This window comes from Aestuariicoccus sp. MJ-SS9, from assembly GCF_032586235.1.
GTDB lineage: Bacteria > Pseudomonadota > Alphaproteobacteria > Rhodobacterales > Rhodobacteraceae > Aestuariicoccus.
This window is the reverse complement of record NZ_JAWHTD010000013.1, coordinates 1-55,073: the sequence shown is the minus strand read 5'-3', so window position 1 is coordinate 55,073 and position 55,073 is coordinate 1. Positions and strand designations below refer to the sequence as shown.

Sequence of the window (55,073 nt, the reverse complement as noted above, 5' to 3'; positions counted from 1 at the left end):
GTGAAGGTCGAGAAATCGACCAGCGTGCCCAGCATTTGAAGATAGGCGATCAGCGCGTCCGCCTCGGAGACACCGGGGCGTCCGTCGAAGTTGCGCACGTTCACCGCTTCGCCATAGCGTTCCAGCAGCCCGTCGGTGTCGCTGTCGGGGTCGGCCTGGGCGCGGAAGTCCGCCTGCGCCGCCTCGATCATCTCGTCCGAATAGGGCACGCCGACGATGGCGTTGGTGGCCATCAGGTCGCCGATATACTTGCCGTCGATCAGCGTGTCCTCGAGGAAGCCGTATTTCGGCATCACCGATTCCGGTACCACCGCCTGCGGGTCGCGCAGGTGATCGACGTGCCATTCGTCCGAATAGCGACCGCCGACCCGGGCCAGATCCGGCCCGGTCCGCTTGGAGCCCCACTGGAACGGATGGTCGTACATCGATTCCGCCGCAAGGCTGTAGTGGCCGTACCGCTCGACCTCGTCGCGCATCGGGCGGACCATCTGGCTGTGGCAGACGTAGCAGCCCTCGCGGATGTAGACGTCGCGCCCGGCCAGTTCCAGCGGGGTGTAGGGGCGCATGCCCTCGACTTCCTCGATGGTGTTCTCGAGGTAGAAGAGCGGCACGATCTGCACCAGACCGCCGATGGTGACGACAAGGAAGCTGAGGATCAGAAGCAGGGTGGCGTTGCGTTCGATAACGCCGTGCTTTTGCAGAATGGTTGACATGTCTGGGCCTCCTTATTCGGCCGGCGTGGCGTGAGCGATGGCGGCGGCTTCGTCCTTGGCCTTGCCGCGTGTCACCGTCATCCACAGGTTGACGCACATGATGATGGCACCGGCCAGGTACATGACCCCGCCCAGACCGCGCACGACATACATCGGGAACTTGGCGGCGACGGTGTCGGCGAACGAGTTCACGAGGAAGCCGTTGGGATCCACTTCGCGCCACATCAGGCCCTCCATGATGCCGGTCACCCACATGGACGCCGCGTAGAGAATGATGCCGATGGTGGCGAGCCAGAAGTGCCAGCTGACCATGCTGAGGCTATAGAGCCGCTCGCGGTTCCACAGACGCGGCACCAGGAAGTAGAGCGCGCCGAAGGTGATCATGCCGTTCCAGCCAAGCGCGCCGGAATGCACGTGCCCGATGGTCCAGTCGGTGTAATGCGACAGCGAGTTGACCGCGCGGATCGACATCATCGGCCCTTCGAAGGTGGACATGCCGTAGAAGCCGAGGGAGATCACCATCATGCGGATGATCGGGTCGGTGCGCAGCTTGTCCCAGGCCCCGGAAAGGGTCATCAGGCCGTTGATCATGCCGCCCCAGCTGGGCATCCAGAGCACGATCGAGAACACCATGCCAAGGGTCGAGGCCCAGTCTGGCAGGGCGGTGTAATGCAGATGGTGCGGACCGGCCCAGATGTAGATGAAGATCAGCGCCCAGAAGTGGATGATCGACAGCTTGTAGCTAAAGACGGGGCGTTCGGCCTGTTTCGGGACGAAGTAATACATCATCCCCAGAAAGCCCGCAGTCAGGAAGAAGCCCACCGCGTTGTGGCCGTACCACCATTGCACCATGGCGTCCTGCACGCCGGGCCAGACGATGACCGACTTGCTGCCCCAGATGCTGACCGGGATGGTCAGGTTGTTGACCACGTGGAGCATGGCGACGGTGACGATGAAGGACAGAAAGAACCAGTTGGCCACATAGATATGCGGCTCTTTGCGTTTGATGATCGTGCCCAGGAACACTGCCAGATAGGCGACCCAGACGATGGTCAGCCACAGATCGACGTACCATTCCGGTTCGGCGTATTCCTTGGACTGCGTGCCGCCCAGCAGATAGCCGGTGGCCGCCAGGACGATGAAGAGCTGATAGCCCCAGAACACGAACCACGGCAGGTTGCCGCCCCAGAGCCGCGCGGCCGAGGTGCGCTGCACGATGTAGAAGGACGTACAGATCAGCGCGTTGCCCCCGAACGCGAAGATCACCGCCGAGGTGTGCAGCGGCCGCAGTCGTCCGAAATTGGCGTAGCCCTCGGCCCAGTCGAAGTTCAGCGCCGGAAAGGCAAGCTGAAACGCGATGAACGTGCCCGCAAGAAAGCCGACGACGCCCCAGAAGGCGGTGGCGATCACGCCTGCGCGGATCACATCGTCCATGTAGCTCAGTTCGGCCGCACCCGAGGCGGCGGCCCGGACCGGCTCATCGGTACGGCGCAGCACCCACAGGAACATGCCGCCCGCGATCACCATGATCAGGATGGCATGGACCATATAAGCCACGTCGCGCGCGTAGCTGGCGGCGATCATGGCGAATACCGTGATCAGGCCGAGCGCGATCAGCTTGATATAATTCAACATTTTTCGTCCCTTCGTCTAACCCGCACGATTCGTAACGCCGCACAGGCGGTTTTGACTGCCCCGTAGATGCGGGTTTTGCCCCCGCGCTACCTTGATCTGCGTCAACCTTTGGCGGGCATGTGGTTGACCGGGGTCAAAGTGCGACTCTTTGCGCGTCGCTAACGTGAAGGCGCAAACTCACGGAGCGGAGCACACGATGGCCTACAATTCCATTCTGACAGTCTTGACCGATGCGGACCTGGCGGATGCCACGCTGACGCAGGCGAAGGCGCTTGCCTCGGCGCATGACGCGCATCTGGATGTGCTGTGTCTTGGCGTCGACCGGACGCAGACCGGGTATTACTATGCTGGCGCGAACGCGATGGTCCTGCAAGAGACCCTGCAACGCGCCGGTAACGAGGCCAGCGAGCTGGCCGAGCGGGCCCGGAAGCAGCTGACCGGCACCGCCCTTCGCTGGGCGGTCGAAGAGGGCGTCGCGCAGCTGGCCGACATCGCCCGTCACGTCGCCTCGCGGGCGCGGTTCAGCGATCTGGTCTGCCTGCCCATGCCCTACGGCAAGGATCACGGGGTCGAGCTTGAACCGGTGACCGAGGGGGCGCTTTTCGACGGGCATGTGCCGGTGATGATCTGGCCCGACGGCTACCCCGCCATGACCCCGCCCAAGCGCATCGCGCTGGCGTGGAACGAAAGCCCCGAGGCGATGCGCGCCGCGCGCGCCGCGCTGCCGCTGCTCTGTGCCGCCGAGGTGGTGCATATCGTGGTGATCGACCCGCCGCGCCACGGCCCGACCCGGTCCGATCCCGGCGGGATGATGGCGCAGTTCCTGGCTCGCCACGGGGTGCATGCGGATATCGACGTGTTGTCCAAGACCATGCCGCGGGTGTCGGACGTGCTGGTGCGCCACGTGTCGGACATGAGCGCCGATCTGGTGGTCATGGGCGCCTATGGCCATTCGCGGTTCCGCGAGGCCATTCTGGGTGGTGCGACGCGGAACATGCTCGAAGTGTCGCCTGTGCCGGTCTTCATGACGCACTGACGCGCCCGGCGCGAAGCGGGGTCAGGGGTGGCGGATCCGCCCGTCGGAGATGTCGACCGCCTGTCCCGCCACGTGAACGGCGTCCAGCGCGCCGCCTTTGGTCAGGATCCGCAGGGCGATGCGGCTGGGGCGGCCCATCTCGACGCCCTGTTGCAGGGTGACGCGGGTCTCACCCTCGGCCAGGTCGCCCGAGGCCAGCAATTGCGCCGCGAGGATAGCGCTGGCCGAGCCTGTGTCCGGATCCTCGGGGATGCCGGCGGTGGGCGAGAACATCCGCGCGCGATACCCGCCCTGCGGCAGCGGGGTATAAAGATAGGCGCTGTCCACGGCGGCGCGGGTCATCGTCTCGGACCAGGTGGGCTCATGCGGGCGGGCCTCGGCCAATGCGTCGAGGCTGCCCACCGGGATATAAAGGAACCGCGGCCCGCCTTCCCAGACCGCCGGGGCGTGCGTGCCAAAGCCGATCGCGTCGCGGCCAAGCCCGATGGCGCGGGCCAGCAGGTCGGCGGGCGGCGTCGTGCCCCGGGTTGCGGCGTGCGGCACGACCGGGGCCGTCAGCTCGGCCCAGCGGGCGCCGTTTTCGCACCAGACCCGCACCGGCACCAGCCCAGCCTCTTCCTCGAGCCGCAGAACGGTGTCGATGTCGCCCTCGCCATGCATCCGCTGCGCCAGATACAAAGCGCAGCCGATGGTCGGGTGCCCGGCGAAGGGGATCTCGGCCGTGGGGAAAAAGATCCGCACCTTGGCGGTGTTTGCCGGGTCCGCCGGGCGCTGGACGAAGATCGTCTCGGACAGGTTGAATTCGCGCGCGATGGTCTGCATCGCGTCGGTGGTCAGCCCGTCGGCGTCCAGAACGACCGCCAGCGGATTGCCGGAAAACGCACCATCGGTGAAGACATCCAGCGTGGCAAAGGCCAGCGCGCCGCCCTGGTCAGGCAAGGATGCCGCCGTCGGTATCGTCGCCTGCCTCTTCCAGAAGGCGGCTCATGTCGGGGACGATGACGTGGCGCTTGCCCTGAAGCTCGATCACCCCGTCGCGCTTGAGCGCCGACATCTGGCGGCTGACCGTCTCGAGCGTCAGGCCGAGGTAATCGGCCATCGCCTCGCGGGTGAGCGGCAGGTCGAAGACGATGCGGTCTTCGTTCGCCCGCTGCTGGAGCGAGGCGTCCCGCCGGGCGATGATCGACAAGAGCGAGGCGATCTTTTCGCGCGCGGTCTTGCGGCCCAGCACCAGCATCCATTCCCGCGCGGCATCAAGCTCGTCGAGGGTCATTTCCAGCAGGCGGTGCGCGATGTGCGGCGTGCGGGTCATCATGTCCTCGAACGGGGTCTTGCGGAAACAGCACATCACCAGGTCGGTCGTCGCCACCACGTCATAGGCGGCGGAGCCGCGGCCCGGGCGGCCGACGAAGTCGCTGGGCAGCAGCAGCCCGACCATCTGCGTGCGCCCGTCCTCCATCGTCTGGGTCAGGGTGGCGATGCCCGACACCACGGACGCGACGAAATCCATCTTGTCGCCGGACCAGACCACGGTCTGGCCGGCCTCGAACTTGCGGTAATACTTGATCTGTTCCAGGCGCTCGAGCTCGTCCGCCTCGCAGCGCGCGCAAACCGCGCGATGCCGGATGGGACAGTCGCCGCAACTTTGGGAAACAGAAAGGGACTGGTCGTTCAATAGCGTCATTTTCGGCCCTTGATCTGGGTCAAAGAAGTACCCGTCGGTACAGATCTAAGTGTAAATCCATGATGACACGAACACAACTTGCCAAGCTGGGTCTCTTTGACGCGAAAGTGCCGCGATACACCAGCTATCCCACCGCGCCGCATTTTGCCGGTGGGGTAGGATCCGCCCAGTTTGTCGAGTGGATCGAAGCAATCCCGGAACATTCTGACATCTCGCTCTATCTGCATGTGCCGTTCTGTCGCAGGCTGTGCTGGTTCTGCGCCTGCCGCACCCAAGGCACCGCCACCGGCGCGCCGGTCGCGGCCTATGTGGAAACGCTGCAGGCCGAGCTGGCGCTCTTGCGCGCGCATCTGCCGCGCGGGGTGCGGCTGTCGCGGCTGCATTGGGGCGGCGGCACGCCGACGCTGCTGACGCCGGATCTGATCCGCGCGCTGACCGCTTCGGTGCGCGAAGTGGCGGATTTCGCCGAGAACGCCGAATTCTCGGTCGAGATCGACCCCAACGAGGTCGACGAGGCCAGGCTGGACGCGCTGGTCGAAGGCGGGCTCAACCGCGCCTCGATCGGGGTGCAGGATTTCAACGACGCGATCCAGCAGGTGATCGGGCGGATCCAGGGGTTCGACATCACCCGCCGGACGGTCGACATGATCCGCGAGCGCGGCGTGCCCAGCCTGAACGCCGACATCCTCTTTGGATTGCCGGACCAGTCGCGCGCGCGCATCACCGAGACGGTGCAAAAGCTGTTGTCGCTGGCCCCCGACCGGGTCGCGCTTTACGGCTATGCGCATGTGCCCTGGATGGCCAAGCGCCAGCAGCTGATCCCGTCGGACGCGCTGCCCACGCCGGAAGAGCGGCTGGCGCTGTTCGAGACCGCGCGGCGGCTCTTCGTCTGGGACGGCTATGCCGAGATCGGCATCGACCATTTCGCGACGCAATCCGACGGGCTGACCATCGCGCAGAAGACCGGGCGGCTGCGGCGCAATTTCCAGGGCTATACCGACGACACGGCGTCGGTGCTGATCGGGCTTGGGGCGTCGTCGATTTCGCGCTTTCCGCAGGGCTATGCCCAGAACGCCCCGGCCACCTCGGCCTATACCAAGGCGGTGCGGGAGGGCCGGTTCGCGGTGTCGCGCGGTCATGTGTTCACGGGTGAGGACAAGCTGCGCGCGCGTCTGATCGAGGCGCTGATGTGCGACTTCCGCATCCGCAGCGACGAGATTTGCAGCACATTCGGCATCGGCCGCGAGGCGCTGCAGGCGATGTTCCGCAAGGCGTCCTCCGAGTTCGAGAACCTGCTGGAGGTGACGGAGGACGGGCTCTTCGTCCCGCGCGAGGCGCGGCCGCTGACCCGGATGATCGCGCGCAGCTTCGACGCCTACGACCTCAGCCGCGCGGGGCACAGCTCGGCGATCTGAAGGGGTGCGGGCTGGGGAGCCACGTAAGGCTCACGGCGTAACAGGCACGGAATCAAGGCCGCTGGCCGCCGTGCCAGCGCCGACCCGCCCCCCGGGGCGGCGCTTTGGCTGTCGTCGGCGCTTTGCTCGTTGCCCGCAATGAGTTGGCTGCAATAAAGCGCGTAGAATGGCTGTCAGGCGCGCCACCCCGCGGGTCGGCGCTGGCACGGCTGCGCGTTCCGTCATGGGTAAAGCCAAGACCCCGGCCGGTGTCGAAGCCGCGCCATCCCATGGGCAGGCGCTGGTCGCGGCTCGGAGCGTGACGGGCGCGGACTCAGGTCCTTGCCGTCACCCCGTCAGATCGAAGGCGGCGGAGAGGAGCGTTTTCGTGTATTCCGTCTTGGGCGCGTCGAAAATCTCGGCGGCCGATCCGTATTCGACGACGTCGCCCTGTTTCATCACGATGACCTTGTGGCTCATCGCGCGGACGACCTTGAGGTCGTGGCTGATGAAGAGATAGGCGAGGTCGTACTTGCGCTGCAGGTCGCGCAGAAGGTTCACGATCTGCACCTGGACGGTCATGTCCAGCGCCGAGGTCGGTTCGTCCAGCACCACCAGCCGGGGCCGCAGCACCATGGCGCGGGCGATGGCGATGCGCTGGCGCTGGCCACCGGAGAATTCATGCGGATAGCGGTGCATCGTCGCCGGGTCGAGGCCGACCTCGGTCATCACCTCGGTCACGTGTTCGCGGTGCGACCGGCCGTCGGGCGCGCCATGCACGCCCAGCCCCTCGGCGATGATCTGTTCGCAGGTCATGCGCGGGCTGAGGCTGCCGAAGGGATCCTGGAAGACGATCTGCATTTCCGAGCGCAGGCGGCGCAGTTCCCGGGTGGACCATTTGCGCACGTCCTGGCCGCGATAGGTGATCCCGCCTTCGGACGCGATGAGCCGCATGATGGCCAGCGCCAGGGTGGTCTTGCCCGAGCCCGATTCGCCGACGATGCCGACGGTTTCGCCGGCGCGCACGGTGATCGAGGCATCGTTGACCGCCTTGACGTAGCCCACGGTGCGTTTGAGCAGGCCTTTCTGGATCGGGAACCAGATCTTGAGATTGTCGGTCCGGGCCACCTCCTCGGCCCCTTGCGGGACCTCCTCGGGGGAGCCGGTGCTTTCGGCGGAAAGCAGCATTTTCGTGTAGGGGTGTTTCGGATCGGCGAAGATTTCGGCGGTGGGGCCGGATTCGACGATCTGGCCGTCCTTCATCACGCAGACCCGGTCGGCGATCTTGCGCACGATGCCGAGATCGTGGGTGATGAAGAGCAGGCTCATATCCTCGGTCGTTTTCAGATCGGCCAGCAATTGCAGGATCTGCGCCTGGATCGTGACGTCGAGCGCGGTGGTCGGCTCATCCGCGATCAGCAGGTCCGGCCCGTTGGCCAGCGCCATGGCGATCATCACCCGCTGGCGCTGCCCGCCGGAGAGCTGGTGCGGATAGGCGCCGAGCCGGCTTTCGGGGTCGCGGATGCCGACCTTGGTCAGCAGATCGAGGATGCGCGCGCGGGCAGCCTCGCCCACCAGCCCCTGGTGCAAGGCGAGCGATTCCGCCAGCTGCTTTTCCAGCGTGTGCAGCGGGTTGAGCGAGGTCATCGGTTCCTGGAAGATGAAGCTGATGTCGTTGCCACGCACCTTGCGCAACAGCGCGTCGTCGGCGCCGATCATTTCCTGGCCGTTGTATTTCACCGATCCGAAGACGGACGCACTGTCGCCCAGCAGCGACACGGTCGACAGCGCCGTGACCGACTTGCCCGACCCGCTTTCGCCCACCAGGGCCACGGTTTCGCCCTTGTGCACGGAAAAGCTGACGCCCTTCACCGCGTGGGTGACGGCCCCATCCTGCTGGAAGCTGACGGCGAGCGATTCGACTTCGAGCGTGGCGCTCATGCGTCGAGGCCTTTGCGGATTTCGGCCGTGGAGGGGGCGCTGCCCCCGCCTGCGGCCCCCCCGGAGTATTTTTGCCAAGAAGAAGCAGCAGGGTCGGTCATGAGAAGGTCTTTCGGGGGTCGAAGGCATCGCGCACGCCTTCGAAGATGAAGACGAGCAGCGACAGCATGATGGCGAAGACGAAGAAGGCGGTGAAGCCGAGCCAGGGCGCCTGCAGGTTCTGCTTGGCCTGTAGCGTGAGTTCGCCCAGCGAGGGCGCCGAGGAGGGAAGGCCGAAGCCCAGGAAATCGAGGCCTGCCAGTGTGCTGATCGTGCCGGTGACGATGAAGGGCAGCATGGTCACGGTGGCGACCATGGCGTTGGGCAGCATGTGGCGGAACATGATCTTCCAGTTCGAGACGCCGAGCGCCTTGGCGGCGCGGACGTATTCGAGGTTGCGCGCGCGCAGGAATTCCGCGCGCACCACGCCCACCAGAGCGACCCAGCCGAAGAGCACCGTCAGGAAGACCAAGAGCCAGAAACTTCGCCCCAGGATCGCGAAGAGGATGATGATGACGTAGAGCGACGGGGTGGAGGCCCAGATCTCGATGATGCGCTGGAAAATGAGGTCGATCCAGCCGCCGAAATAGCCCTGCACGGCGCCGGCGAAGATGCCGATGGCCGAGGAGAGCACCGTCACGATCAGCGTGAAGAGGATCGACAGCCTAAAGCCGTAGATCACCCGGGCGACCACGTCGCGTTTGGTGTCGTCGGTGCCCAGCCAGTTCTGGTCGTTGGGCGGCAGCGGGGCCGCGCCGGGGCGGTCGACGGGGGTCTGATAGCTGTAGGGGATGAGCGGCCAGAGCATCCAGCCCTTGTAGAAATCGCCATCGAGCACCATGCCCTGATCGACCTGTTCGATCAGGCCTTCGGGGTCGTCGAAACATTCCTCGAGCCCGCCGGTGCGGATCAGGCATTGCACCTCGGGGTCGCGGTAGGCGGCCTCGGTCCGGAAGTCGCCGCCAAAAGCGGTTTCGGGATAGAAGCTGGTGATCGGGGTGAAATATTCGCCGCGGTACTGCACCAGGATCGGTTTGTCGTTGGCGATGAACTCGGCAAAGAGCGACAGGCCGAAGAGGATGCCGAAGATCCAAAGCGACCAATAGGCACGGCGGTTTTTCTTGAAGTTGCGCCAGCGGCGCTGGTTCAGCGGCGACAGTGTGAAGCGGCCCGGCGGGGTGGGCGGCACATGCGGCGGCATGCCCGGCACATGGGCGGGCAGCACGTCGGGGTTCAGTTCCTGCTGCGGATCGGGTTGGGTCGCCATGGGTTCAGCCCTCCCGTTTCTCGAAGTCGATGCGGGGGTCGACGAGCACGTACATCAGGTCCGACAGGATGCCGACCACCAGCCCGATCAGCCCGAAGATGAAGAGCGTGCCGAAGATCACCGGGTAGTCGCGCGCGACCGCCGCTTCAAACCCCAGCCGGCCCAGACCGTCGAGCGAGAAGATCGTCTCGATGATCAGCGAGCCAGAGAAGAAGACGCCGATGAAGACCGCCGGAAAGCCCGCGATCACGATCAGCATGGCGTTGCGGAAGACATGGCCGTAGAGCACCTGGCTTTCCTTCAGCCCCTTGGCGCGGGCGGTCATGACGTATTGCTTCTTGATCTCGTCGAGAAAGCTGTTCTTGGTCAGCAGGGTCAGCGTCGCGAAGGCCGAGATGGTCGAGGCGATGACCGGCAGCGCGATGTGCCAGAAGTAATCGGCGACCTTGCCCAGCAGGCTCAGCTCGTCGAAATTGTCTGAGGTGAGGCCGCGCAGTGGGAAGATCTGAAAGTACGAGCCGCCCGCGAAGAGCACCAGCAGCAGGATCGCGAAGAGAAAGCCCGGGATCGCGTAGGCCACGATGATCGCGCCAGAGGTCCAGGTGTCGAAGGCGGTGCCGTCCTTGACGGCCTTGCGGATGCCCAGCGGGATCGACACGATATAGGCGATAAGCGTCGACCAGAGCCCCAGCGAAATCGACACCGGCATCTTTTCCAGCACCAGGTCGATCACGCTGATCGAGCGGAAATAGCTCTCGCCGAAATCGAGCGTCATGTAGTTCCACAACATCGACAGAAAGCGTTCGAGCGGGGGCTTGTCGAAGCCGAATTCCTTTTCCAGCTCGGCGATGAATTCGGGGGGCAGGCCGCGCCGGCCCGCGCCCTCCTCGCTGGCGGCCTCGACCTCTCCGCCGCCGCCGGCGATGCCGGCAAAGACGTCGCCCTCGCCCTCGATCTGGGCGAGGATCTGCTCGATCGGGCCACCCGGCACGAATTGCACCAGCGTGAAGTTGATGATCATGATCCCCAGCAGGGTGGGAATGATCAGCAGAAGCCGTCTTAGGATGTAGGCGCCCATCGCGGGTTACAGCGCCCCCGCGTCGCGCATCGCCTGGGCCTTGTCCTCGTCCCACCACCAGATCGAGGTGGTGCCCAGCGACATCGGCGGCGGGTTGTCGGTATAGGGGCGGCCGAAGACGTCGAGATAGGCGATGTTGTGTTCGCCCTTGTACCATTGCGGCACCCAGACATGCATGGCGCGCAGCACCCGGTCGAGCGCCTTGACGGCCGTGTCCAGTTCCTCGCGCGATTTGGCGTCGGCGATGACGCGGATCAGCTTGTCGACGGCGGGGTTGTCGATGCCCGCCAGGTTCACCGACCCGGGCGTGTTCGCGGTTTCAGACCCGAAGATCGACTTTAGCTCGTTGCCCGGGGTCTGGGACATGCTGAAGCGCTGGGTGACCATGTCGAAATCGAAGTTCTTTTCGCGCTCCTGGCTTTCGGCCGGATCGACACGGTTCGATGCGGCGTCGACGCCGAGCCGTTTGAGGTTCTCGATATAGGGGTTGATGATGCGGTCGAAGCTGGGGCTGTCGTTCAGCACGTCGATGGTCAGCTTTTCGCCGTCCTTGTAGCGGAAGCCGTCGTCGCCCACCTCCCAGCCGGCCTCGTTCAGCAGCCTTCCGGCGCGGCGCAGCACGCGGCGGTCGGCCAGATCGTCCGCATCCGACACGGCGGGGGTGAAGGCCGGTTCGGTAAAGACCGTTTCGGGGATGTCGGCGCGCAGCGGCTCCAGCAGCGCCAGCTCGGCCTCGGTGGGCATGCCCTCGGCCTGCAGGGTGGGCGAGTTTTCCCAGAAGCTGTCGGTGCGTGCATAGAGCCCGTAGAAGAGCGATTCATTGGACCATTCGAAATTGAACGCCATGCCGATCGCCTCGCGCACGCGGGCGTCCTGGAATTTCGGCAGGCGCAGGTTGAACCAGAAGCCCTGGGTGCCGGCGGGGCGGCCGTCGGGCAGGGTTTCCACGATCACGTGGCCTTCGTCGATGGACGGGAAATTGTAGGACGTGCCCCAGACCTTGGACGAAAACTCCTCGCGGTAGAGGTACGCACCGGCCTTGAACGCCTCGAAGGCGGTGGTGTAATCGGCGAAATATTCGAACTTCAGCACGTCGAAATTGTTGTGGCCGACGTTTACGGGCAGGTCCTTGGCCCAGTAATCGTCGCGCCGCTTGTAGGACACGGTGCGGCCCGGTTCGATCTCGAGCAGGTCGTAGGGGCCCGAGCCCATCGGCGCCTCGAGGCTCGATTCGCCGAAATCGCGGGTCTCGTAATAGGCCTTGGAAAAGATCGGCAGGCCGCCCGCCGTCATCAGCAATTCGCGCAGCGGGCCTTCGGGGTCGAAGGTGAACTTGACGGTGTGGGTGTCCAGCGCCTCGACCGTTTCGAAATATTCGAAGGTGGTCTTGAAGGTCGGGCGGCCCTCTTCGAGCAGGATGTTGTAGGAAAAGACCACGTCCTCGGCGGTGACGGGCGTGCCGTCGCGGAACGTGGCCTCGGGGCGCATGCGGAAGATCACCCATTCGCGGTTCTCGGGGTATTCCAGAGAGTCCGCCACCAGCCCGTACATCGCGTCCGGCTCTTCAAGGTTGCCGGTCAGCAGGCTGTCGTAGAACAGCGTCGCCCCCGAGGCCGCGTTGCCCTTGAGGATATAGGGGGTCAGGCTGTCGAAGGTGCCGAAAGCCCAGGTCGAAAAGGTGCCGCCCTTGGGCGCGTCGGGATTGGCATAGTCGAAATGAGTGAAATCGGGGCCGTACTTCAGATCGCCGAAGGTCGAAACGCCATGCGATGTGACGATCTTTTGATCCTCGGCCGTGCTGGCCATGGCGGCCATGGCCAGGCCAAGCGCCGAAAGAAGCGTGAAGATCAGCACCAGGTGGCGGCGGGCGTCGACGGCCTTGGCCCGGGCCTGCGATTGTCTCTTTCTCATATGCTCCCCTCCGGAGGTTTTGCGTACCTTCCCTTGTGAACTAAGCTAAGGGCCAGCCGCTTCCACATTCAAGGTGAGATTGCGTGATCGTGAAGCAAAGCGGGCGGAAATGAAAAAGGCCGCTGCACGAGGCAGCGGCCCTTTGGAAAATTCACGGTCGCGGCGATCAGCCATCCAGCGAATCGAGCCAGGCGATCAGGTTGGCGCGGTCTTCGGGCTTTTTCAGACCGGCATAGCCCATCGTGGTGCCCGGGGCCCAGCCCTTGGGGTTCTCGAGGAAGGCGTTGAGGTTCTCTGGCGTCCAGACATCCGCCTGTTCGCTCAGCGCGCCGGAATAGGCGAACCCCTCGGACGCGCCGATGTCGCGGCCCACGACGCCGTTCAGGTGCGGGCCGGTCGCGTCGGTGCCGTCGATCTTGTGGCAGGCGCGGCACTTGCCGAACACCTTCTCGCCGTCGCCCAGATCGGCCGCCGCCAGAAGGGCACCGAAATCCACGACTTCCTCTTCGGCCGCGCCGCTGTCTTCCTCGCCGGTCTCGATGACATAGGCCTGCGCATGTTCGCCGTGACCGCCGCCGACGTGGTACAGCGATTCGGCCGCCCATTTGCCCAGCAGGAAAATCAGCAGCGACCCGCAAAGGCCGCCGACTACCTTGGTGAACGTCATCGTATCAAGCATGGGTCGTGTGTCCGTCTGATAGCTTTGGTTTGCGCGGGTATCTATGGCTTCCCTCCACCTAAGGCAAGGTATAGAAGCCGCGACCAAACGCCCTTGCGGGCGACAAACGTGGGGACGATGCGCTATGACCGGCCGAATTGCTTTCCAGGGCGAGCCCGGCGCCTATTCCGACCAGGCCTGCCGCGACGCGCGGCCCGAAATGGAGCCGCTGCCGCGCCGCACCTTCGAGGATTGCATCGAGGCGGTCCGCGACGGGTCCGCCGACCTGGCGATGCTGCCGGTCGAGAACACCACCTATGGCCGCGTCGCCGATATCCACCGGCTCTTGCCGGAAAGCGGTTTGCGCATCGTGGACGAGGCCTTCGTGCGGGTGCACATCAGCCTGATGGCCCTGCCGGGCGTCAAGATCGACGAGCTGGAACTGGTGCGCGCGCATCTGGTGCTCTTGCCGCAGGCGCAGAGCTTTCTGTCGCAATACGGCATCCGAAGCGAAGCGGCGGCCGACAGCGCCGGCGCCGCCGCCGAAATCGCCGCGGCGGGCGATCGTCGGGTGGGCGCGCTGGCCTCGGATCTCGCGGCAGAGCTCAACGGGCTCGAGATCCTCGCCCGCCATATCGAGGATCATGACCACAACACCACGCGCTTTTTGATCATGGGGCGCGAGGCCGACCTCAGCCGCCGCGGCGATCACGGGATGATGACGACCTTCGTCTTCCAGGTGCGCAACATTCCGGCGGCGCTCTACAAGGCGATGGGCGGCTTCGCCACCAACGGCGTGAACATGACCAAGCTGGAAAGCTACATGGTGGGCGGGTCGTTCACCGCGACCCAGTTCTACGCCGATATCGAGGGCCACCCCGACGATCCGCCCGTCGCCCGCGCGCTGGAAGAGCTGGCCTATTTCACCGACATGCTCGAGATCCTCGGCGTCTATCCGCGCGACCCCGGCCGGGATTGATCCAGCGGAGCGCGCCTTCGGCGCGCGCTGGTTTCCGGTCTGCCTGGCCGGCGCAATACGCTTGAGATCGGGTCCGCGGGTTCCGGACTTTGGGCCACGGGAACAGCCTCCGATCGCTCCGGCCCCTCCGTTTCATCTGGTCAAAAATATCCCGGGGGTCCGGGGGCAGCGCCCCCGGCCCGGCGCGGATCAGATCAGCAGGCCGCCCGCTCTTTCGTGCTTCAGCAGCCAGATCTTGGTCTCGACGCCCGTTCCGCCGGAGAACCCGCCCAGCCCGTTGCGGCCCAGTACCCGGTGGCAGGGGATGAGGATCGGGATTGGGTTGCCGCCGCAGGCCTGGCCCACGGCCTGGGGCGGGGCGTTCAGGGCCCTGGCGATCTCGCCATAGGTCAGGGTGTCGCCGAAGGGAATCGCTGCCATCGCGGCGCAGACCTGTTTCTGGAACGCCGATCCGGCGGGCCGCAGGGGCAACTCGAAGTCCGTACGGTCGCCGGCGAAATACGCCTCCAGCTGTTGCGCCGCGTCGCGCAGCAGCGGCGTGTCCTCGGCGCCGCCCTCGGCCCATGCCAGCGCCGTTATCGCGCCTTCCTCTTCGGTAATCGTCAGCGGGCCCAGAGGGCTTTGGACGGTCATGCGGCGGGGGCGGTCGGGGCCGGTCATCGTCCGGCACCTTCGCGCAGGCTCAGCCGGATCGGACCGCGCGCGGTGACCGGGTCGACCGAGGCGCCCCGTTGCGTGGCGCGCAAAGCGGGCAGGTCGGCGGCGACGCGGCGGATGCGCGGCATCAGCCCCCGCCAATCCGAGGCGAGGGCGCGGGCGGCTTCGGAGGGGCAAAAGCTCTTGCCCGCCCCGCGTGCCCGTGCCAGCGCCATCAGCGTGGCCGCGATCCGGTCGTCACTCGGGGCCATAGCGGCGGCGTTCCACGGTCACCCGGCCCTCGGCATCGCTGCGGACGATGGCCAGATCGCCGTAGTCCAGCGGCGGCGGCGTGGGCAGGGCCAGCGCCTCCCATATCGCGGTGATGTTGCCCTTGTTGCCGACCCAGAGGACGTGGCCCCCGGCGCTGTCGCGCACCAGCCGCGCGGTCGGGTTTTCCTGCGGACGGTGCTGCACCGGCAGGCTGCGGGCGGCGGCGATGGGGGCTGCGGTGTCGAGGTTGCGTTGGATGCCGGGGCTGTAGATCGCATCGAGCGGCAGCGCCGCCAGCGCGCCGGTCAGCGCCTGCGCCCGGGCGCGGCCCCGGTCTGACAGATCCTCGCCGTCGCGGTCGCCGTGCCGCGTGACATAGAGCGTTGTTCCGGGCGCGAGCCGTAGCGGCCCCGACGCCGCGCCGCAGCCGGCCAAAAGCGCCACGCCGCCGAAAATGACCGTCCTGCGATCCATGATCCGATCCTCCGCACAGGTCCAAGCCTGTGCGGAGTCTAGCCGCGCGGACCGGCGGTCACAATCGTTACGCCAGGGCCGCGTCGCAGCGCTTGCAGGTGCCGGGATGGGCGTGGTGTCCCACATCGGGCAGGATCTTCCAGCAGCGCTGGCACTTGTCGCCCTCGGCTTTCTCGAAGACCACGCCGACGCCTTCGATCTCGGGCAGGCGGAAGGCCTCGGCGGGCAGCGGATCGCCGGTCAGCACGATGTCGGAGGTGATGCAGATATCCTCGAAATCGACCGATTTCAGCGCCGCCAGCATCTCGGCGTCGCGCACATGCACCACCGGGGCCGCCTCGAGCGAGGCGCCAATCACCTTGTCGCTGCGCTGAATCTCCAGCGCCGCCGTCACCGCGCGGCGGGCGCGGCGCACCTGCGCCCATTTCGCGGCCAGCGGCTCGTTCAGCCAGTCGGCGGGGGTGTCGGGGATGTCGGTCAGGTGGACCGAGCTGCCCTCGCCCGGGAAGCGTTCCAGCCAGACCTCCTCCATGGTGAAAACCAGAATCGGCGCCAGCCAGGTGGTCAGCCGGTTGAATAGCAGGTCGAGCACCGTGCGCGCGGCGCGGCGGCGCGGGGTGTCGCCGTCGCAATATAGCGCGTCCTTGCGGATGTCGAAGTAGAACGCCGACAGCTCGACCGTGGCAAAGTTGAAGAGCTGTTGGAATACGCCCTGGAAGTCGAAGGCGGCATAGCCCTTGCGCACCTGGTGATCCAGTTCGGCCAGCCGGTGCAGCACCCAGCGCTCGAGCTCGGGCATCTCTGCCACGTCCACGCGGTCATCCTCGGTGAAATGCGCCAGTGCCCCCAGCATGAAGCGCATGGTGTTGCGCAGGCGGCGGTAGCTGTCGGCGGTGCCCTTCAGGATCTCGGGGCCGATACGCTGATCGGCGGTGTAGTCGGTCTGCGCCACCCACAGCCGCAGGATATCCGCGCCGTATTGCTTGACCACGTCCTCGGGCGCGATGGTGTTGCCGATGGACTTGGACATCTTGTTGCCCTTCTCGTCCAGCGTGAAGCCATGCGTGACCACGTTGCGATAGGGCGCGCGGCCGATGGTGCCGCAGGCCTGCAGCATGGACGAATGGAACCAGCCGCGGTGCTGGTCGGTGCCCTCCATGTAGACATCGGCGATGCCGTCTTCGGTGCCGTCCTCGCGGTCGCGCAGCACGAAGGCGTGGGTCGAGCCTGAATCGAACCACACATCGAGGATGTCAAAGACCTGATCCCATTCCGCCGGGTCGTAGTCGTTCCCCAGAAAGCGCTCCTTGGCGCCGGGTTTGTACCAGGCGTCGGCGCCTTCGGCCTCGAACGCCTCGTTGATGCGGGCATTGACCTTTTCGTCGCGCAAGAGGAAGCCCTCGTCGGTGGGCAGCGCGCCTTTCTTCGTGAAGCAGGTCAGCGGCACGCCCCAGGCGCGCTGGCGCGACAGCACCCAGTCGGGCCGCGCCTCGATCATCGAGAAAAGCCGGTTGCGGCCCGATTGCGGGGTCCATTTGACCAGCTGGTCGATCGAGGTCAGCGCGCGCTGGCGGATCGTCTTGCCGTAGGTGTCCTGCCCGTCGCCGACCTCGCGGTCGATGGCGGCGAACCATTGCGGCGTGTTGCGGAAGATCACCGGCGCCTTGGAGCGCCAGGAATGCGGGTAGCTGTGGGTCATGCGCCCGCGCGCCAGAAGCCCGCCGACCTCGACCAGCTTGTCGATGACGGCGGCGTTGGCCTTGCCTTCCTTGCCCTTGCGGTCAAAGACCTGCAGCCCGGCGAAGAACGGCACATGCGGCAGGAATTCGCTTTCCTCGCCGACGTTGTGGGTCATGCGGTCGGTCCAGCCGCGCTTGACGAAGGATTCGTAGTCGTCCGCGCCGTGGCTGGGCGCGGTGTGCACAAAGCCGGTGCCGGCATCGTCGGTGACGTAATCGGCGTCGATCATCGGCACGTCGTAATCCCAGAAGCCTTTGGCCCGGTCAACGCCCGCGAAAGGATGATCCATTCTTCCAATATTCGCGGGGTTTACGCCGCGGATTCTCTTGAATTGAACAACCCGAGCCTTTTCAAAAGTTTCGGCGGCCAATTTATCCGCTATGACATAGTGATCGCCGACTTTTGCCCAGCATTCTTCCGGAGTCTCTTCTATCCGATACAAGCCGTATTCGACTGTCGGATTATAGGCCACTGCCTTGTTCGACGGGATGGTCCAAGGGGTCGTGGTCCAGATTACCACTTTTGCCTCGCAATCCAGAAGATACGTGCCATCCTCGATCTCGTTGCCTTTTACAGTTCGAACTTTGAAAGGCACCCAGATCGTGTGGCTCTTGTGGTCGTGATACTCGATCTCGGCCTCGGCGAGGGCGGTCTTTTCCACCGGCGACCACATCACGGGCTTGGAGCCCTGATAAAGCACGCCGGTCATCAGGAACTTCTGGAATTCCTCGGCGATGATCCGCTCGGCGCGGTAGTCCATCGTCAGGTAGGGGCGGTCCCAGCAGCCGGTCACGCCCAGCCGCTTGAATTCCTCGCGCTGCACGTCGATCCAGCCGTCGGCGAACTTGCGGCATTCCTGGCGGAAGTCGACGATGTCGACCTCGTCCTTGTTCTGGCCTTTCGCGCGGTACTGCTCTTCGATCTTCCACTCGATGGGCAGGCCGTGGCAATCCCAGCCGGGGATGTAGCGCGCGTCATAGCCCATCATCTGGTGGCTGCGCACGATCATGTCCTTGATCGTCTTGTTGAGCGCGTGGCCGATGTGCAGATGCCCGTTGGCATAGGGCGGGCCGTCGTGCAGCGTAAAGGGCTGGCGGCCGTCGGCGGTATCGCGCAGGCGGTCGTAGATCCCGATGCTGTCCCAGCGGGCCAGCCATTCGGGTTCGCGTTTGGGCAATCCCGCGCGCATCGGGAAATCGGTCTTGGGCAGGTTCAGCGTGTCTTTGTAGTCGGGCGTGTCGGCGCACATGGTCGGTGCATCCTTTTCAGGGCAACGGAAATCTTAGGGTGTGGGTACGGCGTGGCGATGCATACGCCTTGTCCCGGCGGCTCGTCTGATCAGAGCGCCGGGCATGTAATTCGAATGAGGATCGCGAAAACATGCGTCATGGCGGCCTTATAGGACCGCCGTTCCGCCCCGTCCAGAGGGGCTGACGCCGGGCCGGTCAGGCGTGAAACAGCGTTCCGACGAAATAGGCCAGCCCGGCGGCGATGCCGCCGATGAACAGCGTCTCGAGCCCCGAGCGCCACCACGGGCTGAGCGACCAGCGGCTCTTATAGGTGCCGATGGCAAAGAAGCTGGCCATGGTCATCCAGGTCGAGACGGTGAAGGCCTGTGGCAAGCCAAAGAGAAACGGCAGCAGAGGGATCATCCCGGCCACGAGGAACGCGCCGAAGGTGGCCAGCGCGGCCCGCGTGGGATGCGGATCGACCGAGGCTAGACCGTATTCGCCCTCGATCATCATGGCGATCCAGGCCTCGCGGTTCTGGGCGATCTGGTCGACCGCGTCTTCCAACGGCTGGCCCGACAGGCCCTTGGCCTTGAGGATTTCGCGCAATTCGCGGCGTTCGCCGTCGGGGTGGCGGGCGATATGGGCCTCTTCGATCCGGCGCAGGCGGCGGATGTCGTCGAGTTCGGCCTTGGTGCCGGAATAATTGCCGGCGGCCATGGAAAAGCCGTCGGCCATCACGTTGGCCAGCCCCAAAGCGACGATGATGATGGGCGACAGCCCCGCGCCGGCCACCCCGGCGACGATGGCGAAGGTGGTGACCGACCCGTCGATGGCGCCATAGACGATGTCGCGCAGATAACCGCGCCCGGGCGGGTTGCCGATGCGCCGGGCGATTTCTTCGTGGCTGTGGCCGTGTTCCGGCGTCAGGTGATCCATGGGCTGCTCCCTGCCACCGGACTAGGGCAGTGCGCGGGCGCGCGCGTTGCGCTGGATCAAGTGCGCGGGCGCAGGGATTATTCGTTGCCCCAGAGCCCGGTCAGCGACGTGCGGACGATCGCGCGGACCGAGGGGCGCGGCTGGCGGGCGAAGGGCAGAGGGCGGCAGACCTCCATCGCGGCGACGCCGACGCGGGCGGTCAGTGCGCCGTTCACCAGCCCCTCGCCAAAGCGCCGCGACAGCTTGCCCAAGATGCCGCCGCCCAGGATCGGTTCGAGCATGTCGTCGCCCACCGCAACGGCCCCGGTGGCCACCAGATGCGACATGACCGCCCGCGCCAGCCGCCAGCTGCCCAGCGTGCCCGAGCGCCCGCCGTAGATCTCGGCGATGCGGCGGATCATGCGCAGGTTCGCGGTCAGCGCCGCCGCCACGTCCGCCAGCGCCAGCGGCACCATCGCGGTGACCGTGGCCACCTCACGCGCCGCCGCCTCGACCTCGCGCCGGGCGGCGATGTCGAGCGGGGCCAGCACCTCGGCCTCGGCCAGATCGAGCAGCGCGCCCGGATCGAAGACCTCGCCCCGGCGCTCGGCCAGCCGGTCGCGGCCCCAGCGGGTGTCGTCGCGCCCGCGGTAGAGCGCCGCCAGCCGGTCGACCACGTCGCGCGCGGCACTCATGTCGTCTGCGGTGCGGGCGGCGTCGGCGGCGTGGTGCAGCGCGTCGAGCCTGCGCAGCCGCGAGAACACCGACATTTCCTTGACCGCGATCATCAGCAGCACGGCCACAAAGGCGATCATCAGGGCGGAAATGGCATAGCCCAGCAGCGGCATGTCCGCGATCAGCCCGGTGGCGAAGTTCCAGGCCGAGAGCGACACGATCGCCCCGACCAGCGCCAGCAGCAGCGACCAGAACCACCGCGCGAGCCGTGAGCCGCGCCGCGCGGTCAGTGCGGCGACCGTGGCCATGGCCTGGCCGCGCGGCGCAGGCGTGTCGGGGTCGGGAACCGGGGGGGCCTCGGCCGGGGTCTGCGCGGGGGCGTCGTCGTCCAGCTCGAAGAGCACGGGGCCTTTGGGGCCTTTGGGATCGCTCATGCCGTGGCCTTTTTCTGCCATTGATACTGAATGTCGGGCAGGCCTTCCTCGTTGCCCGACCCGTCGCCGCGCGCCACTTCGGCAAAGCCTTCGCGAAGATAGAACCGTTGCGCGCCGGTATTGGCCACGAAGGTCCAGAGCCGGAGCGTATCGGACTGCGCCTTGGCGGCCTCCATCAGCGCCCGGCCGACGCCGTCGCCGCGCGCCTGCGGGTGAATGAAGACCGCATGGATGAAATCGCCCTCGCGGGCCAGAAAGCCGAGGATCCGGGGCGTGTCGGCGTCTTGGGCGACGGTGACCCAGCCGCGGTCGATCATGGTGGCGACATGGGCGATGTCCTCGGCGGCGCTGTGCAGGCGCGGCTTCCAGGGGGCGGCGGCGACCGCATCGGTCAGGATCGCCCCCAGCTTGCCGGCATCGGTGGACCGGGCGGGGCGCAGCACAAAGCTCATAGCCGGTCCCCGATCAGGAATTGCGCGGCGCGGTCGAGGCGGATGTGGGGCGGGCCCTCGCCGGGTTTGAGGTGCAGCTTTGCGGGGGCGAAGGACATGACCTCGTAATCCTGGTCCAGCCATTTCTCCGCGCCTTCGCGCGCCGGACCCAGCAGGAGGTTGGGGTCGTCGGGCAGCGCGCCGGGGTAGAACGCCGCCTGTTTGCCGCTGTCCAGCAGCGTGCCGCGCACGCAATCGAGCGTGTCGCCGCCGTGGGGCAGGCTTTGTTCCACCGTGGCGCGCAGGGCGGCGATGGACATGGCCTGGGTTTCGGCCCCGGCAAAGCGCGCGCGGTCGCGCGCCTCGCGGGTCAGCGCCTCCATGATCGCGGTCAGGCGGCCGTGCTGGCGGTGATGCAGGTGGTCGGCCTTGGTGGCGGCGAAGAGGATCTTCTCGACCCGCTTGCCCAGCAGCAGCTGGCTGAGAAAGGCGTTCCGCCCGGGGCGGAAGGCCTGCAGGGTTTCTGCCATGGTGCGGCGCAGATCCTCGACCGCGGCAGGGCCGGCGTGGATTGCGCCCAGGGCGTCGACCAGCACGACCTGCCGGTCGATGCGGGCGAAGTGGTCGCGGAAGAAGGGTTTGACGACCTCGCGCTTGTAGGCCTCGAAGCGGCGGTCGAACTCGCGCCAGAGCGATCTGCGCGGCGCATCGGCAAGCGGCGGCAAGGGCGCGAAGGTGACGACAGGGCTGCCTGCCAGATCGCCGGGCAGCAGGAAACGCCCGGGCGTGCAATCCGACAGCCCCGCCTGGCGTGCGGCGGTGAGCGCCTGGGTGAAGGTCTCGGCCAGCCTTTTGGCGCGCACCTCGTCCAGCTCTTGCGAGCTGTCCTCGGCGCGGACGGCGCTTAGGAAGGCGTCGGCGCCGGGGCGGCGGGCCATGCGGCCCAGTGTGTCGGCGGACCATTCGGCGAAGGATTTGTCCAGCAGGCCGAGGTCGAGCAGCCATTCGCCGGGATAATCGACGATATCGAGGTGAATGGTGCGCGGCCCCTGCAGGCCAGAGAGCAGCCCTGAGGGCCGCACCCGCAGCGACAGGCGCAGCTCGCTGACTGCGCGGGTGCTGTCGGGCCAGTGCGGGTCGCGCGCGGTCAGCGCGCCCAGGTGGGTTTCATAGTCGAAGCGCGGGATCGTGTCGTCGGGCTGCGGTTGCAGATAGGCGGCGAGGATGCGCGCCTCGGACGCGGCCAGAAGCTGCGGCATGCGCCCCCGGTCCAGCAGGTTGGCCACCAGCGAGGTGATGAACACCGTCTTGCCGGACCGCGCGAGCCCCGTGACCCCAAGCCGGATCACCGGTTCGAAGAGCGCGCCCGACACCGTGTCGTTGAGCGTTTCGACCCCGTGCGTCAGCGTGTCGGCAATGGTTCCGATGACCACGCGGCTGCCCCCTCTTGCATCGTCGGGTTGAAAGATAGGCATCGCCGCGCGCCCCCGCCACCCCTTGATTGCCGGCCCCCCCTTTGAAGGCCGGGATTGTCCGGCGCGGGGCTTCGATGTAAGGGGCGCGCATGCCCAGATTTGCGCTGAAAGTGGAATACGACGGAGCCCCGTTCGCCGGATGGCAGCGGCAGGCCGATCAGCCGTCGGTGCAGGGCGCAATCGAGGACGCGCTGGCCCGGCTGGAGCCGGGCCCGCACACCCTCGCCGCCGCCGGGCGCACCGATGCGGGCGTGCATGCGCGCGGGCAGGTTTGCCACTGCGATCTGGTTAAAGAGTGGTCGCCGTTCCGCCTGTCGGAGGCGCTGAATTACCATCTGAAACCGCTGCCGGTGGCGATTGTCGATGCCGCGAGGGTGGGTGACGACTGGCATGCGCGGTTTTCGGCGGTCGAGCGGCGGTATCTTTTCCGGCTCCTGATGCGGCGCGCGCCGGCGACGCTGGAGGCCGGGCAGGTCTGGCAGGTGCCAAGGGTGCTGGATGTGGACGCGATGCGCGAAGGGTCTCGGCATCTGGTCGGGCACCACGATTTCACCACTTTCCGGTCGGTGATGTGCCAGGCGCAATCGCCGGTCAAGACGCTGGACGAGATCCGGATCGATGCGGTCGAGGGTCCGGCGGGCCCCGAGGTGCAGTTCCGCCTGCGCGCAAGGTCGTTTCTGCACAACCAGGTGCGCAGCATCGTCGGCACGCTGGAGCGGGTCGGCGCGGGCAGCTGGTCGCCGGAGGACGTGCGTTTGGCGCTCGAGGCGAGGGACCGCGCGGCCTGCGGGCCGGTCTGTCCGCCGTATGGGCTTTATCTGGCAGGGGTGGGCTATCCGGAGGATCCGTTTTCCACGGACGCTTGAGGCGCGGTCAGTCGTTGTCCGTCAGCCCGGCCCCGGCGCCCTTTAGGCGCGATTCCTCGGTTGCGGGCACGTAAGTTCGCGCGGCCAGATCGTTCAGACGGTCGATCAGAGCCTGCGGCGCATCGACCCTGGGGGGCAGCTTGCAGGGTGTGCGGGCCTCGGGGTCCAGCGTGATGTGCAGTTTGGAGGGCTCGCCGGCGATCTCCTCGATGTCGATGCCGCGCAGCCCGAGGGGCAGGGCGCGGGCGTAGACCGGTGCCAGTTGGCCGTCATCGCCATGCAGCGACAGGGTGACCTCGTTTCCCAGCGCCTCGCGGGCGCGCAGGATGTCGTCCATCAAAAGCGGCAGGCGCAGGATCGGGCTGTCGCCGGGGGTGGCGAGCCCCGCCAGCAGCACCTCGGGCGCGCCGCCTTCGGCCAGGTGCAGAGCGGCGGCGCGGCCAAAGGCCTCGGCCTGGGACGGAGGGAAGCCCGCGCCGCGCGCGGCCTTTTGGGCGAGGGTCTGAATTTCGGTGACGGAATAGCTCATGCGTCAAATATAGGCAGCCACCAGTCGTCTGCACTGGGGAGAGACAATTCGTCCGGCAACGGCGCGCCCTGGGCCAGGGTGATCCGGGTCCAGCGGTCGGATTTAGGGTCGAATTTCGCCGCCCCGAAGAACGCAAGCTTGCAGCGCAGCATGTCGACGGGCAGGCAACCGGCGCCGATCAGGTTGTCGCGGATCTCGGCATAGGGGTGGGTGTCGGCGGCCAGCACGCGGCGCAGGGCCAGGTCGTGGTCGGGATGGCTGCGCCGGAACTCGGGTAACGGCTGGCTTTGCGCGGGCAGATCGCGGTGGAGCGCCTGCACGCGGCGGGCGATGTCGAGCGGGCTTTCCCTGTCGGCCCCGGGTTCGGCGTAGCGGTCGCCGAGCCGCGGTTCCAGCTTTTCCTCGGACACGTACCAGAACTGCCGCGTTTGGCCGGGGTCGTCGAAATCGAGCGCCAGCGCCCAGTCGTAATGCCGTTCGATCAGCGCGCGGAGCGTCCCGGTATCCGCCACCGGCGTGGGGCAGAGACCGAAAGGATCGTCCATGCAGTCGGCCAGCCCGTCGATCAGTTCGCCGAAGGGTTCCAGCAGCAGGGCGACCGTCAGTTCCTGCGCGTCCTCGCTTAGGGTTTCCGATACTCGCATCAGCGCGTCCAGCGGGCGCTGGCCGTGCAGACCGTCCCCGGAGATATGCGCCAGCATCGTGACCCAGTCCTTGCGCAGCGCCTCGATCCGGGCCTGATGCGCGGGGTCGGGGACGTTCCATTCGGTCAGGTGCTGCGCGGCCCGCGCCGCAAGCTGGCGAAGGCGCGATTTGGTGGAGTCGTCCAGCGTCTCAAGCGCACGGACCCGGGCCAAAGCGGTTTCGCGCGCCGCCATCCAGTTGCTGAGCAGAACCGGATGCGACACCAGGAACGGCGCCATTCCGAGACCCGTGGAATTGCCGATCCCCAGGTGCCGCTTCAGCCCCCGGTCCAACGCCGCGCCGCCCAGATGTTCGACCAGATCGTGGGTGAAGCTGCGGATCATCCAGACCGTCAGCATTTCGGCGGCAAACGGCCCCGACAGGCCCGGGCGGTCGGCGATCAGCGCACGGTCGGCGATGCCGAACTTGCCGTTGCCGTAGACGGCGGTGGTGCGCATCAGATAGCCCACATCGCGGATCAGCCCGGCGTCGGGTTGTTGGCCCGCGCGCAGACGCTCGACCACATGGTTGAAAAGCCGCACGGATTTGTTGGCGCGGCTCAGCACCAGATCGCGCTCGGTAAAGCGCCCGGCCTCTTGCCGGGGCGCGTTGGCGGCGATGCGCGCGACCTCGTTGGCGTCGGGCACCCCGTCGTAAAGCACATAGCTGCTGTCCCAGGCGGTGGCGATCACCCGGTCGGTGCGCATGTGGTCGGGCAGATGGGTCGAGACCGCCACGAGGCTGTAGTCGTGCCCGCCGAGCCGGATGGTATAGACGGCGTGGCCGTACCCCGTGGCGTCGATGTTCCAGACCGGACGGGTGAGGCTTGCGCCCTCGTCGTGCAGCCGACGCGTCAGCACACGCAGAAACGACAGCCGCGTGGGGAACATCGCCCCCATGCGCGACAGGCGCATCACCTGTGCGGGCGGTCGCGGCGCGACCTGCGGCGGGGTATCGGCAAGGTCCTTCACGAGCCCGAGAGTGCCACCGGATGTGCGCTCTGGGAAGAGCGGAATGCGCGGGCGGCCTTTTGCCCTATGGGCGCGTCACGCGGGGCCAAAGCCGTTTTCGTAGAAGCGCAGCCAGTTGCCGCCCAGGATCCCGTCGACCTCGCCCGCGTTCATGCCGATCTCGCGCAGCCCGTCGCGCAGGTTGTCCCAGTCGCGGTTGTCCCGGAACCAATCCGGCATCGGCGGAAAGCCCGGCGCGCTGGCCGATCCCTCGCCATAGTCGATCTCTTTGGTCCAGCGTCCCACCCGCATCCATTCGACCACGCTGTCGGGCTGATCCTGACAGAGATCGCTGCCGATCCCGAGGTTCTCGGCCCCATAGCGCGAGGCCGCCTCGGCGATCATTTCGCAGAAATCGGTCAGCCGGCAGTTGGTGCCGCCGGCCAGGTGATGCGGGTAAAGCGAAAAGCCCAGCATCCCGCCCGCATTGGTCAGCGCGCGCAGCACCGCGTCTGATTTGTTGCGTTTTGCGGGATGCCACCAGTCGGGGTTGGCATGGGTGATGGCGATGGGCCGGGTGGAATGGTCGATCGCCTCGAGCGTCGAGCGTTCGGCGGAATGGCTCATGTCCACCACCAGCCCCACGCGGTTCATTTCGGCCACCACGGCGCGGCCCATGCGGGTCAGACCGGTGTCCTCGTCCTCATAACAGCCCGTCGCCAGCAGCGACTGGTTGTTGTAGGTCAGCTGCATGAAGCGCACGCCCAGCTGGTGCACGATCTCGACCAGCCCGATGTCGTCCTCGATGGGCGAGGGGTTCTGAAAGCCGAAGAACACCGCCGTGCGCCCGCTCTCCTGCGCCTGCCGCACATGCTCGGCTTCGGTCCCGCGCAGGATCAGATCGGGATATCGCTCGAACCAGCTGTTCCAGCGTTCCAGGTTCGACACCATCTCGCGAAAGCTTTCGTGATAGGCGATGGTGACGTGGATCGCGTCGACCCCGCCGGCGCGCAGCTGGCGAAAGATCTTGCCCGAGAAATTACAGTACTGAAGGTTGTCGATCAAAGGCGCGGCCATGAGGCCGACGCTAGCGGCGGGCGCACCGGGCGTCCACGCAAATCTTGCCCGGGCTTTTGGCCTTGCGTTTGTCCGCGACTTGGCTAGAACCGCCGTCATGACACAGAACCCGCGCATCCGACGAGCCTGACCTCGCCCCGCCCGCCCCGGCGGGATGCCCGTTCTTTGTGTCTTTCACCCTCCTGACAACTTGACTTGGCGCTGTGCCCTTGGCACCTATCGCGCTTCGCTATGAGGAAACCGCCATGATCCCCTCCGTTCTGCCGACCTATAACCGGGCAAAGCTGAACTTCGTCAAAGGCGAAGGCAGCTGGCTGATCGAGGCGGACGGCCGACGTTTTCTGGACCTCGGCAGCGGCATCGCGGTGAATGCGCTGGGCCATGCCCATCCCGCGCTGGTTCAGGCGCTGACAGATCAGGCGCAGAAGCTCTGGCATGTGTCGAACCTCTACGAGATCCCGCAGCAGCAGGCGCTGGCCGACAAGCTCGTTGCGGCCACCTTCGCCGACACGGTGTTCTTCACCAACTCGGGCACCGAAAGCTGCGAACTCGCGGTCAAGATGGCGCGCAAGTACTGGTACGACAAAGGCCAGCCCGACCGGACCGACATCATCGCCTTCTCCGGCTCGTTCCACGGTCGTTCCTCTGCCGGGATCGCCGCCGCCGGGTCGGAAAAGATGACCAAGGGCTTCGGCCCGCTGCTGCCCGGTTTCGTGCATCTCGACTGGGGCGATCACGACGCGTTGCACGCCGCCATCACCGACACCACCGCCGCGATCCTGATCGAACCGGTCCAGGGCGAAGGCGGCATCCGCCCGCTGCCCGATCAGTGCCTCAAGGGTCTGCGCGCGCTCTGCGACGAAAAGGGCATCCTGCTGATCCTCGACGAGGTGCAATGCGGCATGGGCCGGACGGGGCGGCTCTTCGCGCATGAATGGGCCGGGATCACGCCCGACATCATGATGGTCGCCAAAGGCATCGGGGGCGGCTTCCCGCTGGGCGCCGTGCTGGCCACCGAGGACGCAGCCAGCGGCATGACCGCGGGCACCCACGGCTCGACCTACGGCGGCAACCCGCTGGGCTGCGCTGTGGGCTGCGCGGTGATGGACCATGTGTCCGACCCCGCCTTCCTCGAAAACGTCAACCGCATCGCCGGCCACTTGCGCCAAAAGCTCGAAGGCCTGGTCGCCGCCCACCCGGACGTTTTCGAGGGCGTGCGCGGATCGGGGCTGATGATCGGCCTGAAATGCAAGGTCGCGCCCGCCGACGTGGTCCAGGCCGGCTACGCCGCCCAGGTCATCACCGTGCCCGCCGCCGACAACGTGGTGCGCCTCCTGCCGCCGCTCAACCTCACCGAAGACGAGGTCGCCGAGGCGCTGACCCGACTCGACGCCGCCGCCTCACTGGCCGCCAAGCCCGCCTGATCTTCATCTGGTCATAAATATCCCGGGGGTCCGGGGGCTGGCCCCCGGCCCGGCGCAAGACAAAAGAACCCGACTAATGAACCATTTTCTCGACATCCACAAAACCGACAAGGCCGCATTGCGCGGCATCATCGACACTGCCCGCCGCGTCAAGGAAGCCCGCCTGGGCCGCCCCAAGGCGATGCCCGACGACGATCTGCCTCTCAAGGACCGCATGGTCGCGCTGATCTTCGAGAAACCCTCGACCCGCACGCGCGTCAGCTTCGATCTGGGCGTGCGGCAGATGGGCGGCCAGACCATGGTGCTCTCGGGCAGCGACATGCAGCTGGGCCATGGCGAAACAATCGCCGACACCGCACGCGTGCTGTCGCGCTATGTCGACATGATCATGATCCGAACATTCGACGAAGCCGTGCTCGAGGAAATGGCCGAATTCGCCAGCGTGCCGGTGATCAACGGCCTCACCGACCGCTCCCATCCCTGCCAGATCATGGCCGACGTCATGACTTTCGAGGAACACCGCGGCCCCATCGCCGGCAAGAAGGTGGTCTGGTGCGGCGATGGCAACAATGTCTGTTCGTCCTTCCTGCACGCCGCCGGGCAATTCGGCTTCGATTTCACCTTCACCGGGCCGGTGCAGCTCGATCCGGAAATGGAATTCGTCGGTCTGGCGCGCAACCAGGGCGCCCGCGTCACCATCGAGCGCGACCCGCTCAAGGCCGTCGAAGGCGCCGATCTGGTGGTCGCCGACACCTGGGTCAGCATGCATGACGCGCAATCCGCGCGCGAGCGGCGGCACAACATGCTGCGGCCCTACCAGGTCGACAAGCGCCTGATGGAGCACGCCAAGCCCGATGCGCTCTTCATGCATTGCCTGCCCGCCCACCGCGAGGAAGAGGTCACCTCCGAGGTCATGGACGGCCCCAATTCGGTGATCTGGGACGAGGCCGAGAACCGGCTTCACGCGCAAAAGGCCATCATGCGCTGGTGCGTCGGCGGCTGACCGGCGCGGGCGGTCTTGCCGCCCCGCCCGCGTCCGCTATCGTGTCCGCTCTGGCGAACGGGAAAGGACGGGACATGAAACAGCCGCAAATCGGGGTTTACGGGCTCGGGACGATGGGCTCGGCGCTGGCGCTCAACATGGCCGAAAAGGGTGTTTCGGTGGCGGTCGCCAACCGCTCGCCCGACAAGGTCCCGGCCTTTCTGGACGAGGCGGGCGATCTGGCCGCGCGGATCTCCGGGCAGGACAGCCTCGAGGCGCTGATCGGCGCGCTGCCGCCGCCGCGCCTGCTGCTGGTGATGATCCCCTCGACCGCGCCGATGGACGCCTTTCTGGACGAGGTGATCCCGCAGCTTGCGCCGGGCGACACGGTGATCGACGCGGGCAACGCCGATTTCCACGACACCCGCCGCCGCGCCGCGCGGCTGGCCGAGCACGATCTGTATTTCGTCGGGCTGGGCGTGTCGGGCGGCGAGGACGGCGCGCGGCACGGGCCGTCGATGATGATGGGTGGATCGCCCGAAAGCTGGGACCGTCTGCACCCCATTCTCGAAGCGATTGCAGCACGTTATGACGGCACGCCTTGCGTCGCGCGTCTGGGGCCGGACGGCGCGGGGCATTTCGTCAAGACCGTGCACAACGGCATCGAATATGCCGACATGCAGATGCTGGCCGAGGTCTACGACCTGATGCGCTTTGGCGCGGGCCGCACGCCGGTGCAGATCGCCGATGCCATGGCGCGGTGGAACGAGGGCCCGCTGCGGTCCTACCTGACCGAGATCACCGCGCGCGTGCTGCGCTATGACGACGAAGCCACCGGCCAGCCGATGGTTGACATGATCGCCGATTCCGCCGGGCAGAAGGGCACCGGCCGATGGACGGTGATCGAGGCGGTGCGCCTCGGTCAATCCGCCACGATGATCGAGGGCGCGGTCGCCGCGCGGGCCTGGTCGGCGGAAAAGCCGCTGCGGCAAAGGGCCGAAGCGGCCTTTGGCGGCGCGCGCAGGGAGATCGGGATCGACGAGGAACGGCTGGAACGCGCGATGCTGGCCGCGCGGGTGCTGGAATACGCCCAGGGCTTTCGCATCCTGGCGCAGGCGTCGGAGGATTTTGCCTGGGGGCTCGACCCCGCGCGGATCGCCGAGATCTGGCGCGCGGGCTGCATCATCCGCGCCGACATGCTCGACGACATCGCCGCCGCCTTCCGCGACGGCCCGCCCGAGGGCCAGCTGCTGCTGTCGCCCCGCTTTGCGAACGCGCTGGAACAGGGCATCCCCGAACTGCGCGCCCTCGTCGGGCAGGCCGTGGCGGCGGGCTTCGCGCTGCCGGTCCTGAGCGCGGCGCTGACCTGGTTCGACACCATGCGGCAGGGGCGCGGCACGGCCTCGGTCATCCAGGCGCAGCGGGATTTCTTAGGGCGGCATGGGTTCGAACGGGTCGACCGCGACGGCGGCGGGTATCACGGACCCTGGTGGGAGTGATCCGCGAGCCTAGGACGGCCCGCTTGAGCGGCGCTTGGTGCGCAGGGTCGGGTCGGCCTCGGTCGGGTCCTCGGGCCAGGGGTGCTTGGGATAGCGCGCGCGCATGTCCTTGCGCACATCCGCGTAAGTTCCGGCCCAAAAGCCGGGCAAGTCCATCGTGGTCTGCACCGGGCGCTGCGCGGGGCTGAGCAGGGTCACCCGCAGCGGTGTCTTGCCCACCGTGGGATGGGTGGTCTGGCCGAAAAGCTCTTGCAGGCGCAGGGAAATTTCCGGGTGCTCTCCGGAATAGTCAATCGGGATGCGGCGGCCCAGCGGGGTGGTGAACTGCCCCGGCACGGCCTCGTCCAGCGCTTGCATCTGCCCCCAGTCGAGCCGTGCCTTGAGCGCGGGAAGCAGGTCGAACCGCTTCCAGTCCTCGGCGCTGCGCAGGCCTTGGATATAGGGCAGCAGCCAGTCGTCGAGGCTGTCCATCAGCGCCTCCGGCGACATGTTCGGCAGATCGAGCCCCGCCTCGCGCCCCAACGCCACGCGCGCCACGAAGCGTTTCGCGGCGTCGGACAGCGTCAGCCCAAGGTCACGCACACCGTCCAGCATGGCGGCAGCGACGGCCTCGGGCGGGGCGTCTTTCCACAGCCGGTCATCGAGCGCGATGGCGCCGAATTTCTCCTGGCTGCGGGCAATGACGCGGCGGTCGCGGCGCGACCAGTGGCAGCTGTTCTCCCAGATCAGCTGATCGGTGAAGAGCGCGCGCAGCTGCGCCTCGGTGATAGCGACGGCCTGGCGGATGCGCGCCTCGCGCGGGTTGCCGTCGGTGTCGGTCACGACGATGAGCCGCGTGGCGGCCAGCGGATCGTCCTCGGCCAGCACCGCGCCCTTGCCGCCCGAGAGCTGGTAGCGCGGCGCATCGCCCTTGCGGCGCAGGCCGATCCGGTCGGGATAGGCGAGGGCGGCCATTTCCGCCGGGGCCAGCGGGGTCTTGGCTGCCTTGGCGGTGCGGGCCAGCCGCTTTGCCTCGGCCCGGATGCGTTCGAGCGCGCCGCGATTGAGGCCATAGGGCCGGGTGTCGGCAAAGCGGCGCGGGTCTGCCAGCGCCTCGAGCCGCAGCGACAGGTCGCTGGGCGCGCCGGTCAGGGGGTCGCGGTCGCTCAGCAGCGCGGCAAGCGGTGCGGCCTCGCGCCCCGCCAACGCCATCATATGCGCCAGCCGGGGATGCAGCGGCAGGCGCGCCAGCACGCGGCCGTGGTCGGTGATCAGGCCGGACCCGTCGAGCGCGCCCAGCATCTGCAAGAGCGCCTGCGCCTCGGCATAGGTGCCCGCGTTGGGCGGCGTCAGCAGCGGCAGATCGCCGGTCTGCGCGCCCCATTGCGCGATTTCCAGCGCAAAGCTCGCCAGATCGGCGGTCTCGATCTCGGCGGGGGCGAAGGGCGGCAGCGCGCCTTCTTCGCCCTTTGTCCAGAGCCGGTAGGCCACGCCGGGCGCGACCCGGCCCGCGCGGCCCGCGCGCTGGGTGGCCTCGGCGCGGCTGACCCGTTCTGTGACCAGCCGCGACATGCCCGAGCCGGGGTCGAACCGCGCCCGCCGTGCGCGGCCGCCGTCGACGACGATGCGGATATCCTCGATGGTCAGCGAGGTTTCGGCGATGGCGGTGGCCAGCACGATCTTGCGGCCTTTACCTTCGGGCCGGATCGCCGCGCGTTGCGCGGCGAAATCCATCGCGCCAAAGAGCGGGCGGATGTGGTGATCGGCGGGCAGGCGGTGCTTGAGCAGGCTTTCGACCCGTCGGATCTCGCCCTCGCCGGGCAGGAAGGCGAGGATGCCGCCCGCCTCGGTCCGGGCGGCGTCGGCGATGAGATCGGCCATCGCCTCTTCAAAGCGGCGGTTTTTCGGCAGCGGGCGGTCGAGCCAGCGGGTGTCGACCGGAAAGCTGCGCCCTTCGGAGGTCAGGATCGGGGCCTGCATCAGCGCGGCCACCGGATCGGCGTCGAGCGTGGCGGACATGGCGATCAGGATCAGATCGTCGCGCAGCGCCCCCGCCACCTCGAGGCAAAGCGCCAGCCCCAGATCGGCGTTGAGCGAGCGTTCGTGGAATTCGTCGAAGATCACCGCGCCGATGCCCGTAAGCTCGGGGTCGGACTGGATCATGCGGGTCAGGATGCCCTCGGTCACTACCTCGATGCGGGTCGTCTTGCCGACCTTGGCCTCGCCCCGGATGCGGTAACCGACGGTCTGGCCCGGGGTCTCGCCCAGCGTTTCGGCCATGCGGGCGGCGGCGGCGCGGGCGGCGAGCCTGCGGGGTTCCAGCATGACGATCCGGCCCGCCGTCAGCCCGGCGTCCAGCAGCGCCAGCGGTACGCGTGTGGTCTTGCCCGCGCCGGGCGGCGCCTGCAGCACCGCGCGGCCGCTGTCGCGCAGCGCGGCGATGAGGTCTGGCAGGGCGTCGTCGATGGGCAAGCGGTCCATGGCGCGCTTTATGATCGAAGCCCGCGCCGGGGTCCATGGGGCGGGGCACCGTCACGGTGGGGTCAAAGCCCGTTAACCGGGCGTTGATACTTCCATCGCCCGAACGGGGCCCGGCTGGCCCCCTATCCGTGGAAAGGGACAGTGATGAACAAGGCGATAACCGATGGTGTGGTGTTTATGCCCACGGCCTTTGCGGCAGGGCTGGGCGTCTGGTCGAGCGGCGACGGCACGCCGGGGTCGGACACCTATGCCAGTATCGCCGGCGCGGCCTTTGTCCCGGCGGACCAGGATTTCGCCGGCTGCCTCGAGCTGCAGAAGACCGATGGCACCCAGCGCGTGCGCTACATGGGTCAGACGCCGCTGGAGCCGGGCTGCTATCTGCGCATCAGCGCGCGGGTCAAGGCGGTGTCGGGCAACCTGCCGGCGGTGCGGGTGTCGGGCTGGGCGGGCAGCGCCAGCGACACCGAGGTCACGGGCCTGACCAACGTGGGCCCGGCGGTGTCGATCACGTCTTACGGCGAGGTGGTCGAGGTCAGCGCCATCGTCGGCTCGGGCAATCGTGGCGGGGTCGACATGGTCTGGGGCGTGCAGCCGGTCTATGGCCATTTCGGGATCGAGTTCACCGGCCCCAACGGCGGCCTGCTTCGGGTCGACGACATCGTGATCGAGGACGTGACCGAGGTCTTCCTGCGCAAGATGCTCAACGCAGTCGATGTGCGTGACTTCGGCGCGGTGGGCGACGGCAGCACCGACGACAGCGCCGCGTTCGAGGCCGCCGACGCGGCCGCCGACGGCCGCCGCGTCCTGGTGTCGGCGGGCAGCTATTACCTGGGCCAGTCGGTGACCATCGACAACCGGATCGAGTTCGAGGGCAGCCTGCAGGTCGCCGACGCGGCGATCCTGTCGCTGACCAAGGATTTCAGCCTGCCCACCTATATCGACGCCTTCGGCGGCGACGAGGAGATGGCGCTGCGCAAGGCGATCCAGTCGCTGCTGAACAACGCCGATCACGAGAGCCTCGATCTGGGCGGGCGGCGAGTGTCGCTGAACGGGCCGCTCGACGTGCATGCGGCGGTCGCCAACAGCGACACCTATGCGCAGCGCCGGGTGATCCGCAACGGTCAGCTGCGCGCCGAGGGCACCTCTGTCTGGGATCCCGTCACCGTCACCAGTCAGGCCACCTATTCGGCCGGCAACCAGTGGGTTCTGACCAATGTCAGCAACATCGCCAACATCCCCGTCGGCAGCCTGATCGAGGCCTCGGGCGTGGGCCGCGAGATCTATGTCAAATCGGTCAATGTCAGCCAGCAGGAGATCACCCTGTCGCAACCGCTGTCGGCGGTCGAGGGCATCCAGAGCTACACCTTCACCCGCTTCAAGTATTTGCTGGATTTCAGCGGCTTCGAAAAGCTCGACAAGTTCGAGATCGACGATGTCGAGTTCCAGTGCTCGAACGTGGCAAGCGGCGTGATGCTGGCGCCGCTGGGGTCGGTCAACGTGATCCGCAACTCGGTCTTCAACCGGCCCGGGCACCGGGGCATCACCTCGATCGGCAACGGCTGTCAGGGGTTTCTGTGCGACCACAACCAGTTCATCACCTCCGAAGCGGGTCTGCTGACGCAGAACCGCCAGTCGGTGGCGATCAACACCAACGGCAACGACGTCAAGATCCGCAACTGCCGCGCCTCGCAGTTCCGCCATTTCGCGGTGGTCAGCGGCGCGCATTCGGTGATCACCGGCAACCATTTCTTTCAGGGCGACGACGCCACGGACGGCATCCGCAGCGCCGGGATCGTGATCTGCCTCAAGGCCTGCAACACCTCGATCTCGGGCAATTACATCGACAATTGCCATATCGAATGGACCAACGAGCGCGAGCCCGAACCGGCCCATACCGGGGGCTTCGGCTTTGCCGGGCTGTCTATCACCGGCAACGTGTGCCTCTGCTCGAACGTGGCGCCGTGGTTTTCATTCATCGTGGTCAAGCCTTACGGCGTGGACAATTTCGTCAACGGGCTGAACGTGTCGGGCAACACCTTCCGCTGCGTCGGCGGCTCGATCAACCGGGTCGAGAGGGTCGACAGCAGCTTTGCCGAGCTGAACCTGGGGTCGATGAAGTCGGTGGTCTTCGACGGCAACACCTTCAACAACATCAACAGCGGCGCCCGCAACCCGCTGGTGGTGTCGCATTCGCAGAACACCCATGCCCAGGTCTGGGAGGTCGACACCGAGAACCGGCTGCCCTTCACCGGCTATGCCAAGAAGGTCGACGCGGTGGCGATCACCTCGCGGCTGCGCAACGAATCCAACGTCACCGAATACGAGATGCCCTATTCCGCCACGCGGATCGGGCCGGGCGAGGACAAGGTCAACCTGACCTTCTCGAGGCCGGTTCTGGGGGATGTCAACGTGACGGTCCGGATGGACTGAGCCTTTCGCCCGTCGCGATCAAAGCCGCCCGGTCTCCGGGCGGCTTTTTCATACCCGCAGGTCCTCGGGCGTCAGGACGAAGGCCTTGCCGAAGCCGCCGTTGAGATGCGCCGAAGCCACCTCGAGCCGCATCAGCGCGAAATCCGCGAAACCGATATAGAGCTTGGCCTTGGGCTGGTGCGTCAGGTAATGCGCGGCTAGCGCCGCGTGCTCTGGTTCGCCGTGACGGACAAAGCGCGCGCGGCCCTGCAGGCTGAGGCGCGGGTGGGTCAGCGGGTCGCCCTTGCCCTTCGGTTCGCCCACCATCAGGCTGCAGAGTGGATCGGCCTTCAGCGCCTTGGTGTGGTGGCTGAGATCGGACACCAGCGCCAGCGGCAGCCCGTCTGGCCCCGGCACCACGCCGATGCGGCTGACCATGGGGCCGCCTGTTTCGGGATCGCGCACCCCCAGCGCGCCGAACCGCGCCCCGGCGATCAGATCGCGGGCCAGCTGGCGGGCCTCGTCGGTGGTGGGGCGGATGGGCGAGGGCATGGGTCTCCTTCCGGGCGGGGGTCAGAACTCGGTCCAGACGCCCAGCAGAATGCCGAAACTGTCGTCACCCACAAGCCCCAGCGCGCCGCCCGCCTCGAACATCACCCGGTCGCGCAGCGGAAAGACCATCGACGGGGCCAGCCGCACGAAGGCCTCTGCGTCATGCGGCGCGCCGGTCTGAACCTGCAGGATCAGCTTGCGGTCGCTGGCCAGATTGCGGCCCCAGGTCAGGTCGATCTTGAAGTCGGTCTCGTACGTGCCCAGCCGAACCTCGGCAAAGCTGTCGGCGGTCAGCCAGCCCCGCGCCAGCCCCAGCCCCAGCGACAGCCCGGGCCGCATCACCGCATGCCCGTCGATCTGCCCCAGCCCGAACGCGCCGGCGACCTTCAGCCCGCTGTCGCGGTCGCGCAGCGGCCATTGCACGAAGCCCACGGTCTTGGCCGCGCCCGACACCGCGCGCCCCAGGTCCAGCCCGGCGGTCAGCCGTCCGGTCAGCCCGTATTCCAGATAAAGCGTGTAATACTGCCCCGAGGGGGTCAATTCGCCGTAGCGGCGGAATTCCTGCGGCCACGAAAGCCGCGCGGTGGCGCTGGCGAATCCCTGACCCTCGGGGCGCTGCCAGGCGCCGGCCCCGGCGCTCGTCGCGGCGCAGATCAGCGCCAGAAGGCCAAAGATGAATCGCGTCATGTCCCGGCACCTGCCCTGAAAACACGCTCGTTCATCTCGGTTAACATGGCCTTAAGACCCGTCTTCGCACCTGCGGCAATTCGGATGCTGCGCTTGCATCGCGACGCGGTAATATCGGGGCGATTCGTAGGATCAGCCATGAGCGGAACCATCATCACCATCGCCCAGCAGAAGGGCGGGTCGGGCAAGACCACGCTGGCGGCCAACCTGGCCGTGGGCTTTCTGGCGCGCGGGCAGAGCGTGGCGCTGGTCGACATCGACCCGCAGGGCTCGCTCGGGCGCTGGTTCATGACCCGGATCGAGCGCGACCCGGCGCTCTGCACCGATCTGGAATTCGCCACCTCCTCGGCCTGGGGCATCACCTATGAATGCCGCAAGCTGGCGGGCAGCCACGATATCGTCATCGTCGACACCCCGCCCAAGGCCGACAGCGACCTGCGCCCGGCGTTGCGCGCCGCCGATCTGGTGGTGGTGCCCGTGTCCATGAGCCACGTAGACCTCTGGGCCACCGAGGGCGTCATCGACCTCGCCCGGCGCGAGGACAAGGAGGCGCTGGTGGTGCTCAACCGCGCCCGCGCCAACACGCGCCTTTCGGCCGATGTCGACAAGGCGGCCCAGGACCTGATGGCGCGCGTCGCCACGGCGCGGCTTTCCAACCGCGTCGCCTTTGCCGAGACGCTGGGGCAGGGCGGCAGCCCGGCCGATCGCGGCAAGAGCCCTGCGCGCGACGAGATCACCGCGCTGACGGCAGAGGTGGCGGAGCTTCTGGCAAACCGCTAAACGCGTCTCAAAGGAGACGCCGATGACCGACCCCGCAGCCCTGGCCCAAGTGATCCGCGACGACAGCGCGCTGCGCGGGCAGCCGATCTCGAAGCTGGGATATTTCTGCGCGCCGTTCCGGCCCAAGGCAGGCCCGCTGTCGGACCGGGTGATCAAGGTCTACCGGACGATGCCCGATCCGGCGGCGCTCGACCGGCTGGCGCGGGCGCATGACGATTACGTCGCCGCGCTGACCCAGGCCGGCGTGCCCTTGCCCGAGACCGAGTTCCACCTTGTCGAGCTCGACGGCGCGCGCATCCCCGTGATCGTGCAGGAGGCGCTGGCCGACGACAGCATGATGCGCCCGCAGATGCAGGCGGGCACGCTGGACCGGACGCTTCAGATGATGGAGGCCGCGGGCGACGTCATCGCCACCTTCTGGAACAACGCCGACCAATTCGACACCCGCATCGGCTTTCATCCCTCGATCCGCAATTTCGCAATTCTCGGCGACCGCGCGGTCTTTTTCGACACCTTCCCGCCGCTCATCCACTACAGCCGGGACGAGATGGGGCGGATGCTGCTGCAATTCTCCGACAAGCGGCTGATGCGCCTCGTCGGGCCGTTCCTGCAGCGCAAGGTCACCGGCATTCAGGACGAATGGTATTCGGCCCCGGAAACGCTGGTGGGGCTGGTCGGGTCGGCCTGCCGCCTGCGCCCGCCCGATGCCGAGGCTTATCTGCGCTGGGGCCGCGACTTTGTCGTCCGGCGGATGCCCCGCTGGCAGGACGAGGCGCTGGCGGGCCTGCGCGAGGCCCCGCGCCTGCCGGGCTACTGGACCGGCTTTCGCAAGATCCTGGGGCTGCAGGGCGAGCCGAACGTCTGAGGTTTTGGCGACCTGACCGCGATGTGCTAGACTTCTCCCCATTGAAATAGCCTTTGCCACAATGGAGATTTGCATGACCGATCGCGCCACCCCGATTTCCGCCCGCCTGAAAAAGGCGATGGGTCTTTTCGTATCCGTGCCCGCCGCGGCGCTGCCTGCCGCTGCCATCGTCGGGATGCGGGCCGCCAACGGGCTTGCCCCCGATGACGGGTCGGTTCGGGTGAAGGAACGCACCGTCGGCATCCGCGCCGAGCATCCGACCACCGGCGTTACCATCGTCGACGGAAAGATCGAAACCGGCGTTCGCGTGGGCATCACCGTCAAGACCCCGCTGCGCGACAATAAATCGGTGCGCACCATCGAGATCGACCAGACGACCGGCAACGCCACGCCGACCAAGTAACCCCGGATGCGCAACGTCCTGCGCGCCGGTCCTCCGGCGCGGCGCGTGATCCTGCCGGACGACGCCTTGCCCGATGCAGTCTGCGTGCCGCATTGGGTCTTCGACATCCGCGACAGTCTCGAGACGCTGGCCGCCGCGCTGTCGCGCGAAACCGGGGTAATCCTGATCGGGCCGGATGCGGCGCTGGCCGAGCGGTTCATCGGGTCCTGTGAGCTGCCCGATCACTTCGGCCATGTCACCGGCATGTTCGACACGCCGTGGCTGCGCGACCACGCGCCGATCCCGCTGGTCGAGGATGGCGCGCTGCGTTTTGTCCTGCCGCGCCAGAGGGCAGACGAGCGGCCCCACGACAGCGCGCTTTTCGCCACGATCCTCGCGGCCGCGCCCGCACGGTCGGCGATGCATATCGCGGCGGGAAACCTGGTGCCGGGGCCGGACGGGCTGGCGGTGTCCACGGCGGATCTGCTGGTGCAGAACGGCTTTGTCCATGTGGATCAGGCCGCGCCCACCGCGCGTCAACTGGGCATCCACGACTGGCTGTTCCTCGACGCCTTTCCCGACGACCCCAGCGGCCACACCGATTCGATGCTGCGCTTTCTGGGGCCTGACCTGTGCGCCATCGCCTGGCGCACCGACACGCCCGCAGCGCGGCGGATCTGCCGCGAGATGGCGCAGAGCCTTTGCGCACTCAGGCCCGCCATGACGATCCTGAAACTGCCCGTTGCCGCAACCCGCGGGGATTTTTGCAGCCCGCTCAACTGGATACAGGTGGGGCGCGTGCTGTTTCTGCCGGATTTCGGCGCGTGCGCGCTGGAACCGGTCACCGCGCCGCTGGCGGCGGCAGGCTTCGACTGCCGGCCCGTGCCCTGTCCGACCCGGGGGCTGGGCGGCGCGCTGCATTGCCTGACGGCCTCTGTCGTGACCCAGGGGGGCGCCGCATCCCGGTGAAAGGAAAGACAAAAAGGTATGGCATAACACCGTTGGGCCAACCGGGCCGACTCTGTCACACTGGACGTTCAGGGAGACAGCCATGACCACGACAATCCGCTACCCCAGCACGGTCCAGACCGTGATCACGACGTTCGAGACCAGCCCCGGCGATTGTCAGGATCTGCTCGACGCCCTGACCGAGGCCTATGACCAGTTCATCTCGAAACAGCCCGGCTTTATCGCCGCCGGGCTGCATGTGAACGACGCGCAGACGCGCATCGCCAATTACTCGCAATGGCAGCGCCGCGACGATTTTCAGGCGATGCTGCGCAGCGACGAGATGCGCGAACGCAACCGCCAGCTCAGCGCGCTCTGCCGCAGTTTCGAACCGGTGCTCTACGACGTGGCGGCCACCTTCGGCTGACCGCCACGACGCGGGCGTCAGGCAAAGGCGGGCGCGGTGTCGTGGAGATGTCCCTCGCCATGGCAGAGCAGATAGCCCCGGGTGCGCGCGGTGACGATGCCCACCCCGCCGTCGGCGGTCGCCAGCGCCGAGCGCAGCTTGCAGATGTAGACGTCGAAGACCCGCTCCGAGGGCTCGTCCTCCTGGGCATAGACATGCGACAATAGCTGCGCTTTCGACACCACGCTGTCCGGACGCAGCGCAAGATGTTCCAGCGTCTCGTACAGTTTCGGCGGCAGCGCCATGGGATGGTCGTTCAGATAGGCGCGGCGGCGCATCACGTCGACAGAAAGCGGCCCGCGTTCGATCCGGGGCTGCGCCGCGCCAAGCGCCCGGCGCGCCACGCTCAGCAGCTTTGCGGTGATCAGTTCATCGGGCGCGCTGGCGTCGATCACATCCGCCGCCCCTTCGCCAAGCAGCGCCGCGGTCCGGGCGGCGTCGCCATCCGCGCTCAGCAGGCAGACCGGCGTCGCGCCCGCCGCCGCGTAAAGCCCCGCGCGCGTCTCGGCGTTCAGGCCCGCATCGGCGACGATGACGTCCTGCTGCCCCATCCGCGCGTATTCCTCGGCCTCCTCGGCGCTTTCGCACCGGGTCACGGGCTGCCCGGTCTGGATAAGCCGGTGCGACAGGGTGATCGTTGTCCAGTTTGTTTCGGCAATCGTAATACGCATGGTGCAGCTTTCCCTTTGTATCATGGCCGGACCTCATGCGGTCTGTCGCAACTCGGAGGTCAACGGATTCTCCGAATGTGCAACTCAGGGTTAAGGTTAAATTGCGGCAAAAATGAGAAACTGCGCACAGCTTTCGCCTTGGCTGACGTGGATCAAGGACGGCCGGTCAAACCCGCGCCACCATCTCCGCAAAAGGGGAAAGGAGAGTGCCATGTACAAATCAATCCTAGTGCCGATCTCGTTCGATGAGAACCGCCAGGCCGACCAGGCGATGGAGGTCGCAAAGGTGCTGTGCGACGACGATGGGCGGATCACTCTGCTGCATGTGATGGAACAGGCGCCGGGATACGCGGTCAGCTATCTTCCGGCCGATTACATCGAGAAATCCCGTGCCGCGATCGCCGCCGAGCTGGACAAGCTCGCCGCCAGGATACGGGGGGCCCAGGGCAAGGTCGTCAGCGGCCATTCCGCGCGCACGATCCTCGACTATGCCGAGGACAACAAGAACGACCTGATCGTCATCGCCTCGCACCGGCCGGGAATGCAGGATCTGCTGCTGGGATCGACCGCGACCAGCGTGGTGCGCCACGCCCGCTGCGCGGTGCATGTGATCAGGTGATTGACATCCGCGCCGGCTGTGCCATCTGCCGGGTATGACCGATCTTTCGCTCGACACCCGCACCGGCCTGCCCGACGCGTTGCGCGTCCTCCTGGCCGATTTCCCGCGCGAGATGTGGGACACGCACCCGCATTTCGCCGGTCTGGTCCAGTTCTGGCTCGACCGTCACATGATGTTCCGCCGCCTGATGGAGGCGCTGCAAGCGGATGCCGAGGCGGCCGTGGACCGCAAGCTCGATGCGCCGTCGCATCAGGCCCGGCTGGCGCGCTATGGCGGAATGCTGGTCAACCAGCTGCACGGCCATCACCAGATCGAGGATATGCATTACTTCCCCGTCCTGTCGGGGATGGAGACGCGGCTGGCCCGCGGCTTCGAGATTCTGGATCACGACCACCATGCGCTCGACGACGTGCTGGAGCGCTTCACCAAGACGGCCAATGGCCTCTTGCAGGGCAAGGTCGAGGCCGGCGTCCTGCGCGAGGAACTGACGGGCTTCAACCGGTTCCTCGACCGGCACCTGATCGACGAGGAAGAGCTGATCGTGCCCGTCATCCTCAAGCACGGCCCCGACCGGCTGGGATAGTCGCGGTTGCGCGCCGCCTCTGCGCGCTGCTACACGGGTCCGAACAGAAAAAGGAGAGCCGTCATGCGGATATTCGCTCTTGCGCTGGTGCTGACCGCCCTCGCGGGCTGCGGCGTTCCCTTCGTGCCGCTGATCTGATCAGCCCGCCTCTTCGGGGTCGTCCGGGAACAGCGCCCGGCACTGGGCGCGTTCCAGCTGCGCCGTCAGCCGCAGCTTGGGCAGGCGGCGCGCCACCTCGGCCTGACGCGCCTCCAGCGCCGCGCGGTCGATCGGCACCTTGCGGGTGACCGGGATCGTGCCGCTGGTCCAGCAGGGGTAGAACGTGCCGTCGCGGCTGCGGCAGGTGACAAAGCGGGTCACATGTTCATAGTTCGTCTCGTACGTATAACCGCGTGCGAGGTCATCGGCATTGCGCGCCTGTTCCGCCAGCGCCGCGCGGTAGGGCGCGGTGGCGTCGTTTTCGCATTGCTGCCGGGGCGTCGCGCAGGCGGCGAGCAGCAGGCAGACGGCAGAAAGAGCGATGCGGAGCGGGGCTGTCATGCCCCGACCCTAACGCACCTGCCGCCGCCGTCCATAACATGGATCAATTCGCAGCCGCCCCGTCGCCGCGCGGATCGGCGCAGTCGTAGGACGCTCCGTCCGGCAGCCGGCAAAGCCGGTCGTAATAGGCCGGATCGAGCGCGCCGTAGCTGGGCAGAAGGTGGCCGCGATCCTGCGCCTCGAGATAATCCCAGCAGGCGGCGCGGTCATAGGCCGCCACCCGGTCGGGCCGCTGGTACCATTGATCGAAGGCCGCCGAGGCCGCCGCGGCGGGGTCGTCGCCCCGCGCCATCCCGGCGGCAAAGCTTTCGGCGATGTCTTCCTGCATCGGCCAGGTCTCCAGCGCCCGCCACATGGCGGCCTGGCCCTTTTCGCGCAGGTCCCAGGCCACCACCAGCGCGGTGACGCTGGCGTCGGCCTCCATCGCGAAGACCGCGTCGGCATAGGCGCGCATCGCCAGGTCCGGGCCGGGGCAGACGCCCACGCTTACCTGTTGCAGATGCCGCAGTTCGTGCACCAGAACCGCCAGCCGCAGCCCCGGCGCCAGATCGGCGTCGATCACGATCCGCGTCGCCTCGGGCTCCAGAAAGCCGCGCGCGTCAAAGAGCGGCCGGACAAGGCAAAGCTCCAGTCCGGGCGTGTCGAGCGCTCTGCGCAGGCTGTCGAAGGCCTCGGTCACCGGTTCGAGCTGCGCGATCAGCGCCCCGACCGCCTCAGGCGCCGCGTCGAAGGGCGCGCTGCCGCATATCCGCTCCTGCGCCGCCGCGCCCCGGGGCGTCAGCGCCAGCGCGAGGGCGAGGAAGGTCGGAATACAAAAGGCCCGCAACATGCCCGAACTCTCCCGCGCAGGACCGCGCATGTAAAGACCTGTGTGGGTTGTCCGAGCCATCCGCGGAATAAGGCGACGCTGTCGGACACAAATTCATTCTCCGCATCAATGTCGCGGAATCAAGGGCGAAGCTCGCCGCGACCAGCGCCTGCCCGTCCCTGCGGGCTGGCGCTTTGGTAACGTGATCGCACCGCTCATTCGGAGCAATGACTGGGCTGGGATAAAGCGCACAGACCGAATGGTGCAGCGCCACCCCACGGGCAGGCGCGGCTCGCGGCTTGTGTCTGGCGTTGGGTGGGATCGCAGGAGCCAACGGCGTCGACTCTGCCGTTCTATGGACCTGCGGTAGGGTGCGCATTCATGCGCACCGCCCCGGAACCGGCGGTGCGCATGAATGCGCACCCTACGGCGACGCTTACCGCTTCTTGCGCCGCTGCACATTCCCCCCGCGCTGCCCGGGGCGTCCGGCGGTCGAGCGGCCCTTGGACTTGACCGCCGCCTCGGACGCGGCCTCGACCGCGGACTGGCGGGCGAGGGGGTCGTCGTGGACGGCCAGGTCGACCGCCTCCAGCCGCTTGACCTCGTCGCGCAGCCGGGCGGCCTCTTCGAACTCGAGGTTCTCGGCGGCCTTGCGCATGTCGGTGCGCAGCCCGTCCAGCACCGCCTGCAGGTTCGCCCCGGCCATCGGCTTGTCGACCTTGGCGGTCACCCGGTTCATGTCCACGTCGCCCTTGTAGAGCCCGGCGAGGATATCCTCGACGTTCTTCTTGACGGTCGCGGGCGTGATGCCGTGCGCCTCGTTATAGGCGACCTGCTTTTCCCGGCGGCGGTTGGTTTCGGCCAGCGCCCGTTCCATCGACCCGGTGATCCGGTCGGCATACATGATCACGCGCCCGTCGACGTTTCGCGCCGCCCGCCCGATGGTCTGGATCAGCGAGGTTTCCGAACGCAGGAAACCCTCTTTGTCCGCGTCCAGAATGGCGACCAGCCCGCATTCCGGGATATCCAGCCCCTCGCGCAGCAGGTTGATCCCCACCAGCACGTCGAAGGCCCCCAGCCGCAGGTCGCGCAAGATCTCGATCCGCTCGATCGTGTCGATATCCGAATGCATGTAGCGCACCTTGATGCCCTGCTCGTGCAGGTATTCGGTCAGATCCTCGGCCATCCGCTTGGTCAGCGTGGTGCAGAGCGTGCGATACCCCTGCGCCGCCACTTTCCGCACCTCGTCCAACAGGTCATCGACCTGCATCTCGACCGGCCTGATCTCGACCTCCGGATCCAGCAGGCCGGTGGGGCGGATCACCTGTTCGGTGAAGACGCCGCCGGTCTGCTCCATCTCCCACGCCGCCGGGGTGGCCGAGACGAAGACCGATTGGGGCCGCATCGCATCCCATTCCTCGAACTTGAGCGGCCGGTTGTCCATGCACGACGGCAGGCGGAAGCCATGCTCGGCCAGGGTGAACTTGCGCCGGTAGTCGCCTTTGTACATGCCGCCGATCTGCGGGACCGAAACGTGGGACTCATCCGCAAAGACGATCGCATTGTCGGGGATGAATTCAAAAAGCGTGGGTGGCGGCTCGCCCGGCGCGCGGCCCGTCAGGTAGCGCGAGTAATTCTCGATCCCGTTGCAGACGCCCGTCGCCTCCAGCATCTCGATGTCGAAATTGGTGCGCTGCTCCAGCCGCTGCGCCTCCAGCAGCTTGCCTTCGCCCACCAGCTGGTCGAGCCGCTGGCGCAGCTCTTTCTTGATGGCGATGACAGCCTGCTGCATCGTCGGTTTCGGCGTCACGTAGTGCGAATTGGCATAGATGCGGATGCGGTCGAAACTGCCGGTCTTCTCGCCGGTCAGCGGATCGAATTCGGTGATGCTCTCCAGCTCTTCGCCGAAGAACGACAGCTTCCAGGCGCGATCCTCGAGGTGGGCGGGAAAGATCTCGAGCGAATCGCCCCGCACCCGGAACGACCCGCGCTGGAACGCCTGATCGTTGCGGCGGTATTGCTGGGCCACCAGATCGGCCATGATCTTGCGCTGGTCGTACTCGTTCCCGGCGATCAGATCCTGGGTCATCGCGCCGTAGGTCTCGACCGACCCGATGCCATAGATGCACGACACCGAGGCCACGATGATCACGTCGTCGCGCTCCAGCAGCGCCCGGGTGGCCGAGTGGCGCATCCGGTCGATCTGTTCGTTGATCTGGGATTCCTTCTCGATATAGGTGTCGGAGCGCGGCACATAGGCCTCGGGCTGGTAGTAATCGTAATAGCTGACGAAATATTCGACCGCGTTGTCCGGGAAGAAGCCCTTGAATTCGCCGTACAATTGCGCCGCCAGCGTCTTGTTGGGCGCCAGGATGATCGCCGGGCGCTGGGTTTCCTCGATCACCTTGGCCATGGTAAAGGTCTTGCCCGTGCCCGTCGCACCCAAAAGCACCTGATCGCGCTCGCCGTCCAGCACGCCGGCGCTCAGTTCCTTGATGGCGGTGGGCTGGTCGCCAGCGGGCTTGAATTCCGTCGCCATGCGAAAGCGGATGCCGCCCTCCAGCTTCTCGCGCTCGCGCACCGGGGCGGCGGGGGCGTTCAGCTCCGAAGGCAGGGAATCGGAATGGACATAGGACATGGCGCACCTTGTTTGTGAACACCAGAAGGTGGCGCGAACCGGCCCGCGATTCAAGGTGTCGCGTTGCCGGAATCTGTCATGGAAATAAGACAGATTACTGGACGCATTGAAAACCGCAGCACGCGCGACCTGTCAGAAACCCGCATTTGAGATGTCACATTTTTCTGACAGTCGCATTTGTCGCAGGGCGGACAATACTCATGATTGTCATAAGCTTAGTCCTGAATATCGGAAATTGCAGGTCCGGCCGCGACCAGGCTTCGGTCAGAAAAAAGTTGCTCCGTCAAAGGACGTGTTTGTACGCTAACACAGCAAGCAGCAGGTTTGGCCGGTGCCCGGATCGCACACACCCACCCCTCGCTCCCCGCGGTTCGGAAACCGGTCAAACGCTGCTTGCGGTCCTTGCCATCGCAAAACCGCCCGCCGCTGCGACATCTCGCGCCCGATGGCGGCTTGCGTCGCGGCGCGAAATCCCGGATAAACCGGCTGTCGAAAAGAGGTGTTTCATGCGCGCACGGATTTATCAGCCCGCCAAGACCGCCATGTCCTCGGGCCGGGGCAAGACCAAGCACTGGGTGCTGGATTTCGCACCCGAAAGCCCGCGCAGTGTCGATCCGCTGATGGGCTGGACCTCGTCCTCGGACACCCAGGCGCAGGTCCGCATGACCTTCGACAGCAAAGAGGCGGCGCTGGAATACGCCCGCGACCACGGCATCGACGCGCAGGTGTTCGAACCGAACGAGCGCAAGCTCAACATCCGCCCCCGCGGCTATGCCGAAAACTTTGCCGTCGACCGTCGCGGGGCGTGGACGCACTGACGCCTCCGGCTTGCCAAATCGGCGGGCGTCCCCCAAAACGACACCCAAGCGGTCCCGTAGCTCAACTGGATAGAGCAGCTGACTTCTAATCAGCAGGTTCGGGGTTCGAGTCCTCGCGGGATCGCCAATATTATCAGGGGCTTATCGGGATATTTCGGCGGAGCAGGGACAAACCTTGTGCGTTTTTTTGTGCGTTTGGGCGAAATCTGCTTTTTGCCTCCTTAACGATGGTGAGCACGTCGGCATAAAAGCTACCGCCGGCGATTGCCGTGTACGCTGCGATGCGGCAGATGAAATTGACCTGTCGTCCTAGACTGAGGCCGAGACCTCCCGATCCCCAACCCGCGTCGAACCCACAATGACACCAGCGCTTGTGGCTGCGACGCGCAGGCGTGATAGTGTCTCAGAGAGAGCTAGCTTCAGAAGACCGCTGCGTCATGAATCCACATCCAGATTTTGAAGGCAGACCGCCGCCCAAAGCGGCAAAACTGGGATCGTTCAATCTGCACGTCTTGTCACCGAAGGACGTCGAAGAGGACTATCGGGGCGTCGTGGAGTCGGAAGACGTCCTCTATGGCTTGTTCGATAATGATTGGCCGCGGGGCCTTACCCTGGAACAGAACTACGACGACCTAAAGCGGCATGAACGAGAATTTGATGTCGAATATGCGTTTGCATGGATCATCAGGTCGGCCGACGGGAGCATAGTAGTCTTTTAAAAAGAGTGACTTTCGCCCGAAAGCCAAATAGCTTCGAAGCGAATTTAAGGCGGGTCGCGTCCATGTCTCTTATTTCGACAAAGGCCGAAGCTTTTCTCAATGCGTATGTATCTGCGTTTGAGGCTTTTGATGCTGCGCGTATCGCAGACTTCTACCATTCTCCATGCCTGACAGTACGCGGCGACGGTCAGGTCATGACATTCGCGACCGGTGCAGAGGCGTTCGATTTCTTTTCCACCGTCATCGGGAGCTATCAAGATATAGGCATGACCGCTTTTGCCTTCAGCGAGGTGGAGGTGGCCAGTTTGGGCAATGCCGCCGTGCGGCTCACCTGCCACTGGCAGATGTTACGCGAGGATGCCTCGATTATCCGTGCCTGGCACCAGACCTATGTCATAAGATGTTCAAAAGACAAATGGACAATCCTCTCCTCGGTCTTTCACCAATGAAACCACGGGACGAGACATTCTGTAGAGCACGATTTCAGTCATGCTGAGCGAGGTTTGTAGACATTGGCAGGGGGGCGGCCACCATGAGCTACGTGCGCGAGGATTTCGAATTTCGGTCTCTTGGAGCAAAGCTTCGCGGCTGGTTGTACCTGCCGCAGGGAGTTGACGGTGACTTGCCAGCGGTGATCATGACTCATGGGTTCACGGCGACCCGGACCATGACCATAGACAAGTATGCGGAGGTTTTCGCCGAGGCCGGCTTTGCCGCTCTTGTCTACGACCACCGAGGATTCGGCGCGAGCGACGGTGAACCTCGTCGTGAAATCAACCACTTCCTTCAAGCCAAGGGATACCGCGACGCGCTGACAGCACTGTCGGAAAGACGGGGTATCGACAAGCGACGTATCGCCATTTGGGGTGACAGCCTGTCGGCCAATATTTCGCTACTCGTTGCCGCGGTCGATGACCGGCCAGCAGTTGTCGTAGCGCAGATACCCGGCTGCGGCAAAGAAGTTCCGCCACCCGATACAGATGGCTCGGCGTTCGCAGCCTACGCCGCACTTCTTGAATCTAACGACATCTTGGGATGGCCCCGAGAGACAACCGTGCGCACTCCCGTGGTCATGCCAGACCCGATGCGCCAGCCCTGCCAGTTTGACGAGTTATCAGCTTGGCGATGGTTTATCGAACACGGTGCGCGCTTGAATAGTGGGTGGGAGAACGACGTGCAGCGCTCCGTTATGCAACTCGACATTCCTTACAGCGTTGTCCACTGCGGCGCCCATGTGAAAATTCCGACTTTAGTGATGCTGTCCTTCGAAGACGAGATTCCCAATGCCAATCCCCAAGTCACGCGCCACGTCTATGACTTGATCCCCGGACCCAAGGAGAAGTACGAGATAGCGGGCGGACACTTCGGCCTACTGTGGCATCCATCCGAGTTGTTCGACGAAGCATCAAAGGTTCAGACGGCATTTCTGAAAAGGTATCTCTGAGGCAAGGCGAAATTACAGCGTCCGGGTACAGCAGCATTTTCCGCGCTCCGGTCAAAGCCTTAATTTTGGCGAACCTCTGGTGTCGGTGGAAGCCGTCGTTCGGGCATGGCACAGCGGATTTGTCCGCCCTGACGGCTGCTTACCGCCGTCCAGCGGTCATCTGATCATTTTGCTCAGATGTCTCAGAAGAGCCCGGAGCCGACCTCAGTGCGCTGTGCAGCAATCTACATTGAGGGCGGGAAGCGGCTGTTCTCCGCACTCGCGCCCCGATCCGACGAAAGCGCTAGAAGCAGAGATTGCTTGCAGCACTGAAATGCCCGTCTCGCGGCGACGCCGCATGACCACTTCGAACCCTTTGCCGACCATCTTGAGGCAAGTCTTATGCGCGCCGGGACCTCTGCATGTCGGCACCACAATCCTTTTTACAATGCGAAGTCGACCGACCTGTGATATCGACCTTGCGATGACGAGTTTCCCCTATTCGTCTTTCCTAAAATGGGGAAATTCAACTGCCCTATCGTCCGTAGTATAGAGATCGCTGGACATGACGCGAGATCAAATGCTTGCCCACATTCGCGCGGCCAATGGCGTTGCCAAGAGCGCAGCGGAACATGGCCATCACCCCTTTGGTGCGGTGCTTGTCGGCCCCGACGATACGGTCCTTATGCGCCAGGGCAATATCGACACTGTCCACCATGCAGAAGCCGAACTCGCCCGACGGGCAGCGGCTGCCTATTCGCCAGATTTTCTCTGGAGCTGTACGCTGGTCACGACCGCGGAGCCCTGTGCCATGTGCGCCGGGACCCTCTATTGGGCGAATATCGGGCGGCTGGTCTACGGTTTCGAGGAGACGACGCTTCTTGAACTCACAGGTGACCATGCCGAGAACCCGACACTGAATCTGCCTTCGCGCAAAGTGCTCGCCTCCGGACAGAAGAAGATCGAGATACACGGCCCCTTCCCCGAAATCGAAAAGGAGCTTATCGCTGTGCATATTGACTTCTGGCGACAATGATCTGCCAGCTCTGGCCCTAAGGCTTGCATGACCACGGCACAACTTCGACAGAGTTTGGGATCGTTATACGTCAACTTTGTCCGCGGCTCGGTCATCTCCGCATTAGGTACGCTGCACAGCGCACGATTGTCTGGTCTGGTGAACCGGCGTTGATGCGACGGCCGTTGAGGCAAGTGGCAGGTTAGGGCCTCATTCAACAGTCCTCAAAGAATTCGAGACACCTCTTTTGCGCGAGTTTATCAGTCTTCTCTGCGAAGACGTTCAGCCATTTCTGCGAAGCCACGAGCCTCGGCGTGTTCAAGCGGCGTGACGCCATCGCGATCCGCAAGGGTTCGGTCGGCCCCAGCGGACAGAAGCGCATCGAGTACGGCCTGGTGATCAGGGCCGCCGTCCCCCAGCACTACGGCCTCCATGACGGCCGTCCAGTGCAGATTGTTGATATGATCGAGAGGTGCGCCTGCGTCGATCAAACGCTGCACCACCTCGGCATGGCCGAGATGGGCCGCGGCGATCAAAGCCGTACCGAGATAGGGACTTGTCACGAGACCCGGATCGTTGCCCAGGTCGATGGCGAGCGACATCAGTTCGGGGTTGTCCGCAACCGCGGCGATCGTCACCACGTCGTAGGCCCGGTGTTCGAGCGCGTTCATGTCGGCACCGGCCTCGGCTAGGGCGCGCAGCGCCTCGATCTCGGAGGCGAATGCGGCGACATGAACCGGCGTCCGGCCCCTGGAGTCGCGGGCATTGACGTCAGCTCCTTCTGTAACCAGTCGTTCGATCCCGGCGACATCGCCCTCATGGGCGGCACGGAAGAGACCATCATAGGCCGCGACTTCGCCTGGCGAGGGAGCGGTTTGCGCCGAGAGCGGGCCGGCAAGTCCAAGGAGAAGGGCAATCAGGGGAAGGCTGCGCATAAGTCTACCTGTCTTGTGAGTTTTCGTGGTTGAGGGTCCGCGCGCACGCGACGCGGACCCCGTCTGGTTTACTCGGCGCCGATTGCGTCGAGACCGATACGGGCGCAATTCGCATCGATCGCACCCGACGGTGCACCACCGACGCCGATGCCACCCACCAGCGCTCCGCCAATCCGGATCGGCAGGCCGCCAGCCTGGATCACAAGACGCGCGTCCATGTCGCGGAGGCCGTTGTTCTCTGTGTTGCCGGAGATGAATTCGGCAAGCCCGGCGGTGTCCCGACCGAGACCGGCCGAGGTGAAGGCTTTGCCGGTCGCGCTCGACGCGGTGTGCGGACCGGAATTGTCCGCCTTCAAAAGCACCTTGGTATTTCCGTCGCGAGCGACGATTGCCACGCTGACGTTGTGGCCTTCAACGGCGCAAGCTTCGAGGGCCGCATTTGCGGCGTCACTCGCCATAGCGAGCGGAAGATAGGGGCTGGTCGGCAGGTCCTGCGCCACGACGGCCACGGGAGCGGCGAGGGCGGCGAGAAGGGCGGTTGTTCTGAGCATGTCGGCTCTCCTTTGCTGGTGACAGGGAGACAACTACACCATCGCCAACGCCTGCCCCATTCGTAGGCTGGCCCGACACCTCCGTAGAACTACGGAACGCCCTCGGCTTCAATCCAGAGACGTGTCATCTCGGCGGGCGAGGTTGTGCCCAGTTTGGCTCCGATGGCCGCGCGATGGCTTTCCACGGTCCGGGGAGAAATATCCAGCGCGCCTGCGATGTCGCGGGTCGCAAAGCCACGCGCGACAAGCGACAGCACGTCCCGTTCGCGCGGCGTAAGCCCGTCCAAGAGCGCCATCGTCTCCCGGCGCTCGGCATCGGCTTCGGCAGAGCGTTCAAGCGCTGCCAGACCTTTCTGGATGGCGTCGATAAGATCCTGTTCGTCGACCGGTTTCGACAGGAAGTCGATGGCCCCGTTGCGGAACGCCTTGCGGCAGGCTTCGATATCGCCGTGCCCCGAAATCACCACGGTCGGCCAACGGACGCCACGGGCGGTCAGCCGTTCCTGCAGCTTCAACCCCGAGATCGCCGGCATCCGTATATCAAGGATCAGACATCCCGGTACCAGCTTCGGCAGCGCAGACAGGAAATCCTCGGGGCCTGGAAAAGCCCTGACGTCGATGCCCACCGTCGACAGAAGCAGCGAGAGCGCATCCCGGACCGCCGCGTCATCGTCGACGAGATAAACCGGTGCGTTCATTCCGCGGCCTCCCGGGCGGTGCGAGCCAGCGGCAAGCTGATCCTGAACCGAGCGCCCTCGCGGGCCTCGACTACCGTCAGATCGCCGCCGGCCCGCTCGACAAGGCGAAGGCTCAGTGCGAGGCCAAGGCCCGTTCCACTTTCCCGGGTCGTGAAGAAAGGCGTGAACAACTGATCCTGCACGTCCGGCCGAATGCCGGGACCAGTGTCGCTGACGTCGATCACTACCATCTCGCCGTCGCGCGTCGCGTCAACGGCAACCTCCCGTGCCCCCGTGCTCTCCACGACCGCATCAAGAGCGTTTCGCATCAGGTTGAACAGCACCTGTTCCAGTTCCACACGATCGCCTTCCACCGTCACAGGCGTCGAAGGCATCGTCAGAGTAAGACGGGCGTCAAGCTCGGCAGCTTGTGCCGAGAGCAGGGTTTCAGCCACACGAATGCACTCTCTCAGATCGATCTGCTCGGCTTTACGGTCCCGCGGCTGCGTCCACGTCCGCAGACGCTCCAGGATCGCGGAGGCGCGGCGCGTCTGTCCAATAACCTCCTCGAGGATCCTCGCGACGCGGTCCATGTCGCCCCGTGCGGCCAGGTGCCGGGCCGCCTGCGCCTGCGCAAGGATCGCCGTCAGAGGCTGGGTCAGTTCATGCGCCATGCCGCTTGCCATCTCGCCTAGCGCGTTCACCCGGGACGCATGGCTGAGACGGGTCTCGAGACCGCTCAATTCGGCCCGCGCTTCCGCGGCGCGGGCCTTGGAACGTTGCCGCCCCAGTGTACGAAGCGCCATGGCGCTCAATGCGATCACGGCAAGGACGAGCGCCACCCGGCCCGGCGGCAGGATGTCCGATACCGTCAAGCGGATCGCGGTCTTCAACTCAAGCGGCTGAGTGCCACTCGAAAGCGCGCTGGCGAACTGCGGCGTGTGCCCGTTCCCAGTGACACCGACCAGTAAAGTGCCGTCTGGAAGCGCCAGCCGCCGCGTTGCCTCGGCTTGCATCCAATAGGCCGAATCCCCGTCAAGCAAGGCCGAGGCGTCGATGATCAGGGCGAGTCCGAAGCGCGCCGCGTCGGTGTTGGGGCTGCGTTTGACAATCAGATAGGCCGGGCGGTCAGAGGGATACCGCACCAGAACCGGGGCACCGGTCGAGCGTTGGGCCGCCGAGCGGATCAACTCTCGAAGATCGGCCTCTCGGACACCGATCTCCAGTACCCCGTCTTCGCCGTCGAGCGGGACGAGAGAGATGCCGATGATCCTGGGGTAGAAGCGCATTATCGCGCCCGCGACCTCGCGAAAAAGGTCCGGACGCTGCTCCGCTCCGGCCACCGCGATGGCCGAGAGGGCGGTCAGGTGCGCATCGTGCTGGTCAACGCGTTGCGAGGCGACCGCGTGAAGGCGCTCGCTCTCTGCTGTAAGCTCGGTCAGCCGCGCGCTGCGCTCGCCCCCTGCTAGTGCCGCAAGCGCAAGTCCAGACAGCAGAAGCCAAGCCACCGCTTTAGCCAGGGAGTGGCGCAAAAGGTCTCTGACGGGTTGCTTTGCCTCTGCCAAGTATCCGATCCCGGTGCGAGCGATGCGGTTGGCGCATCATGACGTCGCACCAGCATATCCTTTTGGCACAGGTTTGAAATCCGTAGGACTACAGAGACCGGTCGAAGTGACGGCAGCATGATCGGGATTTGGCTCCCGCAGCGAAAGTCAGCAATGCGGGATGCGGACGCAGCATTCAGGACGACGGTCGAGTGACCGGTCTGGGCCGCTTCCACCCCCTTCGCGATCAAGCCGAACGGCAGGAAGGTCCGCAACGCGGACGCAGACCCTGCTCAGGCCAAGGTCGGCTGTCTATAGAAGCGGTCGTTGAGGCATCAAAGCGGATGTCGCCGCGCCATCCCGTCGTCTCGAATGGCTTCTGAACGCTGTTTTGCTGACATCTGACAGAAGGTCTCAGATGTCTCGGAAGAGCCCAATCCAGCCGTAACTCATTGCCGCGGCATCCTACGAGATGGGCGGACACCGGACATTCTCTGCGGTCGCGCGGCATCTGGGTAGAAATGCGGTAAGCGGACCTTAAGATCGGTCATTCGTGCTCGCTCCAGCGAGACGAACTTGATCTTCGGCCTAGCTTCGAACAGTCCATCAGACCGGTTGTTCCTATGACGCCTGCTTTCTGTTCGCAGAGTTCGCCCGGATATTTCGCCTTCGTGAGTCTGCCTGAACACACGGATTTATTAATATTTCAAGATCAGCGCGGTGCAATTTTGGCAGCTGACATTGGACTCTCCGCCAGCATGTTACGGGAGCAGAAGCTCAGTGCCGGAGCAAGATATGATGACAAGCACGGCTACCCTGAATGCTGATGGATTGCAGCGACCATACAGGAACAAGCCGAGCGACATGCCTAGGTGTTTGATCCCACGGTTTAATGGTGGCGACTCGGCCCGATGACCGCATCTCCGTTGCTCAAACCCCTAAATCTGTCCGGCACCTCATCCACGGTGCGAGGTCGGTCCTGATCAGGATCGCAGGGCGAAGTGATTGGGGACGTCATAATGAGACGCGCAGTTGCGGTCGATGTATCCCTGATCGGCGGTTAAGTTAAACGGACCGCGTTGGCTTTCGCCGCCCTCGCGCGCGCCCATCGCTTTCTCTGTGCCTCCGCAATCCGCGCTTTGCCCTCTTCGGTTGTTGGACCAGTCGACTTGCCGCCGTGGAACTTGCACCGCTGTTTCCCAGGCTCGGGAAGCAACCGACAAGGATTTCCATTGCGGGTCTTGGCGCCGCATTCTTGGCGGTACGTGGATGCCTTAGGCTCAGGACCTATTGATTTCAGCGGAAGGGCATGATTCACCGCGCGAAAACAGAGCGGTGATATGTCTGATCTC

51 protein-coding genes and 1 tRNA gene (1 of these 52 running past the window's edge) are annotated in these 55,073 nt (G+C 65.8%); 20 read left to right on the top strand and 32 right to left on the bottom strand.

Features of this window, described 5'->3' with window-relative positions:
- A protein-coding gene (gene ccoO, locus RXV88_RS11175) for a cytochrome-c oxidase, cbb3-type subunit II (RefSeq protein WP_316292855.1) crosses the window boundary here: on the bottom strand, positions 1 to 713 show its 5' portion. It extends 19 nt beyond the left edge of the window; only the first 713 of its 732 coding nucleotides appear in the window; the start codon lies at positions 711 to 713; its stop codon lies off the left edge, out of view.
- Positions 714 to 725: 12 nt separating this feature from the next.
- Positions 726 to 2,348 carry a cytochrome-c oxidase, cbb3-type subunit I gene (gene ccoN / locus RXV88_RS11170; RefSeq protein ID WP_316292853.1) on the bottom strand — a complete coding sequence of 541 codons (1,623 nt, stop codon included), beginning with the start codon at positions 2,346 to 2,348 and terminating at the stop codon, positions 726 to 728.
- Between the two features lie 196 nt (positions 2,349 to 2,544).
- On the opposite strand from ccoN, the gene RXV88_RS11165 reads away from it, so the two are divergent.
- Positions 2,545 to 3,384 carry a universal stress protein gene (locus tag RXV88_RS11165; RefSeq protein WP_316292852.1) on the top strand — a complete coding sequence of 280 codons (840 nt, stop codon included), beginning with the start codon at positions 2,545 to 2,547 and terminating at the stop codon, positions 3,382 to 3,384.
- A 21-nt stretch (positions 3,385 to 3,405) separates the two neighbouring features.
- On the opposite strand, the gene RXV88_RS11160 is transcribed toward RXV88_RS11165, so the two are convergent.
- Together RXV88_RS11160 and fnrL are read right to left on the bottom strand one after the other, a co-directional pair.
- The gene (locus RXV88_RS11160; protein ID WP_316292851.1) at positions 3,406 to 4,323 is read right to left on the bottom strand and encodes a PhzF family phenazine biosynthesis protein; all 918 of its coding nucleotides are present in this window, start codon (positions 4,321 to 4,323) and stop codon (positions 3,406 to 3,408) included.
- Entirely contained in the window at positions 4,316 to 5,068 is a 753-nt protein-coding gene (fnrL, locus tag RXV88_RS11155; protein WP_316292848.1) for a transcriptional regulator FnrL, read from the bottom strand. The genes RXV88_RS11160 and fnrL overlap by 8 nt, the downstream gene beginning before the upstream one ends.
- 59 nt (positions 5,069 to 5,127) lie before the next feature.
- Here fnrL and hemN point away from each other — a divergent pair, with 59 nt between their 5' ends.
- The gene (hemN, locus tag RXV88_RS11150) at positions 5,128 to 6,483 is read left to right on the top strand and encodes an oxygen-independent coproporphyrinogen III oxidase (RefSeq protein ID WP_316292846.1); all 1,356 of its coding nucleotides are present in this window, start codon (positions 5,128 to 5,130) and stop codon (positions 6,481 to 6,483) included.
- 327 nt (positions 6,484 to 6,810) lie between these two features.
- Here the strand turns inward: hemN and RXV88_RS11145 are convergent, their stop codons facing one another.
- The 5 genes from RXV88_RS11145 to RXV88_RS11125 form a co-directional block, all read right to left on the bottom strand.
- Positions 6,811 to 8,403, bottom strand: a complete 1,593-nt coding sequence (locus RXV88_RS11145) for an ABC transporter ATP-binding protein (protein WP_316292844.1) — start codon at positions 8,401 to 8,403, stop codon at positions 6,811 to 6,813.
- A gap of 97 nt (positions 8,404 to 8,500) precedes the next feature.
- Positions 8,501 to 9,643: an ABC transporter permease gene (locus tag RXV88_RS11140; protein WP_316292943.1), complete on the bottom strand. Its 1,143-nt coding sequence runs from the start codon at positions 9,641 to 9,643 to the stop codon at positions 8,501 to 8,503.
- Positions 9,644 to 9,713: 70 nt separating this feature from the next.
- Positions 9,714 to 10,787, bottom strand: coding sequence for a microcin C ABC transporter permease YejB (locus RXV88_RS11135; protein WP_316292843.1), 1,074 nt, complete (start codon positions 10,785 to 10,787; stop codon positions 9,714 to 9,716).
- A gap of 6 nt (positions 10,788 to 10,793) precedes the next feature.
- The gene (locus tag RXV88_RS11130) at positions 10,794 to 12,698 is read right to left on the bottom strand and encodes an extracellular solute-binding protein (RefSeq protein ID WP_316292841.1); all 1,905 of its coding nucleotides are present in this window, start codon (positions 12,696 to 12,698) and stop codon (positions 10,794 to 10,796) included.
- Positions 12,699 to 12,864: 166 nt separating this feature from the next.
- The gene (locus RXV88_RS11125; RefSeq protein WP_316292838.1) at positions 12,865 to 13,377 is read right to left on the bottom strand and encodes a cytochrome c family protein; all 513 of its coding nucleotides are present in this window, start codon (positions 13,375 to 13,377) and stop codon (positions 12,865 to 12,867) included.
- Positions 13,378 to 13,501: 124 nt separating this feature from the next.
- On the opposite strand from RXV88_RS11125, the gene RXV88_RS11120 reads away from it, so the two are divergent.
- Positions 13,502 to 14,335: a prephenate dehydratase gene (locus tag RXV88_RS11120; RefSeq protein ID WP_316292836.1), complete on the top strand. Its 834-nt coding sequence runs from the start codon at positions 13,502 to 13,504 to the stop codon at positions 14,333 to 14,335.
- A 189-nt stretch (positions 14,336 to 14,524) separates the two neighbouring features.
- Here RXV88_RS11120 and RXV88_RS11115 read toward each other — a convergent pair whose 3' ends face one another.
- The 8 genes from RXV88_RS11115 to RXV88_RS11080 all read right to left on the bottom strand — a co-directional run bounded on the left by RXV88_RS11115 (position 14,525) and on the right by RXV88_RS11080 (position 22,578).
- Positions 14,525 to 14,995: a methylated-DNA--[protein]-cysteine S-methyltransferase gene (locus tag RXV88_RS11115; protein ID WP_316292834.1), complete on the bottom strand. Its 471-nt coding sequence runs from the start codon at positions 14,993 to 14,995 to the stop codon at positions 14,525 to 14,527.
- Positions 14,992 to 15,243, bottom strand: coding sequence for a DUF3253 domain-containing protein (locus RXV88_RS11110; protein ID WP_316292832.1), 252 nt, complete (start codon positions 15,241 to 15,243; stop codon positions 14,992 to 14,994). Before RXV88_RS11110 ends, RXV88_RS11115 begins: the two co-directional genes overlap by 4 nt.
- On the bottom strand, positions 15,230 to 15,718 hold the full coding sequence (locus RXV88_RS11105; RefSeq protein ID WP_316292830.1) for a histidine phosphatase family protein: 489 nt from the start codon (positions 15,716 to 15,718) through the stop codon (positions 15,230 to 15,232). Before RXV88_RS11105 ends, RXV88_RS11110 begins: the two co-directional genes overlap by 14 nt.
- Before the next feature lie 67 nt (positions 15,719 to 15,785).
- On the bottom strand, positions 15,786 to 18,707 hold the full coding sequence (gene ileS / locus RXV88_RS11100) for an isoleucine--tRNA ligase (protein ID WP_316292829.1): 2,922 nt from the start codon (positions 18,705 to 18,707) through the stop codon (positions 15,786 to 15,788).
- Between the two features lie 196 nt (positions 18,708 to 18,903).
- Positions 18,904 to 19,626 (bottom strand): VIT1/CCC1 transporter family protein, encoded by a 723-nt coding sequence (locus RXV88_RS11095; protein ID WP_316292827.1) that lies wholly within the window; start codon positions 19,624 to 19,626, stop codon positions 18,904 to 18,906.
- Positions 19,627 to 19,703: 77 nt separating this feature from the next.
- Entirely contained in the window at positions 19,704 to 20,714 is a 1,011-nt protein-coding gene (locus RXV88_RS11090) for a TIGR01620 family protein (RefSeq protein ID WP_316292825.1), read from the bottom strand.
- Positions 20,711 to 21,166 (bottom strand): GNAT family N-acetyltransferase, encoded by a 456-nt coding sequence (locus RXV88_RS11085; RefSeq protein ID WP_316292823.1) that lies wholly within the window; start codon positions 21,164 to 21,166, stop codon positions 20,711 to 20,713. The genes RXV88_RS11090 and RXV88_RS11085 overlap by 4 nt, the downstream gene beginning before the upstream one ends.
- Positions 21,163 to 22,578, bottom strand: coding sequence for a YcjX family protein (locus RXV88_RS11080; protein WP_316292821.1), 1,416 nt, complete (start codon positions 22,576 to 22,578; stop codon positions 21,163 to 21,165). Before RXV88_RS11080 ends, RXV88_RS11085 begins: the two co-directional genes overlap by 4 nt.
- A 131-nt stretch (positions 22,579 to 22,709) precedes the next feature.
- Between RXV88_RS11080 and truA the strand changes: the two genes are divergently transcribed.
- A complete protein-coding gene (gene truA, locus RXV88_RS11075) occupies positions 22,710 to 23,486 on the top strand; it encodes a tRNA pseudouridine(38-40) synthase TruA (RefSeq protein WP_316292819.1) in 777 nt (258 codons plus the stop codon).
- A 7-nt stretch (positions 23,487 to 23,493) separates the two neighbouring features.
- On the opposite strand, the gene RXV88_RS11070 is transcribed toward truA, so the two are convergent.
- The 3 genes from RXV88_RS11070 to RXV88_RS11060 all read right to left on the bottom strand — a co-directional run bounded on the left by RXV88_RS11070 (position 23,494) and on the right by RXV88_RS11060 (position 26,726).
- A complete protein-coding gene (locus tag RXV88_RS11070) occupies positions 23,494 to 24,015 on the bottom strand; it encodes a hypothetical protein (RefSeq protein WP_316292817.1) in 522 nt (173 codons plus the stop codon).
- Positions 24,012 to 25,613, bottom strand: coding sequence for a hypothetical protein (locus tag RXV88_RS11065; RefSeq protein ID WP_316292942.1), 1,602 nt, complete (start codon positions 25,611 to 25,613; stop codon positions 24,012 to 24,014). Before RXV88_RS11065 ends, RXV88_RS11070 begins: the two co-directional genes overlap by 4 nt.
- A 132-nt stretch (positions 25,614 to 25,745) precedes the next feature.
- On the bottom strand, positions 25,746 to 26,726 hold the full coding sequence (locus tag RXV88_RS11060) for a membrane dipeptidase (protein WP_316292816.1): 981 nt from the start codon (positions 26,724 to 26,726) through the stop codon (positions 25,746 to 25,748).
- A 245-nt stretch (positions 26,727 to 26,971) separates the two neighbouring features.
- On the opposite strand from RXV88_RS11060, the gene RXV88_RS11055 reads away from it, so the two are divergent.
- The 3 genes from RXV88_RS11055 (at position 26,972) to gndA (ending at position 30,631) form a co-directional block, all read left to right on the top strand.
- Positions 26,972 to 28,150 carry an aspartate aminotransferase family protein gene (locus RXV88_RS11055; protein ID WP_316292814.1) on the top strand — a complete coding sequence of 393 codons (1,179 nt, stop codon included), beginning with the start codon at positions 26,972 to 26,974 and terminating at the stop codon, positions 28,148 to 28,150.
- Between the two features lie 76 nt (positions 28,151 to 28,226).
- Positions 28,227 to 29,153, top strand: coding sequence for an ornithine carbamoyltransferase (gene argF, locus RXV88_RS11050; RefSeq protein WP_316292812.1), 927 nt, complete (start codon positions 28,227 to 28,229; stop codon positions 29,151 to 29,153).
- Positions 29,154 to 29,227: 74 nt separating this feature from the next.
- Positions 29,228 to 30,631, top strand: a complete 1,404-nt coding sequence (gndA, locus tag RXV88_RS11045; protein WP_316292810.1) for an NADP-dependent phosphogluconate dehydrogenase — start codon at positions 29,228 to 29,230, stop codon at positions 30,629 to 30,631.
- Positions 30,632 to 30,640: 9 nt separating this feature from the next.
- Here the strand turns inward: gndA and hrpB are convergent, their stop codons facing one another.
- Positions 30,641 to 33,091, bottom strand: coding sequence for an ATP-dependent helicase HrpB (gene hrpB, locus RXV88_RS11040; protein ID WP_316292808.1), 2,451 nt, complete (start codon positions 33,089 to 33,091; stop codon positions 30,641 to 30,643).
- Between the two features lie 144 nt (positions 33,092 to 33,235).
- On the opposite strand from hrpB, the gene RXV88_RS11035 reads away from it, so the two are divergent.
- Positions 33,236 to 35,521, top strand: coding sequence for a glycosyl hydrolase family 28-related protein (locus RXV88_RS11035; RefSeq protein WP_316292806.1), 2,286 nt, complete (start codon positions 33,236 to 33,238; stop codon positions 35,519 to 35,521).
- Positions 35,522 to 35,569: 48 nt separating this feature from the next.
- Here RXV88_RS11035 and RXV88_RS11030 read toward each other — a convergent pair whose 3' ends face one another.
- Complete coding sequence (locus RXV88_RS11030; RefSeq protein ID WP_316292803.1) at positions 35,570 to 36,052, bottom strand: HugZ family protein; 483 nt, start codon at positions 36,050 to 36,052, stop codon at positions 35,570 to 35,572.
- Between the two features lie 21 nt (positions 36,053 to 36,073).
- Positions 36,074 to 36,739, bottom strand: a complete 666-nt coding sequence (locus tag RXV88_RS11025) for a hypothetical protein (RefSeq protein WP_316292801.1) — start codon at positions 36,737 to 36,739, stop codon at positions 36,074 to 36,076.
- Between the two features lie 138 nt (positions 36,740 to 36,877).
- Between RXV88_RS11025 and parA the strand changes: the two genes are divergently transcribed.
- The 5 genes from parA (at position 36,878) to RXV88_RS11000 (ending at position 40,141) form a co-directional block, all read left to right on the top strand.
- A complete protein-coding gene (gene parA, locus RXV88_RS11020; protein WP_316292798.1) occupies positions 36,878 to 37,519 on the top strand; it encodes a ParA family partition ATPase in 642 nt (213 codons plus the stop codon).
- A 22-nt stretch (positions 37,520 to 37,541) separates the two neighbouring features.
- Complete coding sequence (locus tag RXV88_RS11015) at positions 37,542 to 38,384, top strand: DUF6206 family protein (RefSeq protein WP_316292795.1); 843 nt, start codon at positions 37,542 to 37,544, stop codon at positions 38,382 to 38,384.
- 73 nt (positions 38,385 to 38,457) lie between these two features.
- The gene (locus RXV88_RS11010; RefSeq protein WP_316292793.1) at positions 38,458 to 38,787 is read left to right on the top strand and encodes a hypothetical protein; all 330 of its coding nucleotides are present in this window, start codon (positions 38,458 to 38,460) and stop codon (positions 38,785 to 38,787) included.
- 6 nt (positions 38,788 to 38,793) lie between these two features.
- Positions 38,794 to 39,735 (top strand): agmatine deiminase family protein, encoded by a 942-nt coding sequence (locus RXV88_RS11005; RefSeq protein WP_316292792.1) that lies wholly within the window; start codon positions 38,794 to 38,796, stop codon positions 39,733 to 39,735.
- An 82-nt stretch (positions 39,736 to 39,817) separates the two neighbouring features.
- Entirely contained in the window at positions 39,818 to 40,141 is a 324-nt protein-coding gene (locus RXV88_RS11000; RefSeq protein WP_316292790.1) for an antibiotic biosynthesis monooxygenase family protein, read from the top strand.
- Positions 40,142 to 40,158: 17 nt separating this feature from the next.
- Here RXV88_RS11000 and RXV88_RS10995 read toward each other — a convergent pair whose 3' ends face one another.
- Complete coding sequence (locus RXV88_RS10995; protein ID WP_316292789.1) at positions 40,159 to 40,851, bottom strand: response regulator transcription factor; 693 nt, start codon at positions 40,849 to 40,851, stop codon at positions 40,159 to 40,161.
- A gap of 211 nt (positions 40,852 to 41,062) precedes the next feature.
- Here RXV88_RS10995 and RXV88_RS10990 point away from each other — a divergent pair, with 211 nt between their 5' ends.
- Positions 41,063 to 41,470, top strand: a complete 408-nt coding sequence (locus RXV88_RS10990; RefSeq protein ID WP_316292788.1) for a universal stress protein — start codon at positions 41,063 to 41,065, stop codon at positions 41,468 to 41,470.
- 34 nt (positions 41,471 to 41,504) lie between these two features.
- Entirely contained in the window at positions 41,505 to 42,053 is a 549-nt protein-coding gene (locus RXV88_RS10985; RefSeq protein ID WP_316292786.1) for a hemerythrin domain-containing protein, read from the top strand.
- Positions 42,054 to 42,191: 138 nt separating this feature from the next.
- Here RXV88_RS10985 and RXV88_RS10980 read toward each other — a convergent pair whose 3' ends face one another.
- The 3 genes from RXV88_RS10980 to uvrB all read right to left on the bottom strand — a co-directional run bounded on the left by RXV88_RS10980 (position 42,192) and on the right by uvrB (position 46,039).
- Positions 42,192 to 42,593 carry an excinuclease ABC subunit B gene (locus RXV88_RS10980; RefSeq protein ID WP_316292784.1) on the bottom strand — a complete coding sequence of 134 codons (402 nt, stop codon included), beginning with the start codon at positions 42,591 to 42,593 and terminating at the stop codon, positions 42,192 to 42,194.
- Positions 42,594 to 42,636: 43 nt separating this feature from the next.
- Positions 42,637 to 43,422 (bottom strand): DUF6782 family putative metallopeptidase, encoded by a 786-nt coding sequence (locus RXV88_RS10975; RefSeq protein WP_316292782.1) that lies wholly within the window; start codon positions 43,420 to 43,422, stop codon positions 42,637 to 42,639.
- A gap of 415 nt (positions 43,423 to 43,837) precedes the next feature.
- Positions 43,838 to 46,039 (bottom strand): excinuclease ABC subunit UvrB, encoded by a 2,202-nt coding sequence (gene uvrB / locus RXV88_RS10970; RefSeq protein ID WP_316292780.1) that lies wholly within the window; start codon positions 46,037 to 46,039, stop codon positions 43,838 to 43,840.
- Between the two features lie 506 nt (positions 46,040 to 46,545).
- Here uvrB and RXV88_RS10965 point away from each other — a divergent pair.
- The 5 genes from RXV88_RS10965 (at position 46,546) to RXV88_RS10945 (ending at position 50,035) form a co-directional block, all read left to right on the top strand.
- Positions 46,546 to 46,857, top strand: coding sequence for an ETC complex I subunit (locus RXV88_RS10965; RefSeq protein ID WP_316292778.1), 312 nt, complete (start codon positions 46,546 to 46,548; stop codon positions 46,855 to 46,857).
- Between the two features lie 50 nt (positions 46,858 to 46,907).
- Positions 46,908 to 46,984: transfer RNA gene (locus RXV88_RS10960), tRNA-Arg, on the top strand.
- A 549-nt stretch (positions 46,985 to 47,533) separates the two neighbouring features.
- Positions 47,534 to 48,025 (top strand): DUF4440 domain-containing protein, encoded by a 492-nt coding sequence (locus RXV88_RS10955; protein WP_316292776.1) that lies wholly within the window; start codon positions 47,534 to 47,536, stop codon positions 48,023 to 48,025.
- Positions 48,026 to 48,108: 83 nt separating this feature from the next.
- Positions 48,109 to 49,020 (top strand): alpha/beta hydrolase, encoded by a 912-nt coding sequence (locus RXV88_RS10950; RefSeq protein ID WP_316292774.1) that lies wholly within the window; start codon positions 48,109 to 48,111, stop codon positions 49,018 to 49,020.
- A gap of 544 nt (positions 49,021 to 49,564) precedes the next feature.
- Entirely contained in the window at positions 49,565 to 50,035 is a 471-nt protein-coding gene (locus RXV88_RS10945) for a nucleoside deaminase (protein ID WP_316292772.1), read from the top strand.
- Between the two features lie 239 nt (positions 50,036 to 50,274).
- Here RXV88_RS10945 and RXV88_RS10940 read toward each other — a convergent pair whose 3' ends face one another.
- The 5 genes from RXV88_RS10940 to RXV88_RS10920 all read right to left on the bottom strand — a co-directional run bounded on the left by RXV88_RS10940 (position 50,275) and on the right by RXV88_RS10920 (position 55,039).
- Positions 50,275 to 50,949 (bottom strand): ankyrin repeat domain-containing protein, encoded by a 675-nt coding sequence (locus RXV88_RS10940; RefSeq protein ID WP_316292770.1) that lies wholly within the window; start codon positions 50,947 to 50,949, stop codon positions 50,275 to 50,277.
- Between the two features lie 68 nt (positions 50,950 to 51,017).
- Positions 51,018 to 51,500 (bottom strand): GlcG/HbpS family heme-binding protein, encoded by a 483-nt coding sequence (locus tag RXV88_RS10935; RefSeq protein WP_316292768.1) that lies wholly within the window; start codon positions 51,498 to 51,500, stop codon positions 51,018 to 51,020.
- An 89-nt stretch (positions 51,501 to 51,589) separates the two neighbouring features.
- The gene (locus tag RXV88_RS10930; protein WP_316292767.1) at positions 51,590 to 52,198 is read right to left on the bottom strand and encodes a response regulator transcription factor; all 609 of its coding nucleotides are present in this window, start codon (positions 52,196 to 52,198) and stop codon (positions 51,590 to 51,592) included.
- Positions 52,195 to 53,685 (bottom strand): sensor histidine kinase, encoded by a 1,491-nt coding sequence (locus RXV88_RS10925; RefSeq protein ID WP_316292765.1) that lies wholly within the window; start codon positions 53,683 to 53,685, stop codon positions 52,195 to 52,197. The genes RXV88_RS10930 and RXV88_RS10925 overlap by 4 nt, the downstream gene beginning before the upstream one ends.
- A 1,096-nt stretch (positions 53,686 to 54,781) precedes the next feature.
- Positions 54,782 to 55,039: an HGGxSTG domain-containing protein gene (locus RXV88_RS10920; RefSeq protein ID WP_316292940.1), complete on the bottom strand. Its 258-nt coding sequence runs from the start codon at positions 55,037 to 55,039 to the stop codon at positions 54,782 to 54,784.
- Between the last annotated feature and the right edge of the window lie 34 nt (positions 55,040 to 55,073).

Coding starts and splice junctions, on each gene's coding strand:
- RXV88_RS11115 (WP_316292834.1), bottom strand. CDS start 14,995: ATGACCGGCCCCGACCGCCCCCGCCGCATGACCGTCCAAAGCCCTCTG.
- RXV88_RS11025 (WP_316292801.1), bottom strand. CDS start 36,739: ATGACGCGATTCATCTTTGGCCTTCTGGCGCTGATCTGCGCCGCGACG.
- RXV88_RS11005 (WP_316292792.1), top strand. CDS start 38,794: ATGCGCAACGTCCTGCGCGCCGGTCCTCCGGCGCGGCGCGTGATCCTG.
- RXV88_RS11055 (WP_316292814.1), top strand. CDS start 26,972: ATGATCCCCTCCGTTCTGCCGACCTATAACCGGGCAAAGCTGAACTTC.
- RXV88_RS11085 (WP_316292823.1), bottom strand. CDS start 21,166: ATGAGCTTTGTGCTGCGCCCCGCCCGGTCCACCGATGCCGGCAAGCTG.
- RXV88_RS10995 (WP_316292789.1), bottom strand. CDS start 40,851: ATGCGTATTACGATTGCCGAAACAAACTGGACAACGATCACCCTGTCG.
- RXV88_RS11090 (WP_316292825.1), bottom strand. CDS start 20,714: ATGAGCGATCCCAAAGGCCCCAAAGGCCCCGTGCTCTTCGAGCTGGAC.
- RXV88_RS10935 (WP_316292768.1), bottom strand. CDS start 51,500: ATGCTCAGAACAACCGCCCTTCTCGCCGCCCTCGCCGCTCCCGTGGCC.
- hrpB (WP_316292808.1), bottom strand. CDS start 33,091: ATGGACCGCTTGCCCATCGACGACGCCCTGCCAGACCTCATCGCCGCG.
- uvrB (WP_316292780.1), bottom strand. CDS start 46,039: ATGTCCTATGTCCATTCCGATTCCCTGCCTTCGGAGCTGAACGCCCCC.
- argF (WP_316292812.1), top strand. CDS start 28,227: ATGAACCATTTTCTCGACATCCACAAAACCGACAAGGCCGCATTGCGC.
- ccoN (WP_316292853.1), bottom strand. CDS start 2,348: ATGTTGAATTATATCAAGCTGATCGCGCTCGGCCTGATCACGGTATTC.
- RXV88_RS10990 (WP_316292788.1), top strand. CDS start 41,063: ATGTACAAATCAATCCTAGTGCCGATCTCGTTCGATGAGAACCGCCAG.
- RXV88_RS11120 (WP_316292836.1), top strand. CDS start 13,502: ATGACCGGCCGAATTGCTTTCCAGGGCGAGCCCGGCGCCTATTCCGAC.
- gndA (WP_316292810.1), top strand. CDS start 29,228: ATGAAACAGCCGCAAATCGGGGTTTACGGGCTCGGGACGATGGGCTCG.
- RXV88_RS11065 (WP_316292942.1), bottom strand. CDS start 25,613: ATGCGCCTGTCGCGCATGGGGGCGATGTTCCCCACGCGGCTGTCGTTT.
- RXV88_RS11165 (WP_316292852.1), top strand. CDS start 2,545: ATGGCCTACAATTCCATTCTGACAGTCTTGACCGATGCGGACCTGGCG.
- RXV88_RS11130 (WP_316292841.1), bottom strand. CDS start 12,698: ATGAGAAAGAGACAATCGCAGGCCCGGGCCAAGGCCGTCGACGCCCGC.
- RXV88_RS11110 (WP_316292832.1), bottom strand. CDS start 15,243: ATGGCCCCGAGTGACGACCGGATCGCGGCCACGCTGATGGCGCTGGCA.
- RXV88_RS10980 (WP_316292784.1), bottom strand. CDS start 42,593: ATGACAGCCCCGCTCCGCATCGCTCTTTCTGCCGTCTGCCTGCTGCTC.
- RXV88_RS11095 (WP_316292827.1), bottom strand. CDS start 19,626: ATGGATCACCTGACGCCGGAACACGGCCACAGCCACGAAGAAATCGCC.
- RXV88_RS11140 (WP_316292943.1), bottom strand. CDS start 9,643: ATGCCGCCGCATGTGCCGCCCACCCCGCCGGGCCGCTTCACACTGTCG.
- RXV88_RS10945 (WP_316292772.1), top strand. CDS start 49,565: ATGACGCGAGATCAAATGCTTGCCCACATTCGCGCGGCCAATGGCGTT.
- RXV88_RS10975 (WP_316292782.1), bottom strand. CDS start 43,422: ATGTTGCGGGCCTTTTGTATTCCGACCTTCCTCGCCCTCGCGCTGGCG.
- truA (WP_316292819.1), top strand. CDS start 22,710: ATGCCCAGATTTGCGCTGAAAGTGGAATACGACGGAGCCCCGTTCGCC.
- RXV88_RS11125 (WP_316292838.1), bottom strand. CDS start 13,377: ATGCTTGATACGATGACGTTCACCAAGGTAGTCGGCGGCCTTTGCGGG.
- RXV88_RS10940 (WP_316292770.1), bottom strand. CDS start 50,949: ATGCGCAGCCTTCCCCTGATTGCCCTTCTCCTTGGACTTGCCGGCCCG.
- RXV88_RS10985 (WP_316292786.1), top strand. CDS start 41,505: ATGACCGATCTTTCGCTCGACACCCGCACCGGCCTGCCCGACGCGTTG.
- RXV88_RS11010 (WP_316292793.1), top strand. CDS start 38,458: ATGACCGATCGCGCCACCCCGATTTCCGCCCGCCTGAAAAAGGCGATG.
- RXV88_RS11105 (WP_316292830.1), bottom strand. CDS start 15,718: ATGGATCGCAGGACGGTCATTTTCGGCGGCGTGGCGCTTTTGGCCGGC.
- ileS (WP_316292829.1), bottom strand. CDS start 18,707: ATGTGCGCCGACACGCCCGACTACAAAGACACGCTGAACCTGCCCAAG.
- hemN (WP_316292846.1), top strand. CDS start 5,128: ATGATGACACGAACACAACTTGCCAAGCTGGGTCTCTTTGACGCGAAA.
- RXV88_RS11060 (WP_316292816.1), bottom strand. CDS start 26,726: ATGGCCGCGCCTTTGATCGACAACCTTCAGTACTGTAATTTCTCGGGC.
- RXV88_RS11030 (WP_316292803.1), bottom strand. CDS start 36,052: ATGCCCTCGCCCATCCGCCCCACCACCGACGAGGCCCGCCAGCTGGCC.
- fnrL (WP_316292848.1), bottom strand. CDS start 5,068: ATGACGCTATTGAACGACCAGTCCCTTTCTGTTTCCCAAAGTTGCGGC.
- RXV88_RS10950 (WP_316292774.1), top strand. CDS start 48,109: ATGAGCTACGTGCGCGAGGATTTCGAATTTCGGTCTCTTGGAGCAAAG.
- RXV88_RS11145 (WP_316292844.1), bottom strand. CDS start 8,403: ATGAGCGCCACGCTCGAAGTCGAATCGCTCGCCGTCAGCTTCCAGCAG.
- RXV88_RS11135 (WP_316292843.1), bottom strand. CDS start 10,787: ATGGGCGCCTACATCCTAAGACGGCTTCTGCTGATCATTCCCACCCTG.
- RXV88_RS10930 (WP_316292767.1), bottom strand. CDS start 52,198: ATGAACGCACCGGTTTATCTCGTCGACGATGACGCGGCGGTCCGGGAT.
- RXV88_RS10965 (WP_316292778.1), top strand. CDS start 46,546: ATGCGCGCACGGATTTATCAGCCCGCCAAGACCGCCATGTCCTCGGGC.
- RXV88_RS11015 (WP_316292795.1), top strand. CDS start 37,542: ATGACCGACCCCGCAGCCCTGGCCCAAGTGATCCGCGACGACAGCGCG.
- RXV88_RS11000 (WP_316292790.1), top strand. CDS start 39,818: ATGACCACGACAATCCGCTACCCCAGCACGGTCCAGACCGTGATCACG.
- RXV88_RS11070 (WP_316292817.1), bottom strand. CDS start 24,015: ATGAGCTATTCCGTCACCGAAATTCAGACCCTCGCCCAAAAGGCCGCG.
- RXV88_RS10955 (WP_316292776.1), top strand. CDS start 47,534: ATGGATCATCAGGTCGGCCGACGGGAGCATAGTAGTCTTTTAAAAAGA.
- parA (WP_316292798.1), top strand. CDS start 36,878: ATGAGCGGAACCATCATCACCATCGCCCAGCAGAAGGGCGGGTCGGGC.
- RXV88_RS11035 (WP_316292806.1), top strand. CDS start 33,236: ATGAACAAGGCGATAACCGATGGTGTGGTGTTTATGCCCACGGCCTTT.